Annotated in this window: 59 protein-coding genes (1 of these 59 running past the window's edge); 37 read left to right on the top strand and 22 right to left on the bottom strand. The window is 61.1% G+C overall.

The window, feature by feature from the left end:
* Positions 1-606, bottom strand: the 5' portion of a protein-coding gene (fabD, locus tag HX899_RS02065) for an ACP S-malonyltransferase (RefSeq protein WP_181291574.1). It extends 339 nt beyond the left edge of the window; the window shows 606 of its 945 coding nt (coding positions 1-606); the start codon lies at positions 604-606; the stop codon falls past the left edge of the window.
* Between the two features lie 214 nt (positions 607-820).
* On the opposite strand from fabD, the gene HX899_RS02060 reads away from it, so the two are divergent.
* The 7 genes from HX899_RS02060 (at position 821) to alr (ending at position 7,782) form a co-directional block, all read left to right on the top strand.
* Positions 821-1,864, top strand: coding sequence for an aldo/keto reductase (locus tag HX899_RS02060; protein WP_181291573.1), 1,044 nt, complete (start codon positions 821-823; stop codon positions 1,862-1,864).
* Between the two features lie 315 nt (positions 1,865-2,179).
* A complete protein-coding gene (rpsF, locus tag HX899_RS02055; RefSeq protein WP_003547040.1) occupies positions 2,180-2,647 on the top strand; it encodes a 30S ribosomal protein S6 in 468 nt (155 codons plus the stop codon).
* A gap of 14 nt (positions 2,648-2,661) precedes the next feature.
* Positions 2,662-2,910 (top strand): 30S ribosomal protein S18, encoded by a 249-nt coding sequence (gene rpsR, locus HX899_RS02050; protein WP_003547038.1) that lies wholly within the window; start codon positions 2,662-2,664, stop codon positions 2,908-2,910.
* A gap of 159 nt (positions 2,911-3,069) precedes the next feature.
* Positions 3,070-4,050: a DUF2232 domain-containing protein gene (locus HX899_RS02045; protein WP_181291572.1), complete on the top strand. Its 981-nt coding sequence runs from the start codon at positions 3,070-3,072 to the stop codon at positions 4,048-4,050.
* A gap of 22 nt (positions 4,051-4,072) precedes the next feature.
* On the top strand, positions 4,073-4,651 hold the full coding sequence (gene rplI / locus HX899_RS02040; protein WP_011651241.1) for a 50S ribosomal protein L9: 579 nt from the start codon (positions 4,073-4,075) through the stop codon (positions 4,649-4,651).
* Positions 4,652-5,026: 375 nt separating this feature from the next.
* Positions 5,027-6,523 carry a replicative DNA helicase gene (locus HX899_RS02035; protein WP_027685267.1) on the top strand — a complete coding sequence of 499 codons (1,497 nt, stop codon included), beginning with the start codon at positions 5,027-5,029 and terminating at the stop codon, positions 6,521-6,523.
* 89 nt (positions 6,524-6,612) lie between these two features.
* On the top strand, positions 6,613-7,782 hold the full coding sequence (alr, locus tag HX899_RS02030) for an alanine racemase (RefSeq protein ID WP_181291597.1): 1,170 nt from the start codon (positions 6,613-6,615) through the stop codon (positions 7,780-7,782).
* A 12-nt stretch (positions 7,783-7,794) separates the two neighbouring features.
* On the opposite strand, the gene HX899_RS02025 is transcribed toward alr, so the two are convergent.
* Positions 7,795-8,430 carry a LysE family translocator gene (locus HX899_RS02025; RefSeq protein WP_181291571.1) on the bottom strand — a complete coding sequence of 212 codons (636 nt, stop codon included), beginning with the start codon at positions 8,428-8,430 and terminating at the stop codon, positions 7,795-7,797.
* A 162-nt stretch (positions 8,431-8,592) separates the two neighbouring features.
* On the opposite strand from HX899_RS02025, the gene radA reads away from it, so the two are divergent.
* The 4 genes from radA to HX899_RS02005 all read left to right on the top strand — a co-directional run bounded on the left by radA (position 8,593) and on the right by HX899_RS02005 (position 13,169).
* A complete protein-coding gene (radA, locus tag HX899_RS02020) occupies positions 8,593-9,993 on the top strand; it encodes a DNA repair protein RadA (protein WP_138328375.1) in 1,401 nt (466 codons plus the stop codon).
* 89 nt (positions 9,994-10,082) lie between these two features.
* A complete protein-coding gene (locus HX899_RS02015) occupies positions 10,083-10,709 on the top strand; it encodes a CvpA family protein (RefSeq protein WP_029872969.1) in 627 nt (208 codons plus the stop codon).
* A 148-nt stretch (positions 10,710-10,857) separates the two neighbouring features.
* Positions 10,858-12,348, top strand: coding sequence for an amidophosphoribosyltransferase (purF, locus tag HX899_RS02010; protein ID WP_138328376.1), 1,491 nt, complete (start codon positions 10,858-10,860; stop codon positions 12,346-12,348).
* Between the two features lie 80 nt (positions 12,349-12,428).
* Positions 12,429-13,169: an SDR family NAD(P)-dependent oxidoreductase gene (locus tag HX899_RS02005; RefSeq protein WP_138328377.1), complete on the top strand. Its 741-nt coding sequence runs from the start codon at positions 12,429-12,431 to the stop codon at positions 13,167-13,169.
* A 113-nt stretch (positions 13,170-13,282) separates the two neighbouring features.
* On the opposite strand, the gene HX899_RS02000 is transcribed toward HX899_RS02005, so the two are convergent.
* Positions 13,283-14,032: a GH25 family lysozyme gene (locus HX899_RS02000; protein ID WP_138328378.1), complete on the bottom strand. Its 750-nt coding sequence runs from the start codon at positions 14,030-14,032 to the stop codon at positions 13,283-13,285.
* A 354-nt stretch (positions 14,033-14,386) separates the two neighbouring features.
* Here HX899_RS02000 and cysS point away from each other — a divergent pair, with 354 nt between their 5' ends.
* The 7 genes from cysS to rarD all read left to right on the top strand — a co-directional run bounded on the left by cysS (position 14,387) and on the right by rarD (position 20,946).
* On the top strand, positions 14,387-15,778 hold the full coding sequence (cysS, locus tag HX899_RS01995; protein ID WP_138328380.1) for a cysteine--tRNA ligase: 1,392 nt from the start codon (positions 14,387-14,389) through the stop codon (positions 15,776-15,778).
* Positions 15,775-16,251 carry a GFA family protein gene (locus HX899_RS01990; protein WP_181291570.1) on the top strand — a complete coding sequence of 159 codons (477 nt, stop codon included), beginning with the start codon at positions 15,775-15,777 and terminating at the stop codon, positions 16,249-16,251. The genes cysS and HX899_RS01990 overlap by 4 nt, the downstream gene beginning before the upstream one ends.
* Positions 16,248-16,736 (top strand): GFA family protein, encoded by a 489-nt coding sequence (locus HX899_RS01985; RefSeq protein ID WP_138328382.1) that lies wholly within the window; start codon positions 16,248-16,250, stop codon positions 16,734-16,736. Before HX899_RS01990 ends, HX899_RS01985 begins: the two co-directional genes overlap by 4 nt.
* A complete protein-coding gene (locus HX899_RS01980; RefSeq protein ID WP_181291569.1) occupies positions 16,733-17,209 on the top strand; it encodes a GFA family protein in 477 nt (158 codons plus the stop codon). Before HX899_RS01985 ends, HX899_RS01980 begins: the two co-directional genes overlap by 4 nt.
* Positions 17,206-18,168 (top strand): prolyl aminopeptidase, encoded by a 963-nt coding sequence (pip, locus tag HX899_RS01975; RefSeq protein WP_181291568.1) that lies wholly within the window; start codon positions 17,206-17,208, stop codon positions 18,166-18,168. The genes HX899_RS01980 and pip overlap by 4 nt, the downstream gene beginning before the upstream one ends.
* A 40-nt stretch (positions 18,169-18,208) precedes the next feature.
* Entirely contained in the window at positions 18,209-19,825 is a 1,617-nt protein-coding gene (cimA, locus tag HX899_RS01970; protein WP_138328385.1) for a citramalate synthase, read from the top strand.
* A 209-nt stretch (positions 19,826-20,034) separates the two neighbouring features.
* Complete coding sequence (rarD, locus tag HX899_RS01965) at positions 20,035-20,946, top strand: EamA family transporter RarD (protein WP_181291567.1); 912 nt, start codon at positions 20,035-20,037, stop codon at positions 20,944-20,946.
* 115 nt (positions 20,947-21,061) lie between these two features.
* On the opposite strand, the gene HX899_RS01960 is transcribed toward rarD, so the two are convergent.
* Positions 21,062-21,685, bottom strand: coding sequence for a TIGR00730 family Rossman fold protein (locus tag HX899_RS01960; RefSeq protein ID WP_003558142.1), 624 nt, complete (start codon positions 21,683-21,685; stop codon positions 21,062-21,064).
* A gap of 155 nt (positions 21,686-21,840) precedes the next feature.
* On the opposite strand from HX899_RS01960, the gene HX899_RS01955 reads away from it, so the two are divergent.
* The 5 genes from HX899_RS01955 (at position 21,841) to HX899_RS01935 (ending at position 28,171) form a co-directional block, all read left to right on the top strand.
* Positions 21,841-23,865 carry a LysM peptidoglycan-binding domain-containing protein gene (locus HX899_RS01955; RefSeq protein ID WP_181291566.1) on the top strand — a complete coding sequence of 675 codons (2,025 nt, stop codon included), beginning with the start codon at positions 21,841-21,843 and terminating at the stop codon, positions 23,863-23,865.
* Between the two features lie 212 nt (positions 23,866-24,077).
* Positions 24,078-25,955, top strand: a complete 1,878-nt coding sequence (locus tag HX899_RS01950) for an ABC transporter ATP-binding protein/permease (RefSeq protein WP_138387648.1) — start codon at positions 24,078-24,080, stop codon at positions 25,953-25,955.
* Positions 25,853-26,788, top strand: coding sequence for a phosphatidylserine decarboxylase (locus HX899_RS01945; protein WP_348647884.1), 936 nt, complete (start codon positions 25,853-25,855; stop codon positions 26,786-26,788). Before HX899_RS01950 ends, HX899_RS01945 begins: the two co-directional genes overlap by 103 nt.
* 79 nt (positions 26,789-26,867) lie before the next feature.
* Positions 26,868-27,713: a CDP-diacylglycerol--serine O-phosphatidyltransferase gene (pssA, locus tag HX899_RS01940; protein ID WP_003558134.1), complete on the top strand. Its 846-nt coding sequence runs from the start codon at positions 26,868-26,870 to the stop codon at positions 27,711-27,713.
* Between the two features lie 311 nt (positions 27,714-28,024).
* A complete protein-coding gene (locus HX899_RS01935; protein ID WP_171599413.1) occupies positions 28,025-28,171 on the top strand; it encodes a hypothetical protein in 147 nt (48 codons plus the stop codon).
* A 222-nt stretch (positions 28,172-28,393) separates the two neighbouring features.
* On the opposite strand, the gene HX899_RS01930 is transcribed toward HX899_RS01935, so the two are convergent.
* Together HX899_RS01930 and HX899_RS01925 are read right to left on the bottom strand one after the other, a co-directional pair.
* On the bottom strand, positions 28,394-29,158 hold the full coding sequence (locus HX899_RS01930) for an SOS response-associated peptidase (RefSeq protein WP_181291565.1): 765 nt from the start codon (positions 29,156-29,158) through the stop codon (positions 28,394-28,396).
* Between the two features lie 41 nt (positions 29,159-29,199).
* Positions 29,200-29,520, bottom strand: a complete 321-nt coding sequence (locus HX899_RS01925; protein ID WP_138328391.1) for a YnfA family protein — start codon at positions 29,518-29,520, stop codon at positions 29,200-29,202.
* Positions 29,521-29,592: 72 nt separating this feature from the next.
* On the opposite strand from HX899_RS01925, the gene HX899_RS01920 reads away from it, so the two are divergent.
* The 8 genes from HX899_RS01920 (at position 29,593) to HX899_RS01885 (ending at position 34,683) form a co-directional block, all read left to right on the top strand.
* Positions 29,593-30,009, top strand: a complete 417-nt coding sequence (locus HX899_RS01920) for an NUDIX hydrolase (protein WP_020049325.1) — start codon at positions 29,593-29,595, stop codon at positions 30,007-30,009.
* 34 nt (positions 30,010-30,043) lie between these two features.
* Positions 30,044-30,487 carry a TIGR02301 family protein gene (locus tag HX899_RS01915; RefSeq protein ID WP_181291564.1) on the top strand — a complete coding sequence of 148 codons (444 nt, stop codon included), beginning with the start codon at positions 30,044-30,046 and terminating at the stop codon, positions 30,485-30,487.
* 103 nt (positions 30,488-30,590) lie between these two features.
* The gene (locus HX899_RS01910; RefSeq protein ID WP_003546972.1) at positions 30,591-30,848 is read left to right on the top strand and encodes a hypothetical protein; all 258 of its coding nucleotides are present in this window, start codon (positions 30,591-30,593) and stop codon (positions 30,846-30,848) included.
* A gap of 18 nt (positions 30,849-30,866) precedes the next feature.
* The gene (locus HX899_RS01905; RefSeq protein ID WP_181291563.1) at positions 30,867-31,619 is read left to right on the top strand and encodes a hypothetical protein; all 753 of its coding nucleotides are present in this window, start codon (positions 30,867-30,869) and stop codon (positions 31,617-31,619) included.
* Positions 31,620-31,717: 98 nt separating this feature from the next.
* Positions 31,718-32,608 (top strand): folate-binding protein YgfZ, encoded by an 891-nt coding sequence (locus tag HX899_RS01900; RefSeq protein WP_138328393.1) that lies wholly within the window; start codon positions 31,718-31,720, stop codon positions 32,606-32,608.
* Complete coding sequence (locus HX899_RS01895; protein ID WP_138328394.1) at positions 32,605-33,213, top strand: YfbR-like 5'-deoxynucleotidase; 609 nt, start codon at positions 32,605-32,607, stop codon at positions 33,211-33,213. The genes HX899_RS01900 and HX899_RS01895 overlap by 4 nt, the downstream gene beginning before the upstream one ends.
* Positions 33,210-33,740 (top strand): tyrosine phosphatase family protein, encoded by a 531-nt coding sequence (locus tag HX899_RS01890; protein ID WP_138328395.1) that lies wholly within the window; start codon positions 33,210-33,212, stop codon positions 33,738-33,740. Before HX899_RS01895 ends, HX899_RS01890 begins: the two co-directional genes overlap by 4 nt.
* Before the next feature lie 58 nt (positions 33,741-33,798).
* A complete protein-coding gene (locus tag HX899_RS01885) occupies positions 33,799-34,683 on the top strand; it encodes a mechanosensitive ion channel family protein (protein WP_181291562.1) in 885 nt (294 codons plus the stop codon).
* Between the two features lie 102 nt (positions 34,684-34,785).
* Here the strand turns inward: HX899_RS01885 and HX899_RS01880 are convergent, their stop codons facing one another.
* Positions 34,786-35,301 (bottom strand): superoxide dismutase family protein, encoded by a 516-nt coding sequence (locus HX899_RS01880; RefSeq protein WP_181291561.1) that lies wholly within the window; start codon positions 35,299-35,301, stop codon positions 34,786-34,788.
* Between the two features lie 230 nt (positions 35,302-35,531).
* Positions 35,532-35,885, bottom strand: coding sequence for a hypothetical protein (locus HX899_RS01875; RefSeq protein ID WP_171599411.1), 354 nt, complete (start codon positions 35,883-35,885; stop codon positions 35,532-35,534).
* A gap of 426 nt (positions 35,886-36,311) precedes the next feature.
* Here HX899_RS01875 and HX899_RS01870 point away from each other — a divergent pair, with 426 nt between their 5' ends.
* The 3 genes from HX899_RS01870 (at position 36,312) to HX899_RS01860 (ending at position 39,880) form a co-directional block, all read left to right on the top strand.
* The gene (locus HX899_RS01870) at positions 36,312-38,216 is read left to right on the top strand and encodes a bifunctional diguanylate cyclase/phosphodiesterase (protein WP_181291560.1); all 1,905 of its coding nucleotides are present in this window, start codon (positions 36,312-36,314) and stop codon (positions 38,214-38,216) included.
* 152 nt (positions 38,217-38,368) lie between these two features.
* Positions 38,369-39,013 carry an HD domain-containing protein gene (locus tag HX899_RS01865; RefSeq protein ID WP_181291559.1) on the top strand — a complete coding sequence of 215 codons (645 nt, stop codon included), beginning with the start codon at positions 38,369-38,371 and terminating at the stop codon, positions 39,011-39,013.
* Between the two features lie 9 nt (positions 39,014-39,022).
* Positions 39,023-39,880 (top strand): MOSC domain-containing protein, encoded by an 858-nt coding sequence (locus HX899_RS01860; protein WP_181291558.1) that lies wholly within the window; start codon positions 39,023-39,025, stop codon positions 39,878-39,880.
* Between the two features lie 68 nt (positions 39,881-39,948).
* Here the strand turns inward: HX899_RS01860 and HX899_RS01855 are convergent, their stop codons facing one another.
* The 12 genes from HX899_RS01855 to rpoZ form a co-directional block, all read right to left on the bottom strand.
* Positions 39,949-40,944, bottom strand: coding sequence for an aldo/keto reductase (locus tag HX899_RS01855; RefSeq protein WP_138328402.1), 996 nt, complete (start codon positions 40,942-40,944; stop codon positions 39,949-39,951).
* Between the two features lie 102 nt (positions 40,945-41,046).
* Positions 41,047-41,817, bottom strand: coding sequence for a DNA repair protein RecO (recO, locus tag HX899_RS01850; protein ID WP_138328403.1), 771 nt, complete (start codon positions 41,815-41,817; stop codon positions 41,047-41,049).
* 118 nt (positions 41,818-41,935) lie between these two features.
* Positions 41,936-42,418, bottom strand: coding sequence for a hypothetical protein (locus HX899_RS01845; protein WP_181291557.1), 483 nt, complete (start codon positions 42,416-42,418; stop codon positions 41,936-41,938).
* A gap of 207 nt (positions 42,419-42,625) precedes the next feature.
* Positions 42,626-43,378, bottom strand: a complete 753-nt coding sequence (locus tag HX899_RS01840; RefSeq protein WP_064653984.1) for a Crp/Fnr family transcriptional regulator — start codon at positions 43,376-43,378, stop codon at positions 42,626-42,628.
* 135 nt (positions 43,379-43,513) lie between these two features.
* Positions 43,514-44,455, bottom strand: a complete 942-nt coding sequence (era, locus tag HX899_RS01835; protein ID WP_181291556.1) for a GTPase Era — start codon at positions 44,453-44,455, stop codon at positions 43,514-43,516.
* 7 nt (positions 44,456-44,462) lie between these two features.
* On the bottom strand, positions 44,463-45,182 hold the full coding sequence (rnc, locus tag HX899_RS01830) for a ribonuclease III (protein ID WP_003546941.1): 720 nt from the start codon (positions 45,180-45,182) through the stop codon (positions 44,463-44,465).
* Positions 45,179-45,922, bottom strand: a complete 744-nt coding sequence (gene lepB / locus HX899_RS01825; protein ID WP_012756788.1) for a signal peptidase I — start codon at positions 45,920-45,922, stop codon at positions 45,179-45,181. The genes rnc and lepB overlap by 4 nt, the downstream gene beginning before the upstream one ends.
* Positions 45,923-46,080: 158 nt before the next feature.
* A complete protein-coding gene (gene acpS, locus HX899_RS01820) occupies positions 46,081-46,485 on the bottom strand; it encodes a holo-ACP synthase (RefSeq protein ID WP_029871471.1) in 405 nt (134 codons plus the stop codon).
* A gap of 38 nt (positions 46,486-46,523) precedes the next feature.
* Positions 46,524-47,114 (bottom strand): DUF2062 domain-containing protein, encoded by a 591-nt coding sequence (locus HX899_RS01815; RefSeq protein ID WP_181291555.1) that lies wholly within the window; start codon positions 47,112-47,114, stop codon positions 46,524-46,526.
* 161 nt (positions 47,115-47,275) lie between these two features.
* Positions 47,276-47,425: a DUF3563 family protein gene (locus tag HX899_RS01810; RefSeq protein WP_080685790.1), complete on the bottom strand. Its 150-nt coding sequence runs from the start codon at positions 47,423-47,425 to the stop codon at positions 47,276-47,278.
* 195 nt (positions 47,426-47,620) lie between these two features.
* Positions 47,621-49,855: a bifunctional (p)ppGpp synthetase/guanosine-3',5'-bis(diphosphate) 3'-pyrophosphohydrolase gene (locus HX899_RS01805; RefSeq protein WP_181291554.1), complete on the bottom strand. Its 2,235-nt coding sequence runs from the start codon at positions 49,853-49,855 to the stop codon at positions 47,621-47,623.
* A gap of 182 nt (positions 49,856-50,037) precedes the next feature.
* Positions 50,038-50,442, bottom strand: coding sequence for a DNA-directed RNA polymerase subunit omega (rpoZ, locus tag HX899_RS01800; RefSeq protein ID WP_003558080.1), 405 nt, complete (start codon positions 50,440-50,442; stop codon positions 50,038-50,040).
* A gap of 297 nt (positions 50,443-50,739) precedes the next feature.
* On the opposite strand from rpoZ, the gene HX899_RS01795 reads away from it, so the two are divergent.
* Entirely contained in the window at positions 50,740-51,321 is a 582-nt protein-coding gene (locus tag HX899_RS01795) for an NYN domain-containing protein (protein ID WP_003558079.1), read from the top strand.
* A gap of 65 nt (positions 51,322-51,386) precedes the next feature.
* On the opposite strand, the gene smpB is transcribed toward HX899_RS01795, so the two are convergent.
* Complete coding sequence (gene smpB, locus HX899_RS01790; RefSeq protein ID WP_003558077.1) at positions 51,387-51,866, bottom strand: SsrA-binding protein SmpB; 480 nt, start codon at positions 51,864-51,866, stop codon at positions 51,387-51,389.
* A 102-nt stretch (positions 51,867-51,968) separates the two neighbouring features.
* Positions 51,969-52,853 (bottom strand): 4-hydroxy-tetrahydrodipicolinate synthase, encoded by an 885-nt coding sequence (dapA, locus tag HX899_RS01785; RefSeq protein WP_138387660.1) that lies wholly within the window; start codon positions 52,851-52,853, stop codon positions 51,969-51,971.
* A gap of 214 nt (positions 52,854-53,067) precedes the next feature.
* On the opposite strand from dapA, the gene HX899_RS01780 reads away from it, so the two are divergent.
* Complete coding sequence (locus tag HX899_RS01780) at positions 53,068-55,143, top strand: lytic transglycosylase domain-containing protein (protein ID WP_138387661.1); 2,076 nt, start codon at positions 53,068-53,070, stop codon at positions 55,141-55,143.
* 65 nt (positions 55,144-55,208) lie between these two features.
* Positions 55,209-56,076 (top strand): alpha/beta fold hydrolase (locus HX899_RS01775; RefSeq protein ID WP_181291553.1); only part of this gene is annotated, 868 nt, incomplete at its 3' end.

Raw genomic sequence — 56,076 nt, 5'->3', positions numbered from 1 at the left:
AAACGGAGCGGAGACCGGCAGCAGAATGGCGCGCTTGGCGCCCTTGTCGGTCGCAAGGCCGGCCGCTTTTTCGACGGCTGCCTTCTCGCCCGAGATGACGATCTGGCCGCCGCCATTGTCGTTGGCGATCTGGCAGGCGCCGATGGCGGACGCCTCTTCGCAGACGGCGATGACGTCGGCATGTTCGAGGCCGATGATCGCGGCCATGGCGCCGACGCCGACGGGAACGGCCGCCTGCATGGCATTGCCGCGGATGCGCAACAGCCGCGCGGTGTCGGCAAGCGAAAAGGTGCCGGCGGCGCAAAGTGCCGAATATTCGCCGAGCGAGTGGCCGGCGACGTAAGCGACCTTCGACTTCAGATCCAGCCCTTTGGCCTCCAGAACGCGGACGACGGCGATCGAGACGGCCATCAACGCCGGCTGGGCGTTCGCCGTCAAGGTCAACGTATCCTCGGGACCGTTGAACATGACGTCCGAAAGCTTTTCACCGAGTGCCTCATCGACCTCTTGGAAAACGGCGCGGGCTTCGGCAAAATTCTCGGCGAGATCCTTGCCCATACCGACGGCCTGACTGCCCTGGCCGGGAAAAGTGAAAGCAATGGTCATTCTCATGTTCCCTGGCTGATGCCCTGAATACGCCCCTTGAGGCTGTTTTGCCTCCAATTGACATTCTTTCCGGCAGAGTCAAGTGGCGGCTCATTATCCGCAAAGCCTTTCGCACTGGCGCAAATGCCCGGTTTTTGCTCTTGCGCTCCGCCAAATCCAGCCTAGATTTGCGCGAACCCGCCCAAGGCTGTCACCTCTCTCCCAAGGTTTTTCCATGAAGTACAATTCGCTAGGCCGCACCGAGATTTCCGTTTCAGAGATTTGCCTTGGCACCATGACCTGGGGTTCGCAGAACAGCGAAGCCGATGCTCATGCGCAGATGGACTACGCCGTCGAAAAGGGCGTCAATTTCTTCGATACGGCCGAACTTTATCCGACCACCCCGATTTCGGCCGCTACGCAGGGCTGGACGGAAGACTATATCGGCAGCTGGTTCGAGAAGACCGGCAAGCGCGGCGATATCGTGCTCGCCACCAAGGTCGCCGGCCGCGGCCGCGACTATATACGCGGCGGCGAAGGTGCCGATGCAAAGAATATCCGCCTGGCGCTCGAGGCCAGCCTGGCGCGGCTGAAGACGGATTACGTCGACCTCTACCAGATCCACTGGCCGAACCGCGGCCATTTCCATTTCCGTCAGAACTGGAGCTACAATCCCTTCAACCAGGACCGCGACGAGGCCGTCGCCAATATGCTCGACATTCTGGAAACGCTTGGCGCGCTGGTGAAGGAAGGCAAGATCCGCGCGATCGGCCTTTCCAACGAAACCACCTGGGGCATACAGAAATATCTGACGCTCGCCGAACAGAAGAGCCTGCCGCGGGTCGCCTGCGTCCAGAACGAATACAACTTGCTCTACCGCCATTTTGACCTCGATCTCGCCGAACTCTCGCATCATGAGGATGTCGGGCTGCTCGCCTATTCGCCGCTCGCCGGCGGCATCCTCTCCGGAAAATATGTCGATGGCGGCAGGCCGAAGGGTTCGCGCGGCTCGATCAACCACGATATCGGCGGTCGCCTGCAGCCGCTGCAGGAGCCGGCGACCAAAGCCTATCTGGAGATCGCCGCAACATACCGCCTCGACCCGGCAGCAATGGCGCTCTCCTTCTGCCTGTCCAAGCCCTTCATGGCTTCGGCCATCATCGGCGCGACCTCGATGGAGCAGTTGAAAATCGATATCGGCGCGGCCGACATTACGCTTTCGAACGAGATCCTGGCGGAAATCGCCAAGGTGCACCGGCAGTATCCGCTGACGCTTTGATCCTATTTGTTTGGCGCCTGCCCGATGCCGACCATTGGCCGGCATCGGGTTCGGGTGTCCGATTGCGCTTGCCTTTGCCCAAAAAATCCGTATAAGCCGCCCTGTTCGTTAACCCGGTCTTCTGGCTGGTGGCTGAACGGAGGGCCGGTTTTCTCACAGAAATCGTTCGGAACGGAAGCGTTCCAGCCTCCCGTGTCTCCGCTCTCGACCGTCTCGGAAACGCTTTCTTGCCTGGGTCCGCCCAATCAGGAGCAGTCGTTGAGGCTTAGCCGCCGAATATCGGGTTGAACCAAACGCAAGAAAGGCAAAGCTGTCATGGCTCTTTATGAACATGTATTCCTTGCCCGGCAGGATATTTCCGCTCAGCAGGTCGATGCCCTCGTAGAACAGTACAAGGGTGTGATCGAAGCGAATGGCGGTAAGGTCGGGCGTATCGAGAACTGGGGCCTCAAGTCCCTCACCTACCGCATCAAGAAGAACCGCAAGGCGCACTACGCCCTGATGGACATCGATGCACCGGCTGCTGCCGTCCAGGAAATGGAACGTCAGATGCGCATCAGCGAAGACGTTCTTCGCTACATGACGATCGCCGTCGAGAAGCATGAAGAAGGTCCGTCTGCCATGATGCAGAAGCGCGACCGTGACGACCGTCCGCGCGAAGGCGGCCGTGGCCCGCGTGAAGGCGGCTTCGGTGATCGTGACCGCGGCCCGCGTCCGCCGCGTGAAGGTGGCTTCGGCGACCGTGACGACCGTCCGCGCCGTCCGCGCGAAGACCGTGTATAAGGGAGATCTGAGATATGTCTGAAACTTCCTCCGCTCCGGTCCGCCGCCCGTTCCATCGCCGCCGCAAGACCTGCCCGTTCTCCGGCGCCAACGCACCGCGGATCGACTACAAGGACGTACGCCTGCTGCAGCGCTACATTTCTGAGCGCGGCAAGATCGTTCCGTCCCGCATCACGGCCGTTTCCCAGAAGAAGCAGCGCGAACTCGCTCAGGCGATCAAGCGCGCCCGTTTCCTCGGCCTGCTGCCCTACGTCGTCGCCTGATCATCGGCCGACGCACACACTCTTGAGGGAAGGCATTCGTGCCTTCCCTTCTCCCTTCCGCGATGGGCGCGGATCGGAACTCTTAAAACCCATGTTGAGACGTTTCTGAATTTGATTCAGCAACATCCTCTAACTGCTTGATGAAGCAGGACAGCGACCTTGAAACGACTTAAAACACTGCTGATCGGCGCACTCGCCGGATTGACCGCCGCCCTGCTGGTGCTGGGCGCGAGCATGCAGCCGTCGTTTTTCAGCGCGCTTCTCTATACGGCCTCGGCTCTGCCGATCCTGATCGTCGGGCTCGGCTGGGGCAATGCCGCCGCAGTCTCGGCCGTCGTCACCGCCGCGGCACTCGGCGCGATCTTGATCTCGCCTTCCTTCGCGCTGATCATGACGATGGTGACGCTGCTGCCGGCCGGTTGGCTCAGCCATCTCGCCAATCTGGCGCGTCCAGCCGCCGAACTCGGCGGCCCCGACCATCTGCTTGCCTGGTATCCGCTCTCCGATATCCTGCTGCATCTCTGCGGTCTGGTGACGCTCGCCGTCATCGTCATCGGCGTGATCATCGGCTACGGGCCTGAGATCACCGATCCGATCGTCGATCTGCTGATCACCTCGCTCAAGCAGCAGCAGCCGGAATTCATGCCCGATCCGGCAGCGACCGCGCAGACCAAGTCGCTGATCTTGCTGATGCTGCCGGCATTGCAGGGCGGCATGTGGGTCAGCATGCTGTTTGCCGCCTATTATTTCGCCGTGCGCATCGTCTCAGCGTCCGGCCGCGGCCTTCGCCCGCGCGAGGATATTCCCTCGTCGCTGCGGATGAACCGCAACTCGATCTTCATCTTCCTGGCCGGACTTGCCGCCTGCTTTTTCGGCGGCGTCCCGGCGCTGGTCGGTGCGACCGTGATCGGCGCCTTCGGTGCCGGTTTCATGCTTTCCGGTTTCGCCTCGCTGCATTTCCGCACGCGCGGCAAGGACTGGCGCATACCAGCCCTCATCCTCTGCTATCTGGCCTCGATGCTCATGCTGCTGCCAGCTCTCCTCATCCTCGTCCTCGGTCTCAGCGATACGCGCAAGGCGATCGCACTGACCCCGACGAAAGATGCTGATGCCCCCAAACAATCCGATACGAAAATCTGAGACACAAGAAAGGAAAAAGAAAATGCAAGTCATCCTTCTCGAACGCATCTCCAAGCTCGGCCAGATGGGCGAAACCGTAAAGGTTCGCGACGGCTTTGCCCGCAACTACCTGCTGCCGCTCGGCAAGGCGCTGCGCGCCAACGCTGCCAACAAGACCCGCTTCGAAGCCGAGCGCGCGACGCTCGAAGCCCGCAACCTCGAGCGCAAGTCAGAAGCCCAGACGGTCGCCGACGTTCTCGACGGCAAGTCCTTCATCGTCGTGCGCTCCGCCGGCGAAACCGGCCAGCTCTACGGTTCGGTTGCTGCCCGTGACGTCGTCGATATTCTCGGCGCCGAAGGCTTCAACATCGGCCGCAACCAGGTTCACCTCAACACGCCGATCAAGTCGATCGGCCTGCACAAGGTCGAGCTGCAGCTACATGCCGAAGTCGAAATCCACGTCGAGCTGAACGTTGCCCGTTCTGCCGAAGAGGCAGAGCGCCAGTCCAAGGGCGAAGAACTCACCTCGGTCGACGCGATCTACGGCGTCGACGAAGACGCGCTGCGTCCGGAAGACTTCTTCGATCCGGAAGCCGACGGCGTCGACGAAGACGAAGCATAATTCTCGTCGGAGCGATCCGCGTGAGGGAAAGCCCGGCCATCGCGCCGGGCTTTTTCGTTTCCGTCCCTTCGATATGAGCCGCCGATCGGCTCGCTTCTTTTAAGGGGATTTTCCGGATGTTTTTGCTGCGTGCCTTATCGCATCGCGCTAAAGTAGCGTTCTCCGAAACGGATGGGCTGAGTCGGCGCCATGCCGTGTCGTGCGGGTGACACTGCCAGTATTTCTCCTTTATGTCGCCCAAGACTGTGGAGAAGTCGAACAACGTGCACAGCGTTCAGGATTTAGGCGAAGCGAGCCCCCGCTCCTTTCGTAGCCTCTTGATTTTCGCGTCCGGAATTGCAAATCCGGAACTGGAAAAAGACAGAACGGATGATGATGAACGACGCCGCTCGAAAGATTACAGCTGTTGCCTCGTCAGAGCAGCACTACCGCGAAGCGCCCAACAATATCGAAGCCGAGCAGGCGCTTCTCGGTGCGATCCTGATGAACAACGACGCCTATTACCGGGTGTCGGACTTCCTGAAGCCGATCCATCTCTATGAACCGCTGCACCGGAAGATTTTCGAGGTTGCCGGCGATATTATCCGCATGGGCAAGATCGCCAATCCGGTGACGATCAAGACCTTCCTGAAGGCCGACGAGAAGGTCGGCGACATGACGGTTTCGCAATATCTGGCGAGCCTCGTCAGCAATGCCGTCACCGTCATCAATGCCGAGGATTATGGCCGGGCGATCTACGATCTGGCGCTGCGCCGGGCGCTGATCACCATCGGCGAGGACGTCGTCAACATCGCCTATGACGCGCCGCTCGACATGCCGCCGCAGTCGCAGATCGAGGATACCGAACGCCGCCTCTTCGAACTGGCGGAAAACGGCCGCTACGACGGCGGCTTCCAGGCCTTCAACGATGCGGTCGCGCTGGCGATCGACATGGCGGCCGTCGCCAAGGAACGTGACGGCGGACTTTCCGGCATTTCCACCGGCATCCATTCGCTGGATTCCAAGATGGGCGGTTTGCAGCGGTCGGACTTGATCGTGCTTGCCGGACGCCCCGGCATGGGCAAGACCTCGCTTGCCACCAACATCGCCTACAATATCGCCGCCGCCTACGAAGGCGAAGTGCAGTCGGACGGCAGCATGAAGGCAAAGAACGGCGGCGTCGTCGGTTTCTATTCGCTCGAAATGTCGTCGGAACAGCTCGCCACCCGTATCATCTCCGAGCAGACGGAAGTCTCCTCCTCGAAGATCCGCCGCGGCGACATCAACGATGCCGATTTTGAAAAGCTCGTCGCCTGCTCGATGATGATGCAGAAGGTGCCGCTCTTTATCGACCAGACCGGCGGCATCTCGATCGCCCAGCTTTCGGCCCGCGCGCGCCGTCTGAAGCGCCAGCGCGGCCTCGACGTGCTTGTGGTCGACTACATTCAGCTGATGACCGGCTCGGGCAAATCCAGCGACAACCGCGTGCAGGAAATCACCCAGATCACCACCGGCCTCAAGGCGCTCGGCAAGGAGCTCAACGTTCCGATCATCGCGCTGTCGCAGCTCTCGCGTCAGGTCGAAAGCCGCGACGACAAGCGGCCGCAGCTGTCCGACCTTCGCGAATCCGGCTCGATCGAGCAGGACGCCGACGTCGTGCTCTTCGTGTTCCGCGAGGAATATTACGTCAAGAATTCGGAGCCGCGCGACATCCACGATCCGAAATATCCGGAATGGGAAGCGCTGTTCGACAAGGTGAAGGGCACGGCCGACGTCATCATCGCCAAGCAGCGCCACGGGCCGACAGGCACGGTGAAGCTCGCCTTCCAGGCGGAATTCACGCGTTTTGCCGATCTCGCCGATCCCTCCTTCACCCAATATGAAGAGCACTGATCGCGCGGATGCTGCGTGCAGCGCCGGGCTTTCCCTTGACATAGTTGACCTTTAAACTGGCCGGAGAATCCTTCTCCGGCCTCTTTTCGATGCGGATCATGAGCGAATTATTCGACGCCCCCGAAGACGACAATTTTGCCTCGGCAGGCCTGCGGCTGACCGTCGACCTGACCGCCCTGACGGAGAACTGGCGCGACATGGCGCGCCGCTCCGGTGCGGCACGCGCCTCGGCGGTCGTCAAGGCGGATGCCTATGGCATGGGCATCGAGGATGCCGGCGAAGCGCTCTATATGGCCGGCGCGCGCGACTTCTTCGTCGCGACCGTCGACGAGGGCGTAACACTTCGCCTCTATGCACCTGATGCGCGCATCTTCGTGCTCTCAGGCATCTGGCCCGGCACCGAGCGGCGCTTCTTCGACAATGATCTGGTGCCGGTGATTTCCTCCGACGAACAGCTCGCCTTCTGGATGGCGGTGCTTGCCGATTACGGCGACTACCCCTGCGCGCTGCATGTCGATACCGGCTTCAATCGGCTCGGACTGCATATCGACGATGCGATCGCGCTCGCCGACGACGTCTCACGGCCTGCGAGCTTCGCGCCTGTCCTGGTGATGAGCCACCTCGCCTGCGCCGACGATCCCAGCCATGCGATGAACCGGCAGCAGCTCGAATCATTCCACAGGGTTAGCGCCGCTTATGAAGGCATCGATTCAAGTCTTGCAGCCTCGGCCGGCATCTTTCTCGGTGAGGATTATCACTTCGACCTGACCCGCCCCGGTGTCGCGCTCTATGGCGGCGAAGCGGTCAGCGGCATCGCGAACCCGATGCGGCCGGTGGCGACGGCGGAAGCGCGCATCATCCAGGTGCGTAGCGTCGAAGCCGGCGAGACCGTCAGCTATGGGCGGGCGCTGCAGCTTGGCCGCGAAAGCCGGCTGGCGATCGCCTCGGCCGGCTATGCCGACGGCTACATGCGCAGCCAGTCGAGCGGCGGCGTGCCACTGCGCCAGGTGGTGCCGCAAGGCGGGCAAGGTTTCATCGCCGGACACAAGGTTCCGGTTGCCGGCCGGATCACCATGGACCTGACGATCTTCGATATCACCGACCTGCCTGACAATGCCGTGCGCGCCGGGGACTATGTCGAGCTGTTCGGAAAGAACTTGCCGGTGGACGACGTGGCGCGGGCATGCGGCACGATCGGATACGAGATCCTGACCAGCATGGGGCTCCGCCACGAGCGGCGCTACGTCGCCGAGGAATAACGACCTTTCTATTCAGCGGCTGCTGAAGGCGAGACGGACACCGAGCGCGAGGAAAAGCGCACCGAGGCCGCGGTCGAGCCAGAGTCCGACTTTTTGATTATGCCTGATTGCATCCGCAAGGCGCCCGCCGAGAAGGACGAGCGGCGGTTCGATGAAGGCGGCGACGACGATGATGAGCGCGCCATGCAGCATGAGCTGTGCCCATGCCGGCCCTGCCCCTTCGACGACGAACTGCGGCAGGAAGGCCAGGAAGAATATCGCCACTTTCGGATTGAGCAGCGACACCAGAATTCCCTGCCGATAGATTCTTGCAACCGGCAAACTTTCACCAGCAGCCTTTATCAGGCCATCGCCGCCACCGGAGCGCAAAGCCTGAATGCCGAGCCAGACGAGATAGGCGGCGCCGATCCATTTGACCGTGGAGAAGGCGACAGCGGAAGCGGCAAGTATGGCGGAGAGGCCGAGTGCAGCCATCAGTACATGCAGGCAGGCGCCGGACCAGACGCCAAACAGCGCCGAAAAACCGGCACGTTTTCCGCTTCTCATCGTGTGACCGAGGATGAAGGCGATGTCGGGGCCGGGCGAGAGATTGAGCAGAACCGCCGCCGACAGAAATGCAAGCCAGTGCGCAAACGAATAATCGAACATCTTCACCATTCCAGATAAGCAGAAGCAAAGGATAGGCATGGGTGCGCTGATGGGGAAATCATTAGTTTTGATCCATTGCGATAGCCATTATCTCAAGCACGACAATGATTCGATGAAGCGGCGCGTCGCTTCACTCGCGAACCCGGACTGAAAGAGTATTTGATGGCGAAGGCCAGAACACAATTCATCTGCCAGAGTTGCGGCACGGTTCATAACCGCTGGGCCGGCAAATGCGAGAACTGCGGCGAGTGGAACACCATCGTCGAGGAAGACCCGATGGGCGGGATCGGCTCCGGTCCCGGCAAGACGCCAAAGAAGGGCCGACCGGTGGCGCTGACGGCACTTTCCGGCGAGATCGAGGAGGCGCCACGCATCCATACCGCCATGTCGGAGCTCGACCGGGCGCTCGGCGGCGGTTTCGTGCGCGGGTCCGCGGTGCTGATCGGCGGCGATCCCGGCATCGGCAAATCGACGCTGCTGATGCAGGCCGCCGCCGCCCTTGCGCGGCGCGGCCACAAGATCATCTACGTCTCCGGCGAAGAAGCCGTGGCGCAGGTGCGGCTGCGGGCGCAACGCCTTGCGGCGGCCGATACCGACGTAATGCTGGCGGCCGAAACCAATGTCGAGGATATTCTGGCGACGCTCGCCGAGGGTAAGCGGCCGGACCTCGTCATCATCGATTCTATCCAGACGCTATGGAGCGAACTTGCCGAATCCGCGCCGGGAACGGTGACGCAGGTGCGCACCGGCGTGCAGGCAATGATCCGTTTCGCCAAGCAGACGGGTGCCGCCATGGTGCTCGTCGGCCACGTGACCAAGGACGGGCAGATCGCCGGCCCGCGCGTTGTCGAGCACATGGTCGACGCCGTGCTCTATTTCGAAGGCGATCGCGGCCATCACTATCGCATCCTGCGCACGGTCAAGAACCGCTTCGGCCCGACCGACGAGATCGGCGTCTTCGAAATGTCAGACAAAGGCTTGCGCGAAGTCGCCAACCCCTCGGAACTCTTCCTCGGCGAGCGCAACGAAAAATCGCCGGGTGCTGCCGTTTTCGCCGGCATGGAGGGCACCCGCCCCATTCTCGTCGAGGTGCAGGCGCTGGTGGCCCCAACCTCGCTCGGCACGCCGCGGCGCGCCGTGGTCGGCTGGGATTCGGCACGGCTGTCGATGATCCTTGCGGTGCTGGAAGCCCATTGCGGCGTCAGGCTCGGCCAGCACGACGTCTATCTCAACGTCGCCGGCGGTTACCGCATCTCCGAACCGGCGGCCGATCTTGCCGTCGCCTCGGCGCTCGTTTCCTCGCTTGCCGGTATTGCCCTTCCTGCCGATTGCGTCTATTTCGGCGAAGTCAGCCTGTCGGGTGCCATCCGGCCGGTTGCGCACACCGCCCAGCGTCTCAAGGAAGCCGAGAAGCTGGGATTTTCCGCAGCGCTGCTTCCGTCCGCCTCCACCGAATTGCCGAAGGGCTCCGGCGGGCGCTGGAGCGAAGTCGCAAGCCTGCCGGATCTGGTCGCGCGCATCGCCGGATCGAAGGGGGCGCTACGTGTGGAAGACGACGTTTGATCCTTTCATTGCCAAGAGTGGTGATGATATAGGAGCACACGATAAGGCACGACACGGCCGCCAAGCGGCAGTCCTGGAGTTGAATTTACATGCCCATTACGATTTTCGACGGTATTGTCATCGGCGTCGTGCTCTTCTCCGCCGTGCTGGCGATGGTCCGCGGCTTTTCGCGCGAGATCCTCTCGATCGCGAGTTGGGGCGGTTCGGCCGCCGCTGCCTATTACCTCTATCCCTACCTGCTGCCCTATGCGAAAAAATACACCGATGACGACCGCATCGCGATCGTCGGTTCGGCAGCGGTCGTCTTCCTGATCGCGCTCATCGTCATCTCCTTCATTACGATGAAGATCGCCGATTTCATCATCGACAGCCGTGTCGGCGCGCTCGACCGCACACTCGGCTTCCTGTTCGGGGCAGCGCGCGGCGTGCTGCTCCTCGTCGTCGCCGTCGCCTTCTGGAACTGGCTCGTCGATGCCGACCACCGTCCGGCCTGGGTCAACGAAGCGAAGTCGAAGCCCTTCCTGGATTCGATGGTCGTGAAGCTGAAATCGGTTCTGCCGGAGCAATTTGCCCAGATGATACCGGAAAGCATCCGTGATAAGCTGCAGCCGCCGGCACAGGGCGCCGAAGGTACCACTCCGCCGACGGGCGACCAGGCTCCGGCGGAAGACGCACCGACCGCGCCCGCAGACGGCGCGCAGCAGCCGGCGAATTGACACAGTGTTCAAGAGCTTGACCCGCCATCCGGCAATCGCCATTTGAGCGGGACGTGAAATGAGGGTCCGGCCGAGCATTCCAGCTCCGTCGGGCTCAGCTATTTCTGGAAATGCCGATCCATTCTTGTGAGAGCAGAGGCCCGCAGAAATGAACCAGTCCCATTCCTTCCCGACCGACGATCCGCTCGACGGAGATACGCTGCATGAAGAATGCGGGGTTTTCGGAATTCTGGGACACCCTGATGCCGCCGCGCTCACGGCTCTTGGCCTGCATGCTCTGCAGCACCGCGGGCAGGAAGCGGCCGGCATCGTCTCCTTCGACGGCAAGCGCTTTTATCAAGAGCGCCACATGGGCCTTGTCGGCGACCACTATACCAATCCGATGACGCTCGCCCGCCTGCCCGGCAGCATTACGATCGGTCATACCCGCTACTCGACAACCGGCGAAGTGGCCATGCGCAACGTGCAGCCGCTCTTTGCCGAACTGGAAGAAGGCGGCATCGCCATTGCCCATAACGGCAATTTCACCAACGGCCTGACGCTGCGCCGCCAGATCATCGCGACCGGCGCCATCTGTCAGTCGACCTCCGATACCGAAGTCGTCCTTCACCTCATCGCCCGTTCCCGCCACGCTTCCACGTCCGACCGCTTCATCGACGCCATTCGCCAGATGGAAGGCGGCTATTCGATGCTCGCCATGACGCGCACGAAGCTGATTGCCGCGCGCGACCCGACCGGCATCCGCCCATTGGTGATGGGCGAACTCGACGGCAAGCCGATCTTCTGCTCGGAAACCTGCGCGCTCGACATTATCGGCGCCAAGTTCATCCGCGACGTTGAGAACGGCGAGGTCGTCATCTGCGAAATCCAGGCTGACGGCTCGATCAGCATCGATGCGCGCAAGCCCAGCAAGCCGCAGCCGGAGCGCCTCTGCCTGTTCGAATATGTCTATTTCGCCCGCCCGGACTCGGTCGTCGGCGGCCGCAACGTCTATACGACGCGGAAGCACATGGGCATGAACCTCGCCAAGGAATCGCCCGTCGATGCCGACGTTATCGTGCCGGTGCCGGATGGCGGCACGCCGGCGGCGCTTGGCTATGCGCAGCAGAGCGGCATTCCCTTCGAATACGGCATCATCCGTAACCATTATGTCGGGCGCACCTTCATCGAGCCGACGCAGCAGATCCGCGCCTTCGGTGTGAAGCTGAAGCATTCCGCCAACCGGGCGATGATCGAAGGCAAGCGCGTGGTGCTGGTCGATGATTCCATCGTGCGTGGCACGACGTCTCTCAAGATCGTCCAGATGATCCGCGAAGCCGGGGCGCGCGAAGTCCATGTCCGCGTCGCGAGCCCGATGATCTTCTTCCCGGATTTCTACGGCATCGACACGCCCGATGCCGAAAAGCTGCTGGCAAACCAGTATGCCGATGTCGAAGCCATGGCGAAATATATCGGCGCAGATTCGCTCGCCTTCCTGTCGATCAACGGCCTCTATCGCGCTGTCGGCGGTGAGGATCGCAACCCGGCTCGGCCGCAGTTCACCGACCACTATTTTACCGGCGACTATCCGACCCGCCTGCTCGACAAGAACGGCGAGTCCATGGGCAACAAGATTTCGATGCTTGCCAGCAACGGCTGACACGGCGCGCCGGCTTTTCCATTGTCCCATCCCGAGGGGTTCAATCGAACCCCTCTCCCTTCGTGAGGGAACACGACATCATGAATATCAATCTTGAGGGCAAGATCGCACTCGTCACCGGTGCGTCGCGCGGCATAGGCTATTTCACAGCGCTGGAACTTGCCAAAGCCGGCGCCCACGTGATTGCCTGCGCCCGCACGGTCGGCGGGCTCGAGGATCTCGACGATGCGATCAAGGCCGTCGGCGGCACGGCGACGCTCGTGCCCTTCGACCTTGCCGACATGAATGCGATCGATACGCTCGGCGGCTCGATCTTCGAGCGCTGGGGCAAACTCGACATCCTCGTCGCCAATGCCGGCGTGCTTGGGGTCATTTCGCCGATCGGCCATATCGAAGCGAAAGTGTTCGAGAAGGTGATGACCATCAACGTCACCGCGACATGGCGGCTGATCCGCTCGGTCGACCCGCTGCTGGCCCGCTCCGATGCCGGCCGTGCGGTGATCCTGTCTTCGGGTGCCGCTCACAAGTGCCGCCCCTTCTGGGGCGCCTATTCCGCTTCCAAGGCCGCGGTCGAGGCGCTGGCACGCACTTGGGCCGGCGAAAGTCAAAGCACCCCGCTGCGGATCACCAGCGTCGATCCGGGTGCCACGCGCACGGCGATGCGGGCGCAGGCGGTGCCCGGCGAAGATCCGCAGTCGCTGCCGCATCCCTCCGAGGTCGCAAATGCGATCCTGCCGTTGCTCGGGCCTGGTGTGACGGAGACGGGCAAGCTGTTTATCGTCCGGGAGAGCAAGCTCGTCGATTACCGGCTGCCCGAATAAGCCACTGCATAATTCCTTAAATCGGAATCGATTTAAGGACAAAATTATGCAGCTATTCAAAGTGCTACAGCGTCCTTTGCGCGTCTTAAAAGACGCGCGGCGCTGTAGACGTTTCAATTCGCTGCAACGGCGGGGAACAGATGCGCCAGGCCCGTTTCCGACGGGCATAGCGCATTGAGGTCAACCGGTCCCTGGATGCCGTCCAAGGTGCCGTTATCGGCAAATTGCCAAATCGACCAATGACTGCACTCTTCCTGCCTCGGCTCTCTGAACACGCTGCGCAGCCACAGATAGTGGTCGGGGAAGCGTGATTCATTGCCTTTCAGATATTGATCAAAGAACTCCTGCGTGACGTAGAAAATAGGCTTTTCCGGAAAAGCGCCCTTCAGCTCGGTGAAGAAGGCGTTCACCTCGGCAACCATTTCCTCGAGCGTCGGGATTTTGTTGCAATTGCCGACAAACTCTAGATCGACGGCGATCGGCAGAGTTCCCTGCTCCTTCGGCACGGTCGCGAGCACATTCTGCGCCTGATCCTTGCCCGGGCGGCAGAAGGTGAAGAAATGATAAGCGCCCCTGACCACTCCCGCATCTCTGGCGCGCTGCCAGTTGTCGGCGAACTTGGAATCCCGATGATCTCCGCCTTCGGTCGCCTTCATGAAGGCGAAACGGACATTCGTCTGCGCGGCAACGGCCTTCCAATCGATATCGCCCTGGTGATGGCTGACATCGATGCCCTGGATTGGATAGTTGCTGAGAGAGGGATTGTTGAAGCGAAGCATCCCGAAATCGTATGCGAAATATGCAGCGAATGCGACCACCAGAACTGCAGTCGCTCCGATCGTCGATCGGGCAAGTCTCCGCATCCCTTCCTCCCTATTTTCAACAGTTTCTCAACTGGCTATGCGAGATTTGTGCTCGGAAAATGGCGGCCGAATTTGAAGAGCGGGCCAACTGGTTTCGAAGACGTTGGTTGCTGCAATCGATTCATCGGATGGATGGATCCTGTTGCCGCTGGATCGCGCTTCGCCCCCTTGACCGGAGGCGCGAACCGGGCCATAAAACCCGCCATGAAAACGGTTATCTGCATTATCTGCCGGAAGATTATTCGCTAGCGCGAGCGCTGGCCCGGCCGTTTTCGTCTCCCAAATAGTCAAGATGCGAAACGCCCCGGTCCGCCGGTCGCGATATTTTTCTGATCGTGCATTTGGGAGAGTGAAATGGACGCGACGCCGGAACTGAAGCTGTACAACACGCTGACACGGGAAAAATCGGTGTTTTCGCCGATCGATCCCAACAACGTCCGCATGTATGTCTGCGGCCCGACCGTCTATGACTTCGCTCATATCGGCAATGCCCGGCCGGTCATCGTCTTCGACGTGCTGTTCCGGTTGCTGCGCCATGTCTATGGCGAAGATCACGTCACTTATGCCCGCAACATCACCGACGTCGACGACAAGATCAATGCGCGCGCGCTCCGCGACCATCCGGGTCTGCCGCTCAATGAGGCGATCCGGGCGGTCACCGAAAAGACCGAGACGCAATTTCACGCCGATGTCGCCGAACTCGGCTGCCTGGAGCCGGACTTCGAGCCGCGCGCCACCGACAATATCGTCGAGATGACCGAGATCATTGAGAAGCTGATCGGCAACGGCCATGCCTATGTCGCATCGGGCGAAGTGCTGTTCGACACCAAATCCATGGCGGATTACGGTCAGCTTTCGAAGCGCCCGCTCGACGAGCAGCAGGCCGGCGCGCGCATCGCCGTCGACGCGCACAAGAAGAACCCGGGCGATTTCGTGCTCTGGAAGCTGTCGAGCCACAACGAGCCCGGCTGGGAGAGCCCATGGGGCCGCGGCCGGCCCGGCTGGCACATCGAATGCTCGGCGATGAGCAAGCGCTATCTCGGCGATGTCTTCGACATTCACGGCGGCGGGCTGGATCTGATCTTCCCGCATCATGAAAACGAGATCGCCCAGTCGCGCTGCGCCCACGGCACCGAGGTGATGGCAAATGTCTGGATGCATAACGGCTTCCTGCAGGTCGAAGGCCGCAAGATGTCGAAATCCGAAGGCAATTTCGTCACCATCAACGAGTTGCTGCAGACGGAAATCTTCGGCGGCCGCAAATGGCCAGGTCAGGTGCTGCGCCTTGCCATGCTGATGACGCATTACCGCGAGCCTATCGATTTTTCGATCAAGCGACTGGAAGAAGCCGAACGTCTGCTCGCCAAATGGCCGGCGGCCGAAGCCGGCGATGCGGCGCCCGATGAAACCGTGCTGAACGCGCTTTCCGACGACCTCAATACGGTCGCGGCAGTGCAGGCATTGCATGCGCTGGCCCAGGCCGCGCATGCGGATCCCACAGCCCGTGCCGTCTTTGCGGCAACGGCCGACCTTCTGGGCCTGCTGCCGAAAAAGATGGAGATCGACGAAGCCGTCGCATCGGCAATCGATGCGCTGGTCGCAATGCGTCTCGAAATGCTGAAGGCGAAGAACTTCACTGAGGCCGACAAGATCCGCGACGAGCTGACGGCGAAGGGCATCCAGCTGAAAGACGGCAAGGATCCGGTGACGGGCGAGCGCGTCACGACGTGGGAGGTCAAGAGATGACCAGCTATACCGGCGGCTGCCAATGCGGCGCGATCCGTTTCCGCGTCAACGGCGACATCAAGGATTCGTCGATCTGTCATTGCCGCATGTGCCAGAAGGCGTTCGGTGCTTATTATGCGCCGCTGGTCTCGGTGCGCGGCGCCGATTTCGAATGGACACGCGGCGAGCGGAAAAGATTCCGCTCTTCCAATTTCGTCGAACGCGGCTTCTGCGGCGATTGCGGCACGCCGCTGACCTATGAGGCACCAGATGGAATGGCGATCGCCGCAGGCGCCTTCGACGATCCTTCGGCGTTTCCGCCGACCATTCAATGGGGCGTGGAAGGCAAGATCGGATTCGTCGATCATCTGCACGAACTGCCCGGAGAAAGAACCGAGGCGGATCTCACGGCGGGCTCTTTCCTGCACGAACTCGTTTCCTACCAGCATCCCGATCATGAGACGCAGGCATGGCCACCCAAGGAGCTCGGATGATGGCGGAAGCGGACGGAAGCGGCGGGTGCCAGTGCGGGGCAGTGCGTTACCGCGCCAAAGGCGAACTCGGCTATCCCCATCTTTGCCATTGCCGCATGTGCCAGAAGGCGGCGGGCAATTATTTCATGCCGCTTGCCGGCGTGATGCGCAGCGATTTTACCTTCACGCGCGGCGCGCCGAAATGGTTTCAGTCCTCGGATCTGGTGCGGCGCGGTTTCTGCGGCGATTGCGGCACGCCGCTGTTCTACGATATTCCCGAAGCGGACTTCATCAACATCACGCTCGGCTCGTTGGACGATCCCGATGCGGTCAAGCCGGTGATGCAATCGAACACCGGCCAGAAGATGTCCTGGTTTCACGCGCTGGATGGCCTGCCGCTGGAACCACAGCCTGAAACGCCCGACCGCGAGAACGCGATCGCGGCAAGCAACCATCAGCACCCCGACCACGACACGAAAAGCTGGCCCCTCGGAGAAAGCTCATGACGGACACGATAAAGACAGGCGGATGCCAGTGCGGCGCTGTGCGCTTCCGCATCTCGGGCAAACTAGGACGCCCCTCGATCTGCCATTGCCGCATGTGCCAGAAGCAGTTCGGCGGTTTCTTCTCGGCGCTCGTCACCGCGCCTGAGGAAGGGATGGAATGGACGCGCGGCGCGCCGAGCTACTTCCAATCCTCAGTCAATATCGAACGCGGCTTCTGCAGCGATTGCGGCACGCCGATGACCTATCGTCATCCGGGCGGGCTGGAGCTTGCGATCGGCACCTTCGACGACCGTAGCGACCTCGCACCGCTAATCCAGGTCAACTACGAGGCCCGTCTGCCCTGGGTCGAGAAAATCTTCAAGGCGCCGGTGCTGAAGGATCAGGATTTCTACGCACGGCAGGAGGCGATCATCTCCTTCCAGCATCCCGACCACGACACGGAAGTCTGGCCCGCAAAAGGCGTGAAGATATGACCGAGATGTTGCGCACCCTCTATCCCGAAATCGAGCCCTACGCTTCCGGCCATCTGGATGTCGGCGACGGCCATGTGATCTATTGGGAGCGCTCTGGTACGCCTGGCGCCAAGCCTGCCGTCTTCCTGCATGGCGGTCCGGGCGGCGGCATCTCGCCCGCCCATCGCCGGCTCTTCGATCCCACTCTCTACGACGTCATGCTGTTCGATCAACGCGGTTGCGGCAGGTCAACGCCGCATGCGGAACTCCATGCCAATACGACCTGGCACCTCGTTGCCGATATCGAGCGGCTGCGCGAGATGGCCGGCGTCGACACCTGGCAGGTGTTCGGCGGCTCCTGGGGCTCGACGCTGGCGCTCGCCTATGCCGAGACACATCCAGAGCACGTCTCCGAGCTCATCCTGCGCGGCATCTATACGATGACCAAGGCGGAGCTCGACTGGTACTACCAATTCGGCGTCTCGGAGATGTTCCCTGACAAGTGGGAGCGGTTCATCGCGCCCATTCCGCCGGAAGAGCGGCATGAGATGATGCATGCCTATCATCGCCGCCTGAAACACAAGGACAAGAACGTGCGCCTCGCGGCCGCGCAGGCCTGGAGCATCTGGGAAGGCGAAACGATCACGCTGCTGCCGGAACCTTCGACGAGCTTCAAGTTCGAGGAGCCGGAATTCGCCTATGCATTTGCGCGCATCGAGAACCATTTCTTCGTCAATGCCGGCTGGATGGACGAGGGACAGTTGATCCGCGATGCCGGCAGGCTCAGGGATATTCCCGGCGTCATCGTACATGGACGCTACGACATGCCCTGCCCGGCCAAATATGCCTGGCTGCTGCACAAGGCCTGGCCGAAGGCAGAATTCCACCTGATCGAGGGCGCGGGCCATGCCTACTCGGAGCCTGGGATTCTCGATCAGCTGATCCGGGCGACGGATAAGTTTGCCGGGAAGCAAGACTGATGCCGCACATAAAAGCAGTCAATGCCTGGGAGGCATCGTGGTGACCAAGGAAAAAATCTATCTCTTCGACACGACGCTCCGGGACGGGCAGCAGACGCCCGGCATCGATTTCTCCGTCGAGGACAAGATTGCGATCGCCGCCATGCTGGACGAGTTCGGCCTCGATTATGTCGAGGGCGGATATCCCGGCGCCAATCCGACGGACACCGCCTTCTTCAGCGAGAAGCGCACCAGCCAGTCCAGCTTCGTCGCCTTCGGCATGACGAAGCGGGCGGGTGTTTCGGTCTCCAACGATCCCGGCATTGCCGGGCTGCTTCAGGCCAAAAGCGATGCCATCTGTTTCGTCGCCAAGAGCTGGGACTATCACGTCGCGGTGGCGCTCGGCTGCACCAACGAGGAAAACCTCGAATGCATCGCCGAAAGCGTCAAGGCGGCGGTTGGCGCGGGCAAGGAGGCGATCGTCGATTGCGAGCATTTCTTCGACGGCTTCAAGGCCAATCCGGCCTATGCGCTCGCCTGCGCCAAGACGGCCTATGAGAGCGGCGCCCGCTGGGTCGTGCTCTGCGACACCAATGGCGGCACGCAGCCGCCCGAGGTGCGCGCCATCGTCGAGGCGGTGATTGCCTCAGGCGTTCCCGGCCACTGTCTTGGCATCCATGCGCATAACGACACCGGCCAGGCGGTTGCCAATTCGCTTGCCGCCGTCGAAGCCGGCGTCCGGCAGATCCAGGGCACGCTGAACGGCATCGGCGAGCGCTGCGGCAATGCCAATCTGGTGACGCTAATCCCGACGCTGGCGCTGAAGAGCGCCTACAACACACGTTTCGAAACGACGATCGACGAGGAGCGGCTGCTCAACCTCACCCGGCTCTCGCATGCCTTCGACGAACTGCTCAACCGTTCGCCCGACCACCAGATGCCCTATGTCGGCGCCTCCGCCTTCGCCACCAAGGCCGGCATCCACGCATCGGCCCTGCTCAAAGATCCGCGAACCTATGAACACGTGCCGCCGGAAACCGTCGGTAACTTCCGCAAGGTTATGGTCTCCGACCAGGGCGGAAAGGCGAACTTCATCAATGCGCTGAAGCGGCGCGGCATCGCGGTCGCCAAGGACGATCCGAAGCTCGACCTGCTGATCTCGATCGTCAAGGAACGTGAATCCATCGGCTATGCCTATGAGGGCGCGGATGCGAGCTTCGAGCTGCTGGCGCGCCGCACGCTCGGCACGATCCCGGAATTCTTCACCATCGAAGGTTTCCGCGTGATGATCGAGCGCCGCTTCGACAGTCTTGGCCGTGTGAAGATCGTCTCGGAGGCGGTGGTCAAGATCACCATCGACGGCCAGACGCTGATGTCGGTTGCCGATGCCGAAGGCCCGGTCAACGCACTTGACCTCGCGCTGCGCAAGGATTTCGGCAAATACCAGCACGAGATCGACGATCTGGTGCTTGCCGATTTCAAGGTGCGTATCCTCAACGGCGGCACGGAGGCGATCACCCGCGTGCTGATCGAATCCACCGACAGCGACGGCGTGCGCTGGTGGACAGTCGGCGTCTCGGAGAACATCATCGACGCTTCGTTCCAGGCGCTGATGGATTCGGTCATCTACAAGCTGATGAAGAACCGGCAGCTGGCGGGCAAGATCGCGGCGGAATAAACCTATTTTGCTGGTCCGGCGACGGGGTCCCCGCCCCTCGCCCGAATACCATTCGTTTCCTTCGGACTCGGCCTTCCGTCGCCGGGCGTCGGATCATCGCGTCGTCTCCCGCTTCAAATCCTCTCACGCTTCATTCAACGAAATGAATTGGCCTATTCACGGCGCTTAAGCTAGGCCGGATCAGAAGAAGAACAAAGATGGAAACACCGATGTCGACCGATGCATCCGTTCCGTTGGCGAAGAACGAAGACAGTCCGCGCGGGTTCGCCTTCGCGCTGACGGCCTATCTGCTTTGGGGCTTCCTGCCGATCTACATGAAGGCGGTGGCGCATATCTCGCCGGCCGAGGTGATCGCACATCGCATCGTCTGGTCGCTGCCGCTGGCGGGCATCGTGCTGATTGTGCTCGGGCGCACACAGGACATCCGCGCAGCACTCAGCTCGCCGCGCATGCTGGCGATGGCGGCGCTGACGGCGTCGCTGATTACGGTCAACTGGGGCACCTATGTCTGGGCGATCGGCGCCGGCCATTCGCTCGACGCAGCACTTGGCTATTTCATCAATCCGCTGTTCAGCATCTTCCTTGGCGCTGTGTTCCTCAAGGAAAAGCTGCAGCCGCTGCAGATCGCGGCGATCGCGCTTGCGGCGCTTGCCGTCGCCATTCTCGCGCTGGACAGCGGCGGCATCCCGTGGGTCGCGCTGACGCTGGCGATCAGCTGGGGATTCTACGCCTTGTTGCGCAAGACGCTGCCGCTCGGGCCGAACCAGGGCTTCTTCCTCGAAGTGCTGATCCTCAGCGGGCCGGCCGTCCTCTATATCCTCTATCTCGAATTCGGCGGCCAGGGCCACCTCTACCGCACCGGTCTTGCAGATACGACCCTGCTGCTCGGCTGCGGCGTCATCACCGCCGTGCCGCTGATGATCTATGCGAACGGCGCCAAGCTCTTGAAACTCTCGACGATCGGCATCATGCAGTATATCGCGCCGACGATGATCTTCCTGATCGCGGTCTTCGTCTTCCACGAGCCATTCGGCACGGCACGCATGATTGCCTTCCCGCTGATCTGGGCGGGGCTGTTCCTCTATAGCTGGTCGATGCTGAAGGGAAGCCGGGCGCGCTGAGGCGCTAAATCGCGTCACGTCGAATCGGATTCATGCGACGCGCTTTAGGTCTTTGTTTTAGGCATGTCTTTGTCCCAAAACCGCTGGACACTTTTGGGCGACATGCATTGAACCCCTACATCTTCGAAATCACCTCGTCCTCGCCGTCACGATCGGCGGCGAGCTGGGCTGCCTGGGCCATGATCGCCGGAATGATGCCGGAGATCTCGTCGACGACGAGCGGCTGCACCCGGTGGGCAGTGTGCAGGAAGCCTTCTTCGGTCATATGGCGCATCAGTTCCATCATCGGATCCCAGAAACCGTTGACGTTGGCAAAGACCATCGGCTTCTCGTGGCGTCCGAGCTGCGCCCAGGTCATGATCTCGACGATCTCCTCCAGCGTACCGATACCGCCGGGCAGCGCCACGAACGCATCGGACCGCTCGAACATGGTATGTTTGCGCGCATGCATGTCAGGGGTTACAATGAGTTCGTTGAGCTGACCGAGCGAGTGGCGAGTCGCTTCCATATCGATCAGGAATTCGGGAATGATGCCCGTGACCTGACCGCCGCCTGAAAGCACGCCGCTGGCAACCGCGCCCATGATGCCTTTGGTACCCCCGCCATAGACGAGGCGCAGGCCGTATTCGGCGATCTCTCTTCCGAGAGCACGCCCGGCCGCCATGTGGGAAGGATCGCGTCCCGGCCTTGAGCCGCAGTAAACGCAGATGGATCGAATCGATACAGATTGTTCGGTCATGAGGGCAAAACAACTATTCCATTTCAATGCAGTCAAGAAAATTGACTGAAAAGCAGCGTGCCTAGCTTGCCTAATTGCTTTGAATGCTTGTGGAAAGCAACGGGAATCGCTAGCAATTTTGGGTATTACGGCAAATTGCCGCCTTGGGAGACATAATGATGAAGAACCGTGCCGGCTTGCTGGCTCTTGCAGTCCTCGCAATCGCAATCCTACTGATGGTGTTTGTCGTCATGCCGCGCATCGGCGGCGATGCGACCAAGGTCGGAGACGCCATCAACCAGGCGAGCACGGAGGTCAAGAACACGGTTAACGAGGCGGCAAAGACATCGCGCTCCGCCGTGGGCGACGCGGCTGCGGTCGCCGACAAAGTGGGTCGCCTTTCGGCCGATGCCGGCGTATCGCTCAGCGAGCTCAAGGCGCTGTTTGCCGACGGCAAAGGCCCGGCCATCGATGTCTTCACCGCCGCCAAGACCAAAGCCGTCAACGCGCTGACCGTGCTTGCCGATTTCACCATTCCCGAGGGCCTCGATCCCGCGACCCAGACCCTTGCCGCCAAGGCCAAGGACGGTGGCGCGAAGGCGCTCGCCATCGTCCAGTCGCTGCCCGAGAACATCGCCGATGCGCTTGCCGCGATCGCCAAGGCCGAGGTTGCGCTGACCGGTGCGCCGGAGACCGCCCCTGGGGCGAATACGGCAGTGGAAAATACCGGCCCGAAGATTCCGGCCTTCGACGTATTGCGCGTCGAGCCCGACGGATCGACGGTGATTGCCGGTTCCGCCGAGCCGAACGGCAAGCTCGAGGTGCTCGACGGCGAGAAGGTGGTGACGACGGCCAATGTCGATGCGAGCGGCGATTTTGCTGCCGTCCTCGACGATCCGCTTCCGGCCGGCGACCACCAGCTCGTGCTCAAGTTCACGGGCAAGGACGGCAAGAGCACGCTTTCCGAAGAAGTCGCGACCATTTCCGTGCCGAAGGATGGCAATGGCGCCAATCTGCTCGCCATGGTTTCCAAACCCGGCACGGCGAGCCGCATCATTACCGCGCCGAAGGCTGGAACCGAAGTTGCGGATGCCTCCAATCCGATGGCGCCGCCTGCGGACAAGCCGGCAACCGGCGAAAGCTCGGATGCGCCTGCTGCAACAGCTGCACCGACCGGCGAGCTGGCGCTGCAGACGCCGAACCTCACCGACACCTCCCCGGATGGCGCAGCTACGGCACCGGATAAAACGAATGTGCCCGATGTGATGGTCAATGCCGTCGAAATCGAGGGCAACAAGATCTTCATTGCCGGTACGACGCGCTCCAATGCCAAGGTCATCGGTTATGCCGACGACAGCCTCGTCGGCCAGGACACGGCCGGCTCCGACGGCCATTTCGTCATCGACGGTGTGGTGGCGCTTTCAGTCGGCGACCACAAGATCCGCGTCGATGTCGTTGATCCCGCAGGCAAGGTGATCGTGCGTGCGGCGGTGAATTTCAATCGCCCGGCCGGGGATCAGGTGAGAGTCGCCGCGCAATCGGCCCCCGCCGACGCCAACGGTGCTCCCTCGATGGTGCCGCTCGACGAAGGCGAGCTCGACAAACTCAAAGTCGAAGTCGGCAAGGCCTTCGGCCTGCTGAAGGGACTGTTTGCCGATGGCAAGCTGCCCAGTGCCGAGCAGCTTGCTGCGGCGCGCTCGGCAACGGAATTCGCGCTGCGCTCCGTCGCCGACTTCCGTCCGGCCGCTGATGCGCCAGATGTCTTCAAGCAAGCGTCCGGTTCCTCCTCGCAGATCGCCGGCAATGCGCTGAAGCTGCTGCAGGGCCTGCCTGGGGATGCGAAGTCCGTCGGTGCCGCGCTCGAAAGACTGGGCGGGATGATCGCCGAACTCACCGCTGCACCCGCGCCGGCAACGCCATCTGCAAACGAGGTCGGAAGCAACCAGCCGAAGACGATCGAACAGGCGCCGCTGACGGCGAACAATGCGGCGGTCATCATTCGCCGCGGCGACACGCTGTGGCAGATCTCGCGCCGCACCTATGGCCTCGGCGTTCGTTACACGACAATCTACATCGCCAACGAGGACAAGATCATCAATCCCGATCGCATCCGCCCTGGCCAGATTTTCGGCCTGCCGAAGGATGTACTGCCGAACGCCGAAGAGCTGCACCGCAAGCGCATGTCCGGCCAGCATCTCTAAGCTGCAAAACAACACGGCAAGGCCGGGCGGGATAAGCGCCCGGCCTCGTCGTTTCCTTACCCCAGCAATTGTTGTATTCGTCCGCCCGGCACCCTATCTGGCGGTGGCGGCTGCGGGTTGTGGGAAGCGCTTTCAGGCTCGTCCCGGTTCCGCGCTCTTGCCGGCATCGAAGCGCCGCAATCGCGGCAAGCCCATCCGGGCTGGAGACAATCATGGCAAACGGCAAGACAGTCTCGGAATCCAACCTGCCGCAGACGCTTCTCAACCTCTGGCCCTATATGTGGCCGGCCGGCCGGCCAGACCTCAAGATGCGCGTCGTCTGGGCCTCGGTCTTTCTGCTGATCTCCAAATTCGTCCTGCTGCTCGTCCCCTATTTCTTCAAGTGGTCGACCGATGCGCTGAACGGCAGGATGGATCTTGCGGGCTCGGTGCCGCCGCTGCTGGCCGGCGCCATCGCGCTGGTGATTGCCTATAACATCACCCGGCTGATCCAGCTCGGCCTCAACCAGCTGCGCGACGCGCTCTTTGCCAGTGTCGGACAACATGCGGTGCGCCAGCTCGCCTACAGGACCTTCGTGCACATGCACGAGCTGTCGCTACGCTTCCATCTCGAGCGCAAGACCGGCGGGCTATCGCGCATCATCGAGCGCGGCACCAAGGGTATCGAGACGATCGTGCGCTTCACGATCCTCAATTCCGTCCCGACCGTCATCGAATTCCTGCTGACGGCGGTGATCTTCTGGTGGGGCTACGGCTTCTCCTATCTCGCCGTTACCGCTTTTACCGTGTGGGCCTATATCTGGTTCACGATCCGGGCATCCGACTGGCGCATCGCTATCCGCCGGTCGATGAACGACAGCGATACCGACGCCAACACCAAGGCGATCGACTCTCTCCTCAATTTCGAGACGGTCAAATATTTCGGCAATGAGGAGATGGAGGCAAAGCGTTTCGACAAATCGATGGAACGCTACGAAAAGGCGGCGACCGATGTCTGGACCTCGCTCGGCTGGCTGAACTTCGGCCAGGGCGTCATCTTCGGCATCGGCACGACGATCATGCTGGTGCTGTCGGCGCTGGCCGTGCAGCGCGGCGAGCAGACGGTCGGCGATTTCGTCTTCGTCAATTCGATGCTGCTGCAGCTTTCCGTACCGCTCAACTTCATCGGCTTCGTCTACCGCGAAATCCGCCAGGGGCTGACCGATATCGAACAGATGTTCGATTTGCTTGAGGTGCAGACCGAAGTCAAAGACGCCCCCGATGCGACCGAACTTCGGATCGGCCTGGGCGCGATCTCCTTCAAGGACGTGCATTTCGCCTATGATGCGGCCCGTCCGATCTTGAAGGGCATTTCCTTCGAGGTGCCGGCCGGCAAGACGGTCGCCGTCGTCGGCCCTTCGGGTGCGGGCAAATCGACGCTGTCGCGCCTGCTCTATCGCTTCTACGATATTCAGAGCGGCGCAATCACCGTCGACGGCCAGGATATCCGCACGGTGACGCAGAAGAGCCTGCGCTCGGTGATCGGCATGGTGCCGCAGGATACAGTGCTCTTCAACGACACGGTCGCCTACAACATCCGCTACGGCCGCACATCGGCGAGCGACGGCGAGGTCTTTGCCGCCGCCGAGGTGGCGCAGATCGCGCATTTCATCGAAACGCTGCCCGAGGGCTTCGAAACCAAGGTCGGCGAGCGCGGGCTGAAGCTTTCGGGCGGCGAGAAGCAGCGGGTGGCGATCGCCCGCACCATCCTCAAGGCGCCACCGATCCTGATCCTCGACGAGGCGACGTCGGCGCTCGACACGACCACGGAACGGGAGATCCAGGAGGCACTCGACCTGGTTTCGAAGAACCGCACGACGCTGGTCATCGCCCACCGGCTTTCGACTGTCATCAGCGCCGATGAAATCATCGTGCTCAAAAGCGGCGAGATCGCCGAGCGCGGAACACATGCCGCCCTCCTCGAAAGGAACGGTCTTTATGCCTCGATGTGGAACCGCCAGCGCGAGGCGACACAGGCGGAGGAACATCTCAAGCAGGTGCGCGAAAGCGACGACCTCGGCGTGATAACGCGGCTTGCTCCGGCAAGCTGACAAGGGAAACCGACGCCGGCCGACTTTTGTTGTTCAGAAACCCGGCGTGGGAACCAGGGCCGAGGCCACAGCATTGCCCCAGAGACGGTTTTTCGCTAACCAGCAAAAATGAAAACGCAAGGAGACCGGCAGCCATGAGCCTGTTCAACACGGTTCGCAACACGATCGTCCCCGTGCACAAGGAGGGTTATCCCTTCGTTGCCGCCTTCTTCGTCGCGTCGCTGGTCTTGGGCTGGATCTTCGAGCCGCTCTTCTGGATCGGCATGATCTTCACGCTCTGGTGCGCCTATTTCTTCCGTGATCCGGAGCGCGTGACCCCGCAGGACGACGACCTGGTGATCTCTCCCGCCGATGGCAAGGTGTCGGCGATCCAGATGGTGACGCCGCCGGCCGAGCTCAACCTCGGCCCCGAGCCGATGCTGCGCATCTCCGTCTTCATGAACGTCTTCAATTGCCATGTGAACCGGGCGCCGATGCGCGGGCGCATCGTCAGCATCAACTACCGCTCCGGCAGCTTCGTCAACGCCGAGCTCGACAAGGCGAGCGAAGACAATGAGCGCAACGGGCTGGTGATCGAAACCGGCCACGGCCAGATCGGCGTCGTGCAGATCGCCGGCCTCGTCGCACGGCGCATCCTCTGCTGGGCAAACCCCAACGAGCCGCTGGATGCCGGCGAGCGTTTCGGGCTGATCCGTTTCGGCTCGCGGCTCGACGTGTTCCTGCCCGCCGGTGCCGCGCCCCGCGTCTCGCTCGGCCAAACGGCGGTTGCGGGAGAAACCGTCATCGCCGAATTCGCCTCCGCCAAGGGTCCCATTATCAGCCGTCGCAGCTAGAGCGGTTCAGCTTTTCACGGAAGTGCAGAAGCGCTACGCACTGTTGCTGGAATTGCCTTAGGAACGATTGGAACGCGATATGGAAACGCCTTTTCCGCCTTTCGAGCCCAATGGGCCGGATGATTCCGCCCGCGGCCCGCGTCTGCGCGAAATCCCGCTCCGGCTCGTCTTTCCGAACCTCATCACTATTCTGGCGATCTGCGCCGGGCTGACCGGCATCCGGCTGGCTTTCGAGAATCGTTATGAGCTCGCCGTCTCCATGGTGCTGCTCGCCGCCTTCCTCGACGGCATCGACGGGCGCGTGGCGCGGTTGATGAAGGCGACCTCGAAGTTCGGCGCGCAGATGGATTCGCTTGCCGACATCGTCAATTTCGGCGTCGCACCCGCCCTCGTCGTCTATGTCTTCGCGCTCGACCAGGCGCGTTCGCTCGGCTGGATCGCTGCCCTGATCTATGCGATCGCCGCCGGGCTTCGCCTTGCCCGCTTCAATGTCATGGCCGAACGCGAGAACAAGGCAAGCTGGCAATCGGAATATTTCGTCGGCGTGCCGGCGCCGGCCGGCGCCATGCTGGTGCTGCTGCCGGTCTATCTCGGCTTCCTCGGGCTGGCGACGGACCGCACCTTCGCCTATCTCTCGTCGATCTACACCGTGCTCATCGCCTTCCTGCTGATCAGCCGGCTGCCGGTCTGGTCGGGCAAATCGGAAGGCAACCGCTTGCGGCGCGATCTCGTGCTGCCGATGATGCTCGGCGTCGTGCTCTACGTGGCTCTGCTGATGAGCTACACCTGGGAAGTGATGGTCTTCACCGTTGCCGCCTACCTCATATCGCTTCCCTTCGGCGCGCGGAAATGGCGGCGGAAATACGGGACGCTGACGATCGAGGAACCCGGCATCGGCGACGACGATATCGGTCGGCACATCTGATCTCACGAGCATTTCCGGATTTCTTCGAATGACGGAAATGCTTCTCTCCCTTCGTTCTGACGGATCCCCGGGAAAAGCATGCGCTTTATCCGGGTGAAAACCGTTGCGCGCTTTTCCCAAAAAACCGCTTTCGGACTTTTATTGGAACTGCTCTCTTCAGTAAGTATTAACCAACGTAGGCTTCAGTTAAGCCTCGCGAATTATGGTGGGCGTTTACAAATCCTGATAAGCTACGCCCCCGTTTTGTCGCTATTCGTGACGAAACATCAAACTAGAAAATACCCAGGGAAGAACCACGCAAGGAGAGTATCGTGACTTCGAAGAAGAGCAGTACCGGCGAACAGCAGGCGGCCAAGCCAGACCTCGCCGCCAACTATCGCCCCGTCGGCCTGAAGGCTGTTGCCGCAGCATCGCTGATGGCGAAGCATAAGCCGACCGGCGTCAAAAAATCCGCTTGAGGCGGAAGGCTTCAAATCGGAATCATGCGTGCTTTCGGGTTACATGCGTTAGGCACCGCTGACGAAGCCAATGACGAGGCGATCGCCGGAAGTCTTCCGACCACGCTCTGGCGACATAAGCACAACCCGAAAAACCAGATTGGACGAAGCGACGCATCGCCGCCGCCTATGTGAGACGTCGGTGCCAATCGGTCGCCGCCTGCAGATGCGACCGATCCCGTTTCAGAAGAAGCTGAGCTGGCCGTCGTCAGACTTTTGCTTGTCGGGCGCCTTCAGCGGTTTTTCGATGGCGACGGGCTCCTGCAGGTCGGGACCCATATTGGCGACCTTGTTGACCTTGTCGGAGACCGGGACGGCCTCGAAGAAATCGTCCTGAACGGGCTGCATCAGGTCGGCCACCTCACGCGGTTCCTGCGTCTTGCAATCGAGCCAGCGCGAGAAATCATCAGGTCTGATGACGACAGGCATGCGATCGTGGATCGCCGATATGGCTGAATTGGCTGATGTCGTCAGGATCGCACCGGTATCGACCTCGGAGCCGTCGGCCGAGGACCATGTCTCCATCAGCCCGGCAAAGGCGATGACCCCGCCCTGGCGCGGTCTGATCCAATAGGCCTGCGGCCGCTCGCCGCTTTCCTTTGGCGGGCGATGCCATTCATAGAAACCGGAGGCCGGAATGAGCACGCGGCGATGACGCATGGCGGCGCGGAAAGAGGCCTTGCCGATCGCGGTTTCGGAGCGCGCGTTGATCAGCAGCGGGAAATCTCTCGGATCCTTGACCCAGCCCGGCGTAAGGCCCCAGCGCACGAGCACGGCGCGCCGGTCGGCCAAATTGCTGCCCTGCTCCCTGCCCTCGCCTGACATGACGACGAGGATCGGCTGCGTCGGCGCGATGTTGTAGCGCGCCGGAAAATCGTCGAGATCGAGACCGGAGAAGAATTCGCGCAGGTCGGCGCTGGAGCTTGTCAGGGCGAAACGTCCACACATCGGCTTGTCTTTGCACCCCGCTTGCGCCCGGTCAAGGCGCCTCAGCCTCTCGGTGCGAAGAGGATGAGGCTGGCGCCTACAAGGCAGATCAGCGCGCCGCCGATATCGTAACGATCAGGCACGCGAGCTTCGACCAGCCATAGCCAGAGCAGCGAGGCGAGGATATAAATGCCGCCATAGGCCGCGAAGGTACGGCCGGCAGCCTCGCTCGGCACCAGCGTCAGAAGCCAGGCGAAAAGCGCCAGAGAGACCATGCCCGGTGCCAGCCACCAGACGGACTTTTCGAGCTTCAGCCATGCCCAGAAGGCAAAGCAGCCAGCGATCTCGAAGAGAGCAGCAAACGCAAAGATGATGTAGGTCACGGAAGCACCTTTCGAATCCCCGTCGCACTATTCCTCCGATAAGATGGGCCATCACAGCAAGAGCAGCCTCCGATGATCTCCACCGCCAAACCCGGCTCCGCCGCCATTCTCGAACGCGACGGACGATTCCTCCTCGTGTTGCGGCGCAATCCGCCCTCCGCAGACATGTATGCCTTTCCCGGCGGACGGGCCGAGCCCGGCGAAACGCCGGAGCAAACGGCATTGCGCGAACTCCATGAAGAGACCGGCATTTCGGCACGTAATCCGCGGCTGTTTTCGACCTACGACCTGAAGACGCATGCGGCCGACGGCAGCGTCAAGAGCCATTTCCTACTGTCGGTCTTTCGCGTCGATGCGGATCGGGATGCCGTGGCGGAAGCCGCCGACGATGCGGCAGCCCTCGGCTGGTACACGGTGGAGGAAATCCGGCAACTGCCCGTACCGCAGAGCGTGCTCGAATGCGCGGAGCGGCTGGCGGGCGGCGAATAGGCGTGGAAACTTCAAAGCACGCCTTGTTGCCGTCATGCTGAGCGTATCAACTGTGAGCATGATTCCCGTTCGACGCGTTTTTCTGTCCCTGCTCGTGCTCGCCGGCCCCACGATGGCGCAGGGCAAGAATACGCCGCCTCCGCAGGAGGAGGAGATTGCACCGCCGATCGTGAGCGTGCCCTATGACGACAAGCTGGCGCGGTTCGCCGAGGTGCTGGGTTCGGTGCATTATCTGAGAACGCTCTGCAAGGCGGCGGGTGGCGACGAGTGGCGAAACGGCATGCAGCAGCTGCTCGATTCGGAGACCGGCAACGAGCCGCAGCGCAAGGAAAAGCTGACAGCGGCCTTCAATCGCGGCTATCGTGCCTTCGCCTCGGTCTATGCGGATTGCACCCCGGCGGCCATCGTGGCAGAAGAGCGCTACCGTAACGAAGGTGCAACACTTGCCACAGAAATTACCTCGCGCTTTGGAAATTGACGTTTAATTAACCTGTTTTCGCAAGCGGACGTGTCGTTTTGGGAAAAGGCTGTTAGTGTTGTTAACGGTGCAGTAAGACATGAGAAGTGCTGAGGAAAAAACAATGGAAGCAAGCCTCAACGACATCGACGACATGATCGTCCACGAAAAGATGCAGGCAGCTCTGGAGTACCAGAACGAGGCTTGGGCCGACGGTATGGCCGACGGGATCGAGCCTGAAATCATCGCGGATGCTGCCATTGCACATGCGCTGCGCGAGACGATCAGATTGCATGGGGAAAAGAGCGCCGAAGCCCTGCTGGATTCACTGCGTGAGCGCATGCTTGCCGGCGAATTCTCCGCGAACCGCACCCTGCAATAATTGTTATCAGAGAGTTTGATGCACACCGGTAAAGAGAAAGTTTCGCGAATTTCGCTCGCGCCGGTGCTGCTTGCGTTCAGCCTCGCCGCCGGCAATGTTTTCCTTGCGCCGGCAGCCTACGCGCTTTCCGAACTGCACAAGATCCCCGGCCAGGCGGCTAATGAGACGCCGCCCGCACAGGGAGGCGCTCAGGGACAGAGCCAGCCGCAGACCACTCCCGGCGTTCCCATGGCCGATCCGCTGGTCAACAGCCAGAACAGTCAGGGTGTCGACAAGACGCCCGGCGCCCAGGATAATTCCAAGCCCACCGAAGTGATCTACGACATCAGCAAGGTGCCCGAGCCAGTTCGCAAGATGCGCGAGCAGATCGTCGAAGCGGCCGCATCCGGCGATCTCGAGCGGCTGCGGCCGCTGATGGGCACTGGTGCCGACCAGACGCAGGTGACTGTCGGCGAACCGACCGACGATCCGATCGGCACGCTGAAGGATCTGTCGGGCGATCCTGACGGCGACGAGATCCTTGCCATCATGCTCGACATCATCTCGACCGGCTTCGTGCATGTCGGCCAGGGCACAGCAGACGACATGTATGTGTGGCCCTATTTTGCCGAGAAGGACCTGAAGTCGCTGACACCGCCGGAGCGCGTCGAGCTGCTGCGCATCGTCACGGCCGGCGATCTCTCCGACATGCAGGAATTCGGCGGATATAATTTCTACCGCCTCGGCATTACGCCTGAGGGTAAATGGAAATTCTTCACAGCGGGCGATTGATGCCCGTTTCGCCTGCGCTTTTCACGTTTCGCATGGCGCTTGCGATCCACCTCATGAAGACATACCTCTGAGCGATAACCAACGCGACAGGTTCCGCCATGCCAGCCGTATTCCTGAAAGACCGCTCCTTGCTCTTCGTCAGCGGCGCGGAAGCCCAATCCTTCCTGCAAAACCTGATCACCACCGATATCGTCGCGCTCGAGGCCGACGAGGCGCGGCCCGGGGCACTCTTGACGCCCCAGGGCAAGATCCTGTTCGACTTCATGATCTGGCAGGACGGCGACGGCTACATGATCGAAACGGATGCCGGCCAGCGCGACAGCATGCTGAAGCGGCTGACAATGTATAAGCTGCGCGCCGCCGTCGCACTTGTGCCAAGCACCGAAGAGGGCGTCACCGTTTCCTGGGGCGAGGATTCCGAGGGCGCCGGGGACAGCCAAGGCGTCCGGGACAGCCAAGGCGTCCGAGACAGCCAAGGCGTCCGAGACAGCCGTTTCGCCAAGGCGGGCATCACGCTGATCCGCCGGCCCGGCAAACATGGCGATGGCAGCGAAGCGCTCTACGACGCGCTGCGCATCAGCCACGGCATCGTCACATCAGGATCGGACTTCGCCCTGCAGGACGCCTTCCCGCATGACGTGCTGATGGATTTCAACGGCGGCCTCTCCTTCAGGAAAGGCTGCTATGTCGGCCAGGAGGTCGTCTCGCGCATGCAGCATCGCGGCACTGCGCGCCGGCGCGTCGTGACGGTGTCCGCCGCAACAGATCTGCCAGGGACCGGGACGGAGATTACCGCCGCCGGCAAGCCTGTGGGAACACTCGGTTCGGTCGACGGCGGCAATGGACTTGCGATCGTGCGCATCGACCGTGCCGGCGCCGCAATGGCGGCAGGCACGCCACTGCTCGCCGGCGACACGCCTGTTTCCCTCGTCCTGCCGGCATGGTCCGGCCTTGTCTTTCCTACAAGCGGCGACGAGGCCAGCGCGTGACAACGACGAAAGCTCCGCGTGCCTGGCAACGCATGCTGTCCGGACGCAGGCTCGACCTGCTCGACCCCTCGCCGCTTGATGTCGAACTTATCGACATCGCGCACGGGCTTGCGCGCGTGGCCCGCTGGAACGGCCAGACCTCCGGCGATCATGCTTTTTCGGTGGCGCAGCACAGTCTCGTCGTCGAGGATATCTTCCGTCGCTTCAACGATGCGCGGCCGCAGGAGTGCCTGATGGCGCTGCTGCACGACGCACCCGAGTATGTGATCGGTGACATGATATCGCCGTTCAAATCGGTGGTCGGCGGCGGCTACAAAACGGTGGAAAAGCGGCTGGAAGCCGCCGTGCACCTGCGCTTCGGCCTGCCGCCGCATCCCTCGCGCGATCTCAAGGACCGGATCAAAAAGGCCGACACGATCGCCGCCTATTTCGAGGCGACCGTGCTGGCTGGTTTCAAACCCGCCGAGGCACAGAAATTCTTCGGCCAGCCGCGCGGTATCAGCAAGGACATGCTCATGATCGAGCCCCTGCCGGCGATCGAAGCGCAGCGGCTGTTCTGCGAGCGCTTCGCGGCGATCGAGGTCGAGCGGGAGATGGTATCGTGACCTTCATCGTCGTCTCACCTCTGTCGCGCATCGCGGAAATGGCGGTGCGCCACAAGGCGCGTGACATGATCAGCCTGATCGCCAAGGAGCAGGCTTTTCACCGGCCGGGCGTGATCGCGGCCGAGCGCCATCTGACACTTGGTATGAACGATATCGTCTTCAAGGGCACAGGCGATCTCGTGGCGCCTGACGAGACGCATGTGCGCGGGATTATCGACTTTGCCGCTTCGTGGCGGCAGGAGACGCCGCTGCTCATCCATTGCTGGATGGGCGTGTCGCGATCGCCGGCCGCAGCGCTCATTGCCGCGCTGTCGCTGGCACCCGATCAGAGCGAGGAAACGCTTGCTCGCCGGCTGCGGGCCGCCTCGCCTTTCGCGACGCCGAATGCCCGGCTGATCGAGATCGGCGACGCGCTGCTCGACCGCAGCGGCAGGCTGGTAACGGCGGTGCGGGCAATCGGACGCGGCGTGGATGCCGACGGCAATGCGCCCTTCGTGCTTGCGATCCGAGACGCCGCCTGCGGTTGACGCTGCCGCCAGCCGCTCCATCTAGCCCCCGACCACGCACAACCGACAGGGCCAGATCATGGAACAGCAGGCAGCCGATGTCCTCCTCGCCACGCAAACGGCGCTCAGCCAGGCAAGCGCACTTGCCGTGCAATATTCCTTCTCCGTCCTCGGAGCGGTAATCCTGCTCGTCCTTGGCTGGACGCTCGCCGGTTTTGCCAGCCGCTGGGCTTATGAAGGGCTGTCGCGCGTTCATGGTATCGACGAGACGCTGGCGCGATTCTTCACCAATGTGCTGCGCTATGCGCTGCTCATCCTGGTGTTCATCACCGTGCTCGGTCAATTCGGCGTCCAGACCGCCTCGATCATCGCAACCCTCGGCGCGGCCGGCCTGGCGATCGGACTGGCGCTGCAAGGGACGCTGCAGAATATCGCTGCCGGCATCATGCTGCTGATCCTCAGGCCGTTCCGCGTCGGCGAATATATCGAGACCAGCAGCGTGGCCGGCACGGTGCGCGAAATCGGATTGTTTGCAACCGAGCTCAAAACCGGCGACGGGCTTTACCGGCTGGCGCCGAATTCGACGCTCTGGAACACGCCGATTACCAATTTCAGCCGCGAACCCACGCGGCGGAACGAGCTGAAAATCAGCGTCGCCTATGAGGATGACATCGATCTGGCGATGGAGAGGCTGATGAACCTTGCCAAAGCCGATTCCAGGGTGCTGACGTCACCGGCACCCAGCGTCTTCATCGACAGCCTTGGTGACGGCACGATCTCCGTAGCGCTGCGCTACTGGGCAAAGACCGGTGACTGGTGGCTGATCAGCCGTGACATGGTGAAGCGCGTGAAACTCGCCTTCGACGACAATCCTGACGCTGCGCCGGATGCTTCAGATGCCGCGCCGGCAAAAACGTCCAACGGCAAGGCGACGGCCGAAAAACCGACGCCGACGCGGCAGTAAGACATTGCAGCGCCGCGGGTGTTTTTAAGACCCGCGGCGCTGTGCACTTCGAATTCCCAATTTTGTTGTTAATCGATGCCGATCTGAGAATTGCGCCATAGCCTATTGAATGACGCCGCAGGAAAGTCTTTCCCCGGCATCACCCGAAGGCTGGCTGCGATAATCATCCGAATTGGCGTGCACCATCAATGCACGGCCGCGAATGCCGTCGGTCTTGCCGTCGAGCGTGACCATGCTGTCGAAGACCTGCGCCCGCAGCACGCCGTCCTGCCCGACATATTGATTGGGCATATCGCCGGCGTGCGGACCCTTGGCGGCAAGAATGCCGTGCTCGGCCTTCTCAGGATTGAAGTGGCCGCCCGCCGATTCGTGATGGGTCGCGGCGTCGCAGCGGCCGGTCTCATGAACATGGAAGGCCACCCATTTATTCACCGGCAGTCCCGATATCTCGACTTCGATCAGGACGCCGCCAGTGGCGGCAGCCGTCAGCTGCGCGCGACCGTCTTCCTTGCCGTCCTTGCCGACGAAATTGGCGACCGCCGTCTGCTTGTCCTGAGCGCCCGCCGGCAATGCAACCGCAAGCAGGCTCAAGGCGGCGATAATGCGCATGACTTTCATGGAGATCTCCTTCCGTCCGGTTGTCCTTCTGAACGTGTCAAACCGGAAGGTGTTCCTGATCCAGATCGCCGCGCGTCCGATAGGAAGCGCTAAGGACGCGCTACGACTTTAAATTGGCGCATAATCCTTTCCGAAAATCATTCCGCTTTCGGGGTTATGCAGGCAATATCGGACCAAAAAAGCCGGCCAGCCGGCCGGCTCGCAAATTACCCGAACTGAGATGCCCGTTGTCAGGCGACAGCGTTGAAGTCGAACTGGCCGTAGGTGTTACGGTAGAGATCGTCGGATTGATCGCCGGTCGCCGGCGCGGTCTGCTGCAACGGATAGGAAACGGCGATGCTGCTTGCCGTGCCGCTGTTGCGCGTGTCCATCATCAGCGCGATCAGGCTGCCGGAAAATTTCGGCTGCGTGTCGCTGTTCTTGTCCTCGTCCAGGAGCTCTTTGATGATGCCGGGCTTCTCATCGGCGGCACGTTCGCCGCGGCTGAGGACGCCATCGCCATTGGCATCGAGACGCGAAAGCGTCGCCAGATATGCATATGAGGTGTCTGAAACGGATGTGGTGCTGGTCATACAAACCTCCATTCACCGCCTTTTGCCGGTGGTGTTTGTACGCAATACGAACGTGGAAAATCACTGTTGACTCGGTGGTTAAACTGATTTGCGCAGTGCGTCAATAAGTTGTTAACTTCTCATTAACGATGATTGACAAAAGTTAACGAAATGCCGAGCGCAGGCCTATTCCAGCATCAGGGGGCCGCCTTTCTCCGTATTTCAGGTATTTTTCACATATAAAACAGACGTCTAACGCAGCGAGGTCTCTGCTGCACTGCAACCGAATATTAATCCGGCCCATACAAAATGGGCATTCACGCATCACCAGCGGGCGTCCAGCTTATCAAAATCAATCTCTGTATTCATTTTAGAAAGGTCTTCTATGTCCGGCGAAATGAGGCACGTTCATCAAACGAGGACGCTTCCCTCCGCTGTCGTCCCGCGAGACGCATTCACATGAAAGCTGAAGCGCTCTTCTGGCGGCAATGTACCGAGGCAGTCACCGCCGATGGATCGATCGATGCGCAGCGCCTGATGGATCTTGTGATCGCGACCTATCGCGTCCATGAAAGCGACTATGACGAAATCGAGAGAAGCGCGGAAACGCTGCTAAGGGAAAACCATGCACTGAGAGGCAATATTTCCGCCCTCAGCCAAGCGTTCGACGGACAGAAAAAACTCTTCGAAATCATCCTCAACAACCTGCCGCTCGGTCTCAGCGTCTTCGACTCCGACCAGCGGCTGACGCTTTCCAACACCCGCTTCCGCCAGCTCTTCGACCTGACGGACGAAGATGTCATTGCCGGCGCGACAATCGCCGATCTCACGGCCAAAATGCGCGGCACGGAGAGCGCCAGCGCCAAGCCCGGCCGGCGGACCGGGCGACATTCCTCTGCAACCGCAAGGAGCAGTAGTCTCCGTCGGCGCGAATGGTTGATGGACGATGGCCGCATCATCCAGAGCATGGTGACTATCCTTTCCGACGGCAGCAACATTTCCATTCATGCCGATATTACCGAGGATCGAAGGGCGGCCGAGCGCATCACCTATCTCGCCCACCACGACCCGCTGACCGGCCTTCCGAATCGCATCCATTTCCGCGAGCAAGTGGATGCGACGCTCACAGAGCGTAGGCCAGATCAGCAGATTGCCCTCGTTCACCTCAATCTCGACCGGTTCAAATCGATCAACAACACGATGGGCGTTTCGGCCGGCGACAAGATCCTGCTGCAGGTCGCCGAGCGCATCCGAGCCTCGGCCGGTTCGGAAAACACCCTGGCGCGCCTCGGCTCGGACGAATTCGCCATCCTGCAGACGGGCAAGCAGCAGCCCTGGAACGTGACGGCGCTTGCAGAGCGGATCCGCCGGGAGCTTTCCAAACCATTCCTCCACGGCGAAAAACAGGTGGAGCTCAGCGTCTCCATGGGCATCGCAATCGCCCCTGAGGATGGCGAGGAAACCGATATGCTGCTGAAAAATGCCGGCGTGGCGCTGTCACATGCCAAGGCGGACGGCCGCAAACGCGAACGTTTCTTCGCCAGCGAGATGGAAGCGCAGATCCAGCTGCGCCACGCACTGGAGGCGGACCTCAGAGCAGCCGTTGAGAATGAAGAATTCGAGCTGCACTACCAGCCGCTTTATGACCTCGTGCAGCGGCGCATCTGTGGCTTCGAAGCGTTGATCCGTTGGAACCACCCGGCTCGAGGCCGCGTTCCGCCGATGGATTTTATTCCGCTTGCCGAAGAGGTCGGCCTTGTCGTCGATATCGGCCGTTGGGTTTTGCACCGGGCCTGCAACGATGCAGCGCAATGGCCGGAGGGCATCAAGATCGCCGTCAACGTTTCGGCAATCCAATTCAGCAGCAGCGACCTGACGCAAGATGTCAGCGAGGCGCTTGCCGCAGCCGCGCTGTCGCCGTCGCGGCTTGAACTCGAAATCACCGAGAGCGTGCTGATGGAAAATCTGAGCGAAGTGCTGCCGATCCTGCATGCGCTGAAGGAGCGCGGCATCCGCATCTCGATGGACGATTTCGGAACCGGCTATTCCTCACTGAGCTATCTCTCGAGCTTCCCCTTCGACAAGATCAAGATCGACAAATCCTTCGTCAACGACATCGTCGACAACAAGGAAGCGCATGCGATCATGCACGCGATCATCCTGCTCGGCGATGCGCTCGGCATGCGCGTCACTGTCGAGGGCGTCGAGACGGCCGAGCAGCTGGCGCTGCTCGAATGCGAGGAATGCGACGAGATCCAGGGTTATCACATCAGCCCGCCGAGACCGGCATGCGACGTGCCTCATCTTCTCTCCCTGCCGCCGAAGAACGGCGGCGTGACGCGTCTTCCCAAAGCCAAGCGCTGAGATCACCCTCGATTGCGACTCGCACGGCAAGCCGCTACAAAATCGGCTGCGATTCCTGAGATCTTCGTTGTCGCATCCTTTTACCGCCCGCATTCAATTCCGCGCCGATGCCCTATCGGCGGAAAACGATCTTCCTCATAACAGGTGGCGCTATGTTCGCGGCTGAAGCCTTCTCCCCACACGAAACGCTTGCCGCAGCGCTGATTGCACATGCGGCCGACGGCGACGACGGCTCGCACGACCTTGCCCATATCCTGCGCGTCTTCAGGAATGCCATGCGCATCCATGCGGGAGAAGGCGGTGACGGGCGGGTTCTTGCCGCTTCCGTGCTGCTGCACGACTGCGTCGCCGTCGAGAAGAATTCGCCGCTGCGGGCAAAAGCATCGGCTTTGGCGGCCGAGAAGGCATCGGCGATCCTGGCGGAACTCGGCTGGAGCGGCGCGGATATCGAGGCCGCAGCCCACGCAATCACCGCGCATAGTTTCTCGGCCGGGGTGGCGCCGGAGACGCTGGAGGCGAAGATCCTGCAGGATGCCGACCGGCTGGATGCGATCGGCATGATCGGCGTCGCCCGCTGCTTCTATATCGCCGGGCGACTGGGATCCGGGCTCTACGATCCGTTCGACCCGACGGCAGCGAACCGCCCGTTCGATGACAAGCGTTATGCCATTGACCATTTCCAGACGAAGCTGTTCAAACTGGCGGAAGGATTCCAGACCGAGACCGGCCGCAGGCTGGCGGCCGCGCGTGACAAGAGCCTGCGCGATTTTGTCTCGGAATTCATGGACGAAATCTAGGAGAACGGCATGCTTGTCAGCGACCTCTTCATCTATCCGCTCAAGAGCGCCCGTGGCATTGCGCTGCCCGTCGCCGACATCGACGCCTATGGGCTTCCCGGCGACCGGCGGGCGATGATCACCGATGCGCAAGGGCACTTCATCACTCAGCGCGAGTTGCCCGACCTCGCACGCATCGAGGTACGACCGGAATCCGGTGCCTTTCGGCTGCTGATGCAGGGGAAAACGGACATATCGGTAGCGCCGCCTCAGCCTGAAGCCCGCATGGACGTGATCGTGTGGAAATCTGCCGTCAACGCCGCCGTCGCCGATCCCGAGAGCAACCGGCGGCTTTCCGAATGGCTTGGCCGCGAGGTGCGCCTGGTCTTCTTCGACGGGCAGGCACGGCGGACGGCGAATGCCGAATGGGCCGGCGAAGCCACGCCCGTGACCTTTACCGACGGCTACCAGATCCTGGTGACGACGGCCGGTTCGCTGAAGGCATTGAATGCCGATCTCGCCGCCCATGGCGAAGGCAGTGTCGGCATGGAACGCTTCCGTCCGAACATCGTCATCGATACCGACGAGGCCTGGGCGGAGGACCGTTGGGCGGCGATCGAGATCGCCGGCATCCGCTTCGATCTCGTCAAACCCTGCTCCCGCTGCATCATGACGACGCAGGATCAGTTGACCGGGTCCCGCGAGGGACCAAACCCGATGCCGGCCATGGGCCGCATCCGCATGTCGGCCGACCGGCGCGTGCCCGGCCCGCTCTTCGGTTGGAACGTCACGCCGCGCGGCAGCGGCAGGATCACGATCGGTGACACCGTCCGCATCGTTGAAGAGAGGCCGGAAGGCTGGGCGCTCAAGCGTCGCGCAGCAGCATAGAAGCAATTCCAGGAAAAGTGCGAAGCGGTTTTCCGTCCGGAATTGCGTGAAAACAAAGAGTTAGAGCGTCACACGCGCGCGAGTGCGGCATCGATTCCTGCCATGACATCGGCCGGCAGCGGTCCCCTCTCCAGTGCGCCGGCATTTTCCTCCACCTGGGCAACGGTGCGGAAGCCCGGAATGGGAAGGGTGCGCGGCGAGCGTGCCCAGAGCCAGGCAAGCGCGCCCTGCGTCAGCGTGCGGCCGCCTGATGTCAGGAGATCGCGGACGGCATCGAGCCGTGCGGCGAATTCCGGGGCAATACGCCCGTCCTTGAAATAGACCATCCAGTCGAGGGCCGCCCCACGGACATCCTTGGCGCCCACAGCCTTGTCGGCGGTGAACTTGCCGGTCAGCAGCCCCATCGCCAGCGGACCGCGATTGATGGAGATCAGGCCCTTCCCCTCGATCACCGAGATCATCTCCGGCACCGGTTCGAAAACATTCATCGTATGCTGGATCGAGACGTAGCCCTGGCGGCTGGTATGACGGGCAGCACGATCGGGAAAATCGGTGCTCCAGCCGAACGCATCGATCTTGCCTTCGGCGCGCAGCGCCTCCAGCGTATCGAAGACGGCATCCGACTGTTCCAGCGGAAAATCATTGAGGTGGAACTGCAGGAGATCGAGGCGATCGCGCTTGAGGCGGCGCAGCGAGGTCTCGACCGAACGGCGGATGAAGGCCTCATCGGCGAAGGCGCCGGTTGCCTGCTTGGTTTCCGGATCGGTGGCGAAGCCGAACTTGGTGGCGATGACGATATCGTCGCGATTGCCGATCGCCCGGCCGAGCACCTCCTCCGAGTGGCCGGCGCCGTAGTTCGAGGCCGTGTCGAAGAAGCGGATGCCGAGTTCGATGGCGCGGTTGATCGCCTGCACGGATTCATCGTCGTCGACATCACCCCAGCCGAGCGGCGTGTCGCCGGCAAAGAAGGGACCGCCGATCGCCCAACATCCCATGCCGAGGCGCGGAATTTCGCGGCCGTTCCAGAGCGTGATCGTTGTCGATGATGCGGGCTTGGTCAGCATGAGATCCTCCTTGAGTGGCAGTCCTGTGAAGACATAGGAGGCGCTCACGAGTGGGTAAACCGCCAAATCTGGAGGATGTTTTGCACCCGTAAAAAACGGAGGTCAGGCGGAAACACCATTCGGATCCGAAAGCGTCCGCAAGGCTGGATTAAGCGCCTTGAGCGCCGCCTGAACGAAGCCCTCGCGGGCAGCTACCACCTCGATGCCACGCGGCTCGTAGACATGGCGATGCAGAAAGAACCCTGTCAGACGGAATGCGGCCGAGAGACTATCGAAGTCGGCCGCATGATTGCCTTCGATGCTGAGGAACGGCGGCAGGAGCAGCATCTTGTCCGCCCAGGGCGCGCCAGCGGCGCGGCTGACGGCGCGGCCGGATTTCGGCGAGACATAGACGAGATCGGAACGGGCGCCGGTCGCGGCGCATTCGGCAAGATCGAGGCCGAAGCCGAGGTCATTCAGCACCGCAAGCTCGAAACGCACGAAGAGTTCGCCGGCATCGGCCGGGTTGTGCAGGTGATCGAGGATGACCTCCAGCGCATCGAAGAGGTGCGGATGCGGGTCACGCTCCGGCAGCAGCCGCAGCAGCGCGCCCATCGCCTGGACACCGTAGACGGCGGTCGCCGTTTCCATCAGCCGGGCAGCGCGCAGCGTCACCGGCTCGACGCGGAATTCGCCCAGATGCTCGTCAAGCCGGGCACGCCAGATGACCTCCACTGCATTGCCCGCCTGCAGCACCGGCTGCATGGCGCGCGAGCGGCCGGAGCGCACCAGGCCGAGATGGCGGCCGCGATCACGCGTCATTACCTCGGCGATGACGCTCGTCTCGCCGTGGCGCTTGACGCCCAGGATGATCGCATGGTCCTGCCACTGCATCGAAAGAAGTCCTTACGGCTGACGAATCATCCTACTGCATAATTCAACGCGTTACAGCGTCCTTTGCGCGTCTGAAAGACGCGCTGCAGTGCAAGGCTGGCTTCCGTCATGGACCGCGTCAGGCGACAGCCGGGAAAAGCCTCTGCAGGAATTCCCGCATCGCCATTTCGTCGAAAGGCTTCACCAGAAGCGGTATGTGCTGCAGGTCGGGCGGGAAATCGCCGGTATCGGAATAGCCGCTGACAAAGCCGAAGGGGATGCCGATATCGAGAAGGTGGCGGGCAAAACCGAAGCTCATGCCCTCGCCGAGATTGACGTCGAGAAGGGCGAAATCATATGTCTCCACAGCAATGGCAGCCCTTGCCTGTTCGACGCTGCCGACGATATCGATGCTCTCGACGCCGGCCAGGCGTAGAATATCCTCCGCCTCCATCGCGATGATCAGACTGTCTTCAAGAACCAGAACACGGATTGTCATGATTCGATGCCCCTCGTCGGGCGCCTGTCGCAGCGCCCCGGCCGTTTCGCCAACATCATTGCCCTCCGGTGCCCCGCATGGCACGCTATCGGTGAATTCCGCCACCTTTTCTGAATAAACCATTTTTCTGCCCGGTCGATAAGAATCAAAATCGGAGGAAAGATGACGGCAGACCTTATTTTCCTTGCCGCTAATCTGCATTTAAAAAAGACATAACCAGGCTGCTTGGCCAAAGCATGTCGCGCAAAATGTGCAGCGGTCTGCGACAACGACATGCGCAAAACAAAGACCTAAGGTGCGAGGAGCGAATCTGAAAGATCGCGAGGCGCTTTAAATGAACGGGCGTTTGCCCTCTCCAAGCCCTTCCCAGCCTGATATCGCCATCAATTCCTCGCCGTTCAGCACCTCGCAGCCGCGCTCCTGCCAGCGGATCAACCCACGTTCGCTGAGTTTTTTCAAGGTCTTGTTGGTATGAACGATGGAAAGACCGAGCGTGTCGGCAATGTGCTGCTGGGTGATGGGGATGAATTTGCGGCCGTTGAAGATATTGAGCTTCCGACCGCGCTCAAACAGGAAAGCGATCAGATAGGCTGCTCGTTCCAGCGCCGTGCGGCGGCCGATGCTCAAGAGATGCTCATCCAGGATGCGCTCCTCGCGCGCGGCGATCCAGGTGATGTCGAAGGCGAGCGAGGCGTGTTTGTTGTAGAGCGTCATCAGCCTGTCACGCTCGAAGACACAAAGGGACACGGGCGAAAGCGCTTCGACTGAATGCTGCATCTCACCGGCTATCGTTCCCTGCAGGCCGACCAGGTCGCCCGGCATGATATAATTCAGAATCTGGCGGCGTCCGTCCTCCAGCATCTTGTAGCGGAAGCCCCAGCCGGCGAGCACCGTGAAGAGATGAGCGCTATGTGCGCCCTCGACGAGGATCGTGGAGCCGGCATCGACGGCAAGCTCACCCCTCTTGAAGCTCGAGACGAATTCCAGCTCGTCGCGGCTGAATTCCCTGAAATGCGGCAAGGGCCGCAAAGGACATTGCTCGCAAGGGGTCTTGAAAGAATTGATGGGTCTCGACGTCGCCATAGTTGCCCTACCGTCGCAAAATCGGCGCGCCGTTGGTTAACAAATGCGCAAGGCATGGATTTGTTCCATGAGCGAGGCGGATTTTTAAAGCGGAAACAAAGGGCTGGCGCCAACCCGACGAAATCCTTGCCATGCTTATTTCGGGAAATCGAGACCCATTTCGCGGAACCGCTCGGGATCATCCCCCCAATTCTCGCGAACCTTGACGAACAGGAAGAGGTGGACCGGCTGTTCGAGGATCTGCGACAATTCCTTGCGCGACGCAGTCGAGATCGCCTTGATGGTTTCGCCACCCTTGCCGAGGGCGATCTTCTTCTGGCTGTCGCGCTCGAGATAGATCACCTGCTCGATCCGCACCGAGCCGTCCTTGCGCTCTTCCCACGTCTCCGTTTCGACATGCGAGGCATAGGGAAGCTCCTGGTGCAGGCGCAGAAACAGCTTCTCGCGGGTAATCTCGGCGGCGAGCTGGCGCATCGGCAGATCGGAGATCTGGTCTTCCGGATAGTACCACGGCCCCTCAGGGAGCGTTTTCGCCAGATAGTCCATGAGGTCGTCGCAGCCGGAGCCGTTTTCGGCGGAGATCATGAAGGTGCGCTCGAAAGCGATCTTCTCGTTGGCGGCAGCGGCCAGTGCCAGCAGATCCTCGCGGTTGACGCGGTCGATCTTGTTGAGCAGCAGGATCTTCGGCTGCCGGACTTCCTTGAGGCCTTCGAGGATGGCTTCGGCATCGCCGCGCAGGCCGCGCTCGCTGTCGATCAGCAGCACGATCAGATCGGCATCCCTCGCACCGCCCCAGGCCGAGGTCACCATGGCGCGGTCAAGCCGGCGGCGCGGCTTGAAGATACCAGGCGTATCCATGAAGACGATCTGGGCATTGTCATGGATCGCGATGCCGCGAACGATAGCCCGCGTCGTCTGCACCTTATGGCTGACGATCGAGACCTTGGCGCCGACGAGGCGGTTCACCAGCGTCGACTTGCCGGCATTGGTCGGCCCGATCAGCGCGACGAAGCCCGAATGCGTCGGACCACTGGTTTCTGCGGCAGCTTCGGCCGCGATCTCTTCTTCTTGTGTCATTGTCCCGTCAGTTTCCGGCAGGCGATTGCTGCCAAATGCCTTCGCGCTCGAGCATCTTCGTTGCCGCCACCTGTTCGGCGGCACGCTTCGACCGCTCTACGCCGGTTTCGGGCTTAATGCCAGCAACTTCCACCGTCACCTTGAAGCGCGGATCATGATCCGGTCCGCTGCGTTCATCAACCCGGTAGATCGGCGTGACGCCGAATTTCGCGTGCGACCACTCCTGCAGCTCGGTCTTGGCGTCGCGCTTGGCGCCATCGGCCCGCACCGCCCTGCCCTGCCAGTAACGCAGAATGAACCGGCGGGCGACTTCGAGGCCGCCGTCGAGATAGATCGCGGCGATCAGGCTTTCGACGACGTCGGCGCGCACGTTCATCATCCGCTTGCCGGTCAGTTTCTTCACATCGGCGCCGGTGCGGATATAGAGATGAAGATTGAGTTCATCGGCGACCGCAGCACAGGTTTCGGCGCTGACGAGCTGGTTGAGGCGAACCGAGAGCTCGCCTTCTCCCGCCGTGCCGAAGGTGCGGAACAGAAGCTCGGCGATGCAGAGCCCGAGGACCCTGTCGCCGAGGAATTCCAGCCGTTCGTAATTGCCGCCCTTTTCGGTGCGGGCGCTGGCATGGGTCAGCGCGCGATCCAGGCGTTCCTTTTCAGCGAAGTCATGACCGATCAGGGCTTCAAGCTTTGCGCGGTCCGCCGCAGAAAGCGTCTGCGCCTTACTCATTCAACAACCTTGAAGAGGCGGTCCCAACGCATATTCGTCGGCCACTTCCAGATTTCGCGGAAGGAGGTGTCGTTGCCGAGCGAGAAGAAGATGACGCTGGCGCGGCCGACAAGATTTTCGGCAGGCACGAAGCCGACGTCGAAGCGGCTGTCGAGCGAGTTGTCGCGGTTGTCGCCCATCATGAAATAATGGCCTTCCGGCACGATGAATTCGCGAGTGTTATCACCACGCGACACCGGAGACTGATCGAGCGTGTCGTAGGACTTGCCGTCGTCGAGCGTTTCGCGGAATACCGGCACGTCCTCGCCCGGGTCGAGCTTGTAATCCGAAGTGAACGCACCGTCCGCCACCTTCGGAACCGGCTTGCCGTTGACGTAGAGCACGCCGTCGGTAACCTGGATACGGTCGCCCGGCAGGCCGATGCAGCGCTTGATATAGTCGATCTCGGGGTTCGGCGGGAAACGGAAAACGACGATGTCGCCACGCTTCGGATCGGCGCCGAACAGGCGGCCGCTGAAAACATCAGGCGAGAAAGGCAGCGAATATTTCGAATACCCGTAAGCGAACTTGTTGACGAAGATGTAGTCGCCGACAAGCAGGGTCGGCATCATCGAACCGGACGGAATGGTAAAGGGCTGGAACAGCACCGTTCGGATCACCATCGCCAAAATCAGCGCCTGGATGATAACTTTGATATTTTCCCAGAGGGCGTTCGGCTTGGCTTCGACTTTTTCGGACACGCAGTCTTATTCCTTCAAGACGCCGCGGCGGCGCAATTCTTTCTGTCGTTCTCTCTAGCGGCTTCGGCCGGTTGCGGCAATGGCGACAACATCAAAAGCGACGAGAGGTCGCGATCAACAGCTCCCGAGATCACGATCAACAGCGCCCGAGGTCGCGATCAGAGGCTCTCGGGCAACGCCTCGATAATGACGAAGGCCTGCGCCAAGGGATAATCATCGGTTATTGTCAAATGAATGGCGGGCCTGTGGCCCGCGGGCAGCAGCGATTCGAGGATCAGGGCGGCGCCGCCCGATAAAAGCATGGTCGGCTTGCCGCTCGGCAGGTTGACGACGCCCATGTCCTTCCAGAAGACGCCCTGTGCTATGCCGGTGCCGAGCGCCTTGGAACAGGCCTCCTTGGCGGCAAAACGCTTGGCATAGGATGCGGCACGGTTTGCCCGCTTATCGGAACGCGCGCGCTCGATCTCGGTGAAGCAGCGATGGGTGAAGCGCTCGCCGAAGCGCTCGATAGATTTCTCGACACGGCGAATGTCGATCAGATCGCTGCCAATGCCGATGATCATGCCGGACCCTTCCGTCGCTTAAGAATTCTTGATCGGGTTCATATGCTCGGCATGTTGCCGGCTGGAACGGCAAGACGCAGGCGCGCCCGCTCCATCAGCCGTATATGGCGGCGCGTCTGAAAACCCTTCACGGTGTAGAACGTCAGCGCATAGAGCGCAACGGAGGTGACGATCGCCGGCGGGATAGCGCCGACCAGCATCGGCTCCAGCACCGGCTTCCATAATTCGGTGAAATTCAGCTTGTGGAAAAGGGCGGCGAGATCCACCGTCTGACCTACCAGTTGATCCTCGCGGCTCAACAGCAGATGCCCGATTTCCCAGGTGATGCCCCAGATGAAGGGATAGGTCAGCGGATTGCCGAAGGCGGCGCAGCCGAGGGCGGCGGCCACCATGCTGCCGGAGAGGAAATAGGTGATGACGAAAGCCATGACGAAATGCACGCCGATGAACGGCGTCCACGAGACGAAGACACCCGCAGCGACGCCGGCGGCAACCGCATGCGGCGAAGCGCTCAGGCGCAGGACGCGCATTGTCAGGTAACGGATCGGGCGAAGGAAACCTTTACGGGGCCATAAAAGCTCCCGCATCTTTTCCTTGAATCCCGCAGGCTTGCGACGGCGAAACAACATGGCCGGTATTTAGTGCAGCGCACACCACCATGACAAGAGCGGCAAATGATACCGCTCGAAAAACCGCCCCTTAGTTCTCGCTGCGAAGAGGAGCTTCTTCATGCCGAGGGGCGTCCGTTATGCATAACGTCCCTCACTTACCTCAAGTATAAAGTCCAGTATCAGCGACTGCGGAACAGACCACGGTCGACCTGGCGCTGACGAAACTCGAGATCGATACGATCGAGCGAGCCGTTCAAATATGCCATTTCACGTTCCTGCGTGGTCGGAGCGCGAAAGGCGCGAGCGAATTTCTTGATAGGGTCAAACATTATCTTCTCTCATCTTCTGTTTACGTTTCGATGACCAGAAGATAGGCCCGGCAGAGGTCAATTACCACCACCGCAACATGGAGACAGCCATGCGCTCACTGCATTGCTCGCCTTTTTGATGCGCCATTCCGATCCTAAAACGATCATAAAATGTGCAATTTTTCGGCCAACCCTCTGGGGCGGTTTAACAAAAGCTTACTCGTAGAGGCGCCGGACCGTGGCGATGCAATCCAGTTCCTTCATCTGGGCGAGCAACTGGTTGAGCTGACGCAGGTCCCAGACCTCGACCTCGAGCATCATTTCGGTGAAATCGGCCGCGACCCGCACCGTATTCAGCAAGCGGATATTGACGTCGAGGCCTGCGACCGTCTGGGCGACCTTGGCAAGGGTGCCGGGTTCATTCAACCCATTCACCATGATGCGCGCCATGAAACGCGACTTGTTGGCTTCGTCGAGGTCCCAGCGCACGTCGATCCAGCGGTCGGGCTGATCGTCGAAACGCTGCAGGCTCGGCGACTGGATCGGATAGATGGTGATGCCGTTGCCCTGGTCCATGATGCCGACGATGCGATCGCCAGGCACGGCGCCGGTCGGCGCGAACTTGACGTCGACATTGCCGGACAGGCCGCGGATGGGCCCGATATCGGCGTCAGTGTCGATTTCCGAATGGCCCCCCTCGTGCCCGGCCTTGGTCTTGCCGGGGATCTTGAAGATCATGCCGGCGGCGCTGCGGACGTTGAACCAGCCGTCATCGCCGGAGGGCTTCACGGTGACGCGCTCGTCCTGATGATCAGGATAGACGGCGCGCAGCACGTCGAGCGAGGACATTTCGCCACGGCCGACGGCGGCGATCGCATCCTCGACATCCTTCTGGCCGAGACGGTGCAGCGCCGGCTTCATCGCCTCGCGCGAGAAGATCTTGCCAGCCCTATTGAAGGTGCGCTCGAGAATGCGGTGGCCGAGGCCGGCATATTGCTTGCGGATCGCCATGCGGGTGGCGCGACGGATGGCGGCTCGCGCCTTGCCGGTCACGACGATCTCCTCCCAGGCGGCCGGTGGAACCTGCACGCCGGAGCGGATGATCTCGACCTCGTCGCCATTCGCAAGCCGCGTCACCAGCGGCATGATGCGGCCGTTGATCTTGGCGCCCACCGTGGTGTCGCCGATATTGGTGTGCACCGCATAGGCGAAATCGATCGGGGTGGCGCCACGTGGCAGGGCAATCAGCTTGCCCTTCGGCGTGAAGCAGAAGACCTGGTCCTGGAAGAGTTCGAGCTTGGTATGCTCGAGGAATTCTTCCGGGCTGTCACCCTCGGCCAAGGCCTCGATCGTATGACGCAGCCAGGAATAGGCATTGGATTCGCGAGAAAGGATGTCGCCATCGGCATTGGTGGCGCCGTCCTTATAGAGCGTGTGGGCGGCGATGCCGAATTCGGCGATTTCGTGCATGCGCTTGGTGCGGATCTGCAGTTCGATGCGCTGGCTGGAGGGACCGACGATTGTGGTGTGCAGCGAACGGTAGTCGTTCTGCTTCGGCGTCGAGATATAGTCCTTGAAGCGGCCGGGCACGACGCGCCAGCGCGTGTGGACGATGCCGAGCGCCCGGTAACAGGAGGGGATGTCCTCGACAATCAGGCGGAAGCCATAGACATCGGAAAGCTGCTCGAAGGAAAGCGACTTCGACTGCATCTTACGGAAGACCGAATAAGGCTTCTTCTGCCGGCCCTTGACGTAGGCGCTCGTCAGGCCGCTTGCGACCAAAAGGTCGCGTAGCTCGGCCTCGATCTTCTTGACGATGCCCTCGTTGCGCTTCGAAAGCTCTTCCAGCCTTTTGGTGACGGTCTCGTAGGCTTCCGGGTTCATATGCCGGAAGGAGAGCTCCTCGAGTTCCTCGCGCATGTCCTGCATGCCCATGCGGCCGGCGAGCGGCGCATAGATTTCCATCGTCTCCTCGGAGATGCGGGCACGCTTGTCGGCCGACATGTGATCGAGGGTGCGCATATTGTGCAGGCGATCGGCAAGCTTGACGAGCAGCACACGCACATCGTCGGAAATGGCCAGCAGCAGCTTGCGCAGGTTTTCCGCCTGCTTGGCCTTCTTGGTGACGAGATCGAGCTTCTTGATCTTCGTCAGACCCTCGACAAGGCGGCCGATATCCTCGCCGAACAGTTCGTCGATTTCGGCGCGCGTCGCCGTCGTATCCTCGATCGTATCGTGCAAAAGGGCGACCGCGATGGTCGATTCATCGAGGTGCATGTCGGTGAGGATGGCGGCGACCTCGAGCGGATGGGAAATATAGGGATCGCCGCTCGCGCGCTTTTGCTGGCCATGCTTCTGCATGGCATAAACATAGGCTTTGTTCAGCAGTGCTTCATTGGCATCGGGCTTGTATTGCTGAACCCGCTCCACGAGCTCGTACTGCCGCATCATTCCAAAGCCACTCCGATAAAAATAAAAGCGCGCCAATCAACGATTGGCGCACACATGGGCAATAATATGCCTAAGCAATAAAGGTGCAAGATTGACGATTGGTAATCGTCGCTCTTTTGCATCGCATGCAGCTTTTTCAGGGTCGCATCTGACCGATGCGACGAGAGATCCAGCCGGCGCGCTTAGTAATCGTCGCTCTTTTCCGGCGGCACGAGGCCTTCGATGCCGGCAAGCAGCTCTTCTTCCGACATCTGGTCGAAAGTGATCGTCTCCGGCACATCGTCCTGCTCTTCGCTGTCGGCTGCGGCGACACCGCCGGCGGCGATCATGCTTGCCGGATCGGGCTCGGGTTCGTCGACTTCGACATGCTTTTGCAGCGAATGGATCAGATCTTCCTTGAGGTCATCGGGCGAAAGCGTCTCATCGGCAATTTCGCGCAGGGCCACCACAGGATTCTTGTCGTTGTCGCGATCGATGGTGATCGAGGCACCCTGGGAAATCAGCCGGGCGCGGTGGCTGGCGAGCAGAACCAGCTCGAAGCGGTTCTCCACCTTGTCGATGCAATCTTCAACTGTGACACGGGCCATTGCCTGTCCTTTACGGTCGTCATTTCGGGATTAACACGCCCGATACAATTAAAACCGGGCAAATACAAGTTTTTCATTCCGGCTCCCCTCGTCTTTATCCGCGGCTGAGCTAGATTCCCATGGAGAATGTCATAATTCCACCGAAGGTTGCTTGGAATATGTCGAATCGTGCCCTAAATCTTTCATATATGAATAATTCATAAAGTAAGGACCGGATCGAAATCGAAACACAAGCTATTGTTTTTATTTAAGTTTGTCCCATGCGGATTTCGATTGCTCTCATTGGATTGGTAAGCGATGTTTGACCCACGCGAAAAAATTGCACTCTTCATTGACGGCGCCAATCTCTACGCTGCATCCAAGAGCCTCGGCTTTGACATCGATTACCGCAAGCTCTTGAAAGCATTCCAGAAACGCGGATATCTGCTGCGCGCGTATTATTATACCGCTCTGATCGAAGATCAGGAATATTCATCGATCCGGCCGCTGATCGACTGGCTCGACTACAACGGCTACAAAGTCGTCACCAAGCCCGCCAAGGAATTCACAGATTCCATGGGCCGCCGAAAGATCAAAGGCAACATGGACATCGAGCTTGCCATCGACGCCATGGAGCAGTCCGAAACGGTCGATCATCTCGTCATCTTCTCGGGCGACGGTGATTTCACGAACCTGGTCGAGGCGTTGCAGCGCAGAGGTCGCAAGGTCTCGGTGATCTCGACCATGGCGACCCAGCCGCCGATGATCGCCGACGACCTGCGCCGACAGGCCGATCATTTCATCGATCTCTTGTCTCTGAAGGCTGAAATCGGTCGTGATCCCTCCGAGCGGGCGCCACGCCCGGCCGAAGTTGCCCCGGTCAGCGATCTCGAGGATTGACCTCTCCATCCCGAACCGGAGTGGCCGCGACAATCAGGACGTGATCATAAACCATGGCAGCGCGGTCAGCCATGAGCCTTCAGCAGGCGGCTCTTCTGCCGGTTCCAATCGCGCTCCTTCTCGGATTCGCGCTTGTCGTGCAATTTCTTACCCTTGGCGAGCGCCAGTTCCATCTTCGCCCGACCGCGATCGTTGAAATAGATCTTCAGCGGGATCAGCGTCATGCCTTCGCGGTTGATGGCAGAGCGCAGACGATGGATTTCACGGCCCGACAGCAGCAGCTTGCGGCGCCGGCGCGGCTCGTGATTGAAGCGGTTGGCCTGCAGATATTCCGGCAGATAGGAATTGATCAGCCAGATCTCGCCGCCCTCATCCGAGGCGTAGGATTCGGCGATATTGGCCTTGCCTTCGCGCAGCGACTTGACCTCCGTGCCCATCAGCACGATGCCCGCCTCGTAAGTATCGATGATCTCGTAGTTGAAGCGGGCCTTGCGGTTTTCGGCCACGATCTTGTTCACCACGCGCTGGCTGCCTTTGGGGGCCATGACGATATTCCAATTGCTTTTTTAGAGCGCGAAAAGCCGCACCCTCATTCCTTGCCCTTTATGTAAGGGAGAGACCCCGTCTTGTGAAGACGGCCGGTCTCGTCAGTTCAACAGGCCTGCATGGCGCATCGCGGCGTCAATCGCCGATTCCGTTGCCGGCTCCAGCGTCGAAAGCAGCGGCGAACGAACGTTGCGGCTCATCCGGCCAAGTTTGGAGAGCCCGTATTTGGCGCCGCAAAGACCCGGCTCAAGGAAGATCGCCTTGTGGAGCGGCATCAGCCGATCCTGATATTCCAGGGCGCGGGCATAGTCGCCTGCCAGCGTTGCCGCCTGGAAGTCGGCGCAAAGGCGCGGGGCAACATTGGCCGTTACCGAAATACAGCCGACACCGCCATGGGCGTTGAAGCCGAGCGCCGTCGCATCCTCGCCGGACAGCTGCCTGAAATCTGCGCCGCAGGTGATGCGCTGTTCGGAGACGCGCTCGATCTTGCCCGTCGCATCCTTGACGCCGACGATATTCCGATGCGCCTTGGCGAGCGCACCCATCGTTTCCGGTGTCATGTCGACCACCGAGCGGCCGGGGATGTTATAGATATAGATCGGCAGATCGACGGCCTCGGCGATCGCCGAAAAATGCGCGATCAAACCCTTCTGCGTCGGCTTGTTGTAATAGGGGGTGACGACCAGAACGGCGTTCGCACCGACCTTTTCGGCATGCAGGGCTAGCTCGATCGCTTCACGCGTATTGTTCGAGCCTGCGCCGGCCATGACGGGAACGCGTTTTGCGGCAACCTCGATGCAGAGTTCCACCACCCGTTTGTGCTCGGCATGCGACAGCGTCGGGGATTCGCCGGTCGTGCCGACCGGAACGAGACCACCGCTGCCTTCCTTGATCTGCCAGTCGACATGAGCGGCGAAGCTGTCTTCGTCGATCAGTCCGGCATCCGTGAAGGGGGTGACGAGGGCGGGAATGGACCCATTGAACATGCAAAGCTCCTCACGACCAAATCCTTGCTTCGGCCGCATTCCATGAATATGAGTTGCGCACCATAGAGCGCCGAAATCATCGCGACAAGCGCGCAGAGTTCGGTTTAGGGCAAATTCCGATAGCAGATGTGAATGAATTTTACCTGGTACGGTAAGGTTTCGTTAAGATGCCTCTAGCCAAATGGCAGGGCGTGTTTTCGTTGCGAGATCCCGGATGAAGAAAGCTGTCCTGATTCTGTCCGCCTTCGGCTTCATTGCCGCCGCGTGGAGCAGTGTTGCGTCGCCGCTTCCCGGCGAGAGCACTGCCATGCCTGCCGTCAAGCCGCTCGGCTTCATTCCCGAAACAGCCATACCGGAATCGATCACGACAGGCGCCATTCCGCGCAATCCGGCCATCGCGCCCGTCAACGGCGACCTGAAAGCCGGCCTCGACGCGCTTTCCGACAAGGACCCGCAGCTGGCACTTTCGATCCGCGACAGCATGCGCGACGGGACGCTCGACCGCCATATCCTCACCTGGGCGATCGCCGTTTCCGGGTTGAAGGGTGTTCCCTCCTTTGAAATCGCCAGCGCCGCGCAAGAGCTCAAGAGCTGGCCGGGACTTTCGCGGCTGCGCGCCTTTTCCGAACGCGCGATCTATGACGAAAATCCCGCCCCTTCCGCCGTGCTCGCCGCCTTCGGCGATACCGCGCCCGAGACGACGCAGGGCGCCGTCATCCTCGGCCGGGCGCTGGTTGCGTCAGGCAAGCAGGCGCAGGCGGCAAAATATATCCGCAAGGTCTGGCGCGGAGAGGCTCTCGACAAGGCGATCGAGGACAAGATCCTCATCGAGTTTTCCGCGCTGTTGACGCCTGCCGACCATAAGGCGCGGATGGACTATCTGATGTATCGCGGCCGGGTGGCGCAGGCCAAGCGCTTCGGAGACATGGGCCAGGTGCAGTCGCTCTACACGGCCTGGGCTGCCGTCGACGCCAAAGCCGGCAATGCCGGCGCCTTGCTCAACGCCGTCGATGCGAAATGGCGCGGCGATGCCGGCCTGCTGTTTGCGCGGATCGAATATCTGCGCAAGCAAGACAAATATGCCGAAGCGGCTGTGCTTCTGGAGCAGATGCCGCCCGAGCGCAGCGAACTCGTCAATTCCGGCGAATGGTGGAACGAGCAGCGCATCATCAGCCGTGGTCTCGTCGACCAGGGACAGTTCAAGCCTGCCTATCGCATCGTCGCAAACTACGCCGCAACGAGCCCGACGGATATCGTCGAGGCTGAATTCCATGCCGGATGGTACGCGCTTCGCGGCCTCCAGGACCCGGCAACGGCGGAAAGACATTTCCGCAAGATCCTGCAGACATCAAACGGACCGATCTCGGTTTCACGCGCCTGGTATTGGCTGGGACGAGCAGCGGAGGCCGGAGGCCCCGGCAAATCCAGCGAATTCTATGCGAAGGCCGCGAATTTTCCCGGCACCTTCTATGGACAGCTCGCGGCCGAAAGGCTGGGGCGAAAGACGCTTAATGTCACCTATCCCGCACCCAGCACGGCCGACCGGCAGCGCTTTCAGGCACGCGAAGCCGTGCAGGCGATCGCCCGGCTGGAGGCCGCCGGCCATGGATGGCGGGCCACCATTCTCTATCTCGCGCTCGCCGATCAACTGCAAAGCCCCGGCGAATTGGCTGTCCTTGCGGCACGGGCCGAGCAATCCGGCGATCATCATCTCTCGCTGCAGATCGGCAAGATCGCCTATGGACGCGGCATCGATGTCGCAGCGCTTGCCTTTCCGGTCGGCGTGATCCCGGCGAACGCCAATATAACGGGCTCCGGCAAGGCGCTTGCCTATGCCATCGCCCGGCAGGAAAGCGCCTTCAACCCGGCCGCCGTATCGGCGGCGAACGCGCGCGGCCTGCTGCAGCTTCTGCCGGGAACGGCCCAGGCAGTGGCCAAGCGCCACAACATCGCCTTTTCCAAGGACAAGCTAACGGCCGATGCCGGCTATAACGCGACACTCGGTGCCCATTATCTCGGCGAGCAGATCGACGCCTTCGGCGGCTCCTATATCCTCACCTTCATTGCCTATAATGCCGGGCCGAAGCGGGTGCCGGAATGGATCGGCCGCTACGGTGATCCGCGCGGCAGGCCGATCGACGAGATCGTCGACTGGATCGAGCGCATCCCCTTCCCCGAAACGCGCAACTATGTGCAGCGGGTGATGGAGAATTACGAGGTTTATAAAGCCCGTCTCGGCCAACCCACCGATATCGAGCGCGACCTGATCGGCGGACGAAGCGCCTCCTGAAGCCATTTGGCGCGGATTGAAAAGCAAGCTACATCTTCGGGATCAAACAGGTCTCGAGGGATGCGATGCCGGATACGGATGCAGACGGTTTCCAGGAACGATTTTTCACGTCTTCTGATGGGTTGAGGCTTTATGCCCGCGACTACCAACCAGACCAGGCGGTAACCGCCGGACGGCTGCCGGTGATCTGCCTGCCCGGCCTGACCCGCAATACACGGGATTTTCATCCGCTTGCGCTGCTTCTCTCCCGGGACACAACAATGCCTCGCAGGGTGATTGGGCTCGATTCGCGCGGACGGGGAAACTCGGCATGGGATGAGAACAAGGCGAACTACAATCTCGCCATCGAGGCCGGCGACGTCCTTGCCGCCTGCGAAGCGCTCGGCATCGAGCGGGCGATCTTCGTCGGCACGTCGCGGGGCGGGCTGATCCTGCATCTGATCGCGGCGACACGGCCGGATCTTCTCGAAGCCGTCATCCTCAACGATATCGGGCCTGTGCTCGAGGCGGAGGGGCTGGCGCGGATCCGCGATTACCTCAACTGCGGCAGGAAGCCGGCGGACTGGAACGAGGCGGCTGATATATTGAAGGAAAATCATGGCGCGTCGTTTACCGCGCTTGCAGAGGAAGATTGGCGCGAGATGGCGCTTGCCCTTTATCGCGATATCGGCGGACGGCCGGTCGCCGACTTCGACCCGGCGATCGCGGAGGCACTAAAATCGATCGATTTCAGCCAGCCGCTGCCTGATCTCTGGGGGCAATTCGAAGGCCTGAGCCGGTTGCCGCTCATGCTGATCCGCGGCGAAAATACGTCGCTGCTTTCACTGGAAAGCGCCGGCGAAATGGCGCGGCGGCATTCTGGGATGATCCTTCATACCGCCGAAGGTCAAGGACACGCCCCGCTCCTGCATCTTGGCAATATTCCCACGATAA

This window comes from Rhizobium sp. WYCCWR 11146 (assembly GCF_013591995.1).
Taxonomy (GTDB): Bacteria; Pseudomonadota; Alphaproteobacteria; order Rhizobiales; family Rhizobiaceae; genus Rhizobium; species Rhizobium indicum.
Note: the sequence above shows the minus strand (reverse complement) of the source record. Positions and strands in the feature narration are given on the sequence as shown.

Coding starts and splice junctions, on each gene's coding strand:
- rpsR (WP_003547038.1), top strand. CDS start 2,662: ATGTCTGAAACTTCCTCCGCTCCGGTCCGCCGCCCGTTCCATCGCCGC.
- HX899_RS01985 (WP_138328382.1), top strand. CDS start 16,248: ATGATGGCGGAAGCGGACGGAAGCGGCGGGTGCCAGTGCGGGGCAGTG.
- HX899_RS01860 (WP_181291558.1), top strand. CDS start 39,023: ATGCTTGTCAGCGACCTCTTCATCTATCCGCTCAAGAGCGCCCGTGGC.
- HX899_RS01950 (WP_138387648.1), top strand. CDS start 24,078: ATGGCAAACGGCAAGACAGTCTCGGAATCCAACCTGCCGCAGACGCTT.
- HX899_RS01900 (WP_138328393.1), top strand. CDS start 31,718: ATGCCAGCCGTATTCCTGAAAGACCGCTCCTTGCTCTTCGTCAGCGGC.
- HX899_RS01870 (WP_181291560.1), top strand. CDS start 36,312: ATGAAAGCTGAAGCGCTCTTCTGGCGGCAATGTACCGAGGCAGTCACC.
- purF (WP_138328376.1), top strand. CDS start 10,858: ATGAACCAGTCCCATTCCTTCCCGACCGACGATCCGCTCGACGGAGAT.
- pssA (WP_003558134.1), top strand. CDS start 26,868: ATGGAAACGCCTTTTCCGCCTTTCGAGCCCAATGGGCCGGATGATTCC.
- HX899_RS01840 (WP_064653984.1), bottom strand. CDS start 43,378: ATGGCGACGTCGAGACCCATCAATTCTTTCAAGACCCCTTGCGAGCAA.
- HX899_RS02000 (WP_138328378.1), bottom strand. CDS start 14,032: ATGCGGAGACTTGCCCGATCGACGATCGGAGCGACTGCAGTTCTGGTG.
- HX899_RS01875 (WP_171599411.1), bottom strand. CDS start 35,885: ATGGAGGTTTGTATGACCAGCACCACATCCGTTTCAGACACCTCATAT.
- HX899_RS01920 (WP_020049325.1), top strand. CDS start 29,593: ATGATCTCCACCGCCAAACCCGGCTCCGCCGCCATTCTCGAACGCGAC.
- HX899_RS01905 (WP_181291563.1), top strand. CDS start 30,867: ATGCACACCGGTAAAGAGAAAGTTTCGCGAATTTCGCTCGCGCCGGTG.
- HX899_RS01990 (WP_181291570.1), top strand. CDS start 15,775: ATGACCAGCTATACCGGCGGCTGCCAATGCGGCGCGATCCGTTTCCGC.
- HX899_RS01960 (WP_003558142.1), bottom strand. CDS start 21,685: ATGACCGAACAATCTGTATCGATTCGATCCATCTGCGTTTACTGCGGC.
- HX899_RS02025 (WP_181291571.1), bottom strand. CDS start 8,430: ATGTTCGATTATTCGTTTGCGCACTGGCTTGCATTTCTGTCGGCGGCG.
- HX899_RS01915 (WP_181291564.1), top strand. CDS start 30,044: ATGCTGAGCGTATCAACTGTGAGCATGATTCCCGTTCGACGCGTTTTT.
- acpS (WP_029871471.1), bottom strand. CDS start 46,485: ATGATCATCGGCATTGGCAGCGATCTGATCGACATTCGCCGTGTCGAG.
- HX899_RS01980 (WP_181291569.1), top strand. CDS start 16,733: ATGACGGACACGATAAAGACAGGCGGATGCCAGTGCGGCGCTGTGCGC.
- dapA (WP_138387660.1), bottom strand. CDS start 52,853: ATGTTCAATGGGTCCATTCCCGCCCTCGTCACCCCCTTCACGGATGCC.
- recO (WP_138328403.1), bottom strand. CDS start 41,817: ATGCAGTGGCAGGACCATGCGATCATCCTGGGCGTCAAGCGCCACGGC.
- smpB (WP_003558077.1), bottom strand. CDS start 51,866: ATGGCCCCCAAAGGCAGCCAGCGCGTGGTGAACAAGATCGTGGCCGAA.
- cysS (WP_138328380.1), top strand. CDS start 14,387: ATGGACGCGACGCCGGAACTGAAGCTGTACAACACGCTGACACGGGAA.
- HX899_RS01880 (WP_181291561.1), bottom strand. CDS start 35,301: ATGAAAGTCATGCGCATTATCGCCGCCTTGAGCCTGCTTGCGGTTGCA.
- HX899_RS01855 (WP_138328402.1), bottom strand. CDS start 40,944: ATGCTGACCAAGCCCGCATCATCGACAACGATCACGCTCTGGAACGGC.
- HX899_RS01810 (WP_080685790.1), bottom strand. CDS start 47,425: ATGTTTGACCCTATCAAGAAATTCGCTCGCGCCTTTCGCGCTCCGACC.
- HX899_RS01955 (WP_181291566.1), top strand. CDS start 21,841: ATGATGAAGAACCGTGCCGGCTTGCTGGCTCTTGCAGTCCTCGCAATC.
- HX899_RS02005 (WP_138328377.1), top strand. CDS start 12,429: ATGAATATCAATCTTGAGGGCAAGATCGCACTCGTCACCGGTGCGTCG.
- alr (WP_181291597.1), top strand. CDS start 6,613: ATGCGGATCATGAGCGAATTATTCGACGCCCCCGAAGACGACAATTTT.
- rarD (WP_181291567.1), top strand. CDS start 20,035: ATGTCGACCGATGCATCCGTTCCGTTGGCGAAGAACGAAGACAGTCCG.
- rpoZ (WP_003558080.1), bottom strand. CDS start 50,442: ATGGCCCGTGTCACAGTTGAAGATTGCATCGACAAGGTGGAGAACCGC.
- HX899_RS01845 (WP_181291557.1), bottom strand. CDS start 42,418: ATGGTTTATTCAGAAAAGGTGGCGGAATTCACCGATAGCGTGCCATGC.
- HX899_RS01805 (WP_181291554.1), bottom strand. CDS start 49,855: ATGATGCGGCAGTACGAGCTCGTGGAGCGGGTTCAGCAATACAAGCCC.
- rnc (WP_003546941.1), bottom strand. CDS start 45,182: ATGAGTAAGGCGCAGACGCTTTCTGCGGCGGACCGCGCAAAGCTTGAA.
- HX899_RS01885 (WP_181291562.1), top strand. CDS start 33,799: ATGGAACAGCAGGCAGCCGATGTCCTCCTCGCCACGCAAACGGCGCTC.
- HX899_RS02015 (WP_029872969.1), top strand. CDS start 10,083: ATGCCCATTACGATTTTCGACGGTATTGTCATCGGCGTCGTGCTCTTC.
- HX899_RS02060 (WP_181291573.1), top strand. CDS start 821: ATGAAGTACAATTCGCTAGGCCGCACCGAGATTTCCGTTTCAGAGATT.
- pip (WP_181291568.1), top strand. CDS start 17,206: ATGACCGAGATGTTGCGCACCCTCTATCCCGAAATCGAGCCCTACGCT.
- HX899_RS01780 (WP_138387661.1), top strand. CDS start 53,068: ATGAAGAAAGCTGTCCTGATTCTGTCCGCCTTCGGCTTCATTGCCGCC.
- HX899_RS01795 (WP_003558079.1), top strand. CDS start 50,740: ATGTTTGACCCACGCGAAAAAATTGCACTCTTCATTGACGGCGCCAAT.
- era (WP_181291556.1), bottom strand. CDS start 44,455: ATGACACAAGAAGAAGAGATCGCGGCCGAAGCTGCCGCAGAAACCAGT.
- HX899_RS01910 (WP_003546972.1), top strand. CDS start 30,591: ATGGAAGCAAGCCTCAACGACATCGACGACATGATCGTCCACGAAAAG.
- HX899_RS01930 (WP_181291565.1), bottom strand. CDS start 29,158: ATGTGTGGACGTTTCGCCCTGACAAGCTCCAGCGCCGACCTGCGCGAA.
- rplI (WP_011651241.1), top strand. CDS start 4,073: ATGCAAGTCATCCTTCTCGAACGCATCTCCAAGCTCGGCCAGATGGGC.
- HX899_RS01815 (WP_181291555.1), bottom strand. CDS start 47,114: ATGTTGTTTCGCCGTCGCAAGCCTGCGGGATTCAAGGAAAAGATGCGG.
- radA (WP_138328375.1), top strand. CDS start 8,593: ATGGCGAAGGCCAGAACACAATTCATCTGCCAGAGTTGCGGCACGGTT.
- rpsF (WP_003547040.1), top strand. CDS start 2,180: ATGGCTCTTTATGAACATGTATTCCTTGCCCGGCAGGATATTTCCGCT.
- HX899_RS02035 (WP_027685267.1), top strand. CDS start 5,027: ATGAACGACGCCGCTCGAAAGATTACAGCTGTTGCCTCGTCAGAGCAG.
- HX899_RS01865 (WP_181291559.1), top strand. CDS start 38,369: ATGTTCGCGGCTGAAGCCTTCTCCCCACACGAAACGCTTGCCGCAGCG.